We start from the raw sequence: 57,671 nt of genomic DNA, 5'->3' as shown, positions 1-57,671 counted from the left end.
CCGGCGCAAGAGCGCGACCTGTTCCAGGATTCCGTACAGCGGGTTATTCGCGCACTGCCAGAGGTGCTGAGTGGCGAACCCCTGCGTGAGTGGCAGTCCCGCCACGATCAGCTGCTCGCAGCGAAAGTGCCAGAGCAGTTGGCGCTGCTCGCGGCATCGCCGACCTATCTGTTCTCGGCATTGGGTATCTCCCAGTCGGCACAGGTCAGTGATCGCCCGGTGGAGGAGGTGGCCAAAACCTACTTTGCCCTGGCGGACAAGCTGGGACTCTACTGGTTCGGTAACCAGATCATCGACCTGCCGGCGGAAACCTTCTGGCAGTCTCAGGCGCGGGAAACCAGCATGGATGACCTGGACAGCCAGCTGTCCAAGCTCGCCATTCACATTCTGCGCCTTGCGGGAGACGATGGCCTGGATGTGGACAGTGCGGTAAGCCGTTGGGTAGACGTCATGGCGCAACCCATCCAGCGCTGGGAGAGCCTGATGAAGGAACTGAAGTCTTCTCCTCAGGGTGATTTCGCCATGTTTACCGTGGCCCTGCGTGAGCTGATGTACCTGGCGAACGCGACTTCAGATCAGGAAACCCTGGCCTAATCGTATCCGGGCCGGTAATCCGACTGAGAAATTCAGTCCGGAAGTCCGTACAATATGGCGGCTCGCTTTAGCGGGCCGCCAATTTTGTATGGCCCAAATTCGTACCGATGTCCTTTCGGGACACACACGAAATGCGTAACGAATGCGTTAAAGAATAGGAAGCCCATGTACCAGCACTTGCGCAAAGCCCTGTTTGCGTTGGATCCGGAGCGATCCCACCACCTCTCTATTGATGCCATTGGGGCGGCCGAGCGCCTGGGGCTCATGTCGCTATTCAGCAAGTCAGTACCGGATGACCCGGTTGAGCTGATGGGGCTGACCCTGCCCAACCCGGTAGGCCTAGCCGCAGGTCTCGACAAGAACGCGCAGGCGTTTAATGGGTTTGGTGCGCTCGGCTTTGGATTTGTCGAAGTGGGAACGGTCACCCCGCGTCCGCAGCCCGGCAATCCGTTGCCGCGCTTGTTCCGTCTGCCAGAGGCAGAAGGGATCATCAATCGCATGGGGTTCAATAACGAAGGTGTGGACTACCTGCTGGAGCGGGTCAAACACCGGCGCTATTCCGGCGTGCTGGGCATTAATGTGGGCAAGAACTTCGATACCCCGGTGGAGAAGGCGGCGGACGATTACTGCCTGTGCATGGAGAAAGTGTACGCCCACGCGGATTACATCACCGCCAATGTTTCTTCGCCCAACACCAAAGGCCTGCGGGACTTACAGTTCGGCGATAGCCTGAGCCAGCTTCTCGATGCGTTAAAAGAGAAGCAGCAACAACTGGCCAAGCGCCATGATCGCTATGTACCGCTGGCAGTGAAAATCGCTCCGGATATGGATGACGATGCCATCGCTCATGTTGCCAAAACCCTGCGTGACAACAATATCGATGGCGTCATCGCGACAAATACCACCATCGATAAATCCTCCGTGCAGAACCTGGAACACGGCGCGGAAGAGGGTGGGTTGAGCGGTCGCCCGCTGACCGAGCGCTCCACCGAAGTGATTCGCAAGTTGGCCGGCGAGCTAAAAGGGGAAATCCCGATTATCGGCGTGGGCGGAATTTTTGATGGCGAATCTGCCGCGGATAAAATCCGTGCGGGCGCCACGGCGGTGCAGATTTACTCTGGATTTATTTATCGCGGACCCGAGGTGATTCACGAGGCGGCAGCGGCCATCGCTGAATTGCACCGGGGGCGAGTCGTCAAGGCGTAATCCTGATACGGGTGACGCAGTTTGGTTGATACAAAAATCCCGGGAAATACCCGGGATTTTTTCTTGTAGCTATCGGCTACTTGTAACTATTGGCTGATTGCCGGCGAGCGGCTTACATATTGGCGATGCGCTGTGCCTGCGCTGCGCGCCCGAATCCGCTCCAGTAGTCCTGTCGCCCTTGGCGCCAGCCGTTTACCCACTCCTGATGCAAGGCCCCGTTTTCATGGGGGCAACTATCGTGATTTCTGCCCTCAGTGGCAGCAACGTAACCTTTGTGGAAAGCTCTATCGTTGGGATTACGTTTTTGGCGTTTCATAGATATGGCACCTCGATCTGTTTGCGATGTTCTCGCGATCAACTGTTGATCCCTATCTCCCCCTAATGTGGCGATTGGATCAATAATTTTCCCCCTCTGCGAATTCCAGCTTATTGTGGAAGTCGCCGTTGGAGAAGGGACTCACCGAGAATTGATGAGAGGCTCACCAACTGCGACTCAGTAAATCAGATTCGCGCCAGATCCTGAACGATCGAATTTTTCTGAAAAAGGCTCGCTATAGGCGAAATTTGTCTAGAAATTTGTCTAGAAAGGCGGGATTTGTATAGCGAGTCGAGCAGTGTTGCCGCAATCGGAAGAGTTCGGGAATGCGATCCCGGATTAAGGTATGCTTGCGCCACCTGATGCTGGCATGGCCAGAATGCCCGTGAGCGTTTTGCCAGAATAGCCGTTTTCACCCTGATAGAGATTTATTTTTTGACTGCCAAGTACCAATTTACTGCTACCTGTCCCAAAGGCCTGGAAAACCTGGTCGCCGACGAGCTGCGCACCCTGGGGGCATTGGTTGAGCGAGAGCAACCTGCCGCCGTGCGATTTACCGGGGATCTGACCCTGGCCTACCGGGTATGCCTGTGGAGTCGTCTCGCCAACCGGGTGTTGCTGAATCTGGGGCAGTCCCGTATCGCGGATGCCGAGGGGCTTTACCGGGCGGTAGTGGATATCCCCTGGGAGGAGCACATCAGTCCCACTGGAGTACTCTGGGTGCAGTTTTCCGGCACCAACAGTGAGATACGCAACAGTCAGTTTGGCGCCCAGAAAGCCAAAGACGCAATCGTCGACCGGCTGCGGCAGGCGACCGGCGCGCGACCGGATGTGGACAAGCGGGATCCTGATCTGTCGGTCATGCTGCGGCTGCACCGGGACAACCTCGAGATTGCCGTCGATCTCTGCGGCGACAGCCTGCACCGCCGCGGTTACCGCACTCATATTGGCGCTGCGCCATTGAAAGAAAACCTGGCGGCGGCACTACTGATACGTGCCGGTTGGCCGAAAATTGCCGCCGAGGGCGGAGCATTGCTGGATCCCATGTGCGGCTCCGGGACCTTTCTGGTTGAGGCCGCACTGATGGCCGCGGATGTCGCGCCCGGCCTGATGCGTGAGAGCTTCGGTTTCGAGCGCTGGCTCAATCATCAAAGTGACCTCTGGCTGCCGCTGCGGGAAGAGGCACTTCAGCGCCGGGTAGCCGGACTGGCAAAAACCCTCCCCGAAATCCGCGGATACGATGCCGATGCCAAAGTGCTGTTTGCGGCAGAGTCCAATATTGCCCGCGCGGGCCTGGAAAAGCATGTGCGCGTCAGCTGCCGTCCGGTGGCCGCGTTTAAAGTACCCAGCCATACGCAGGTTAATCCCGGACTGATTATTACCAACCCACCCTACGGTGAGCGCCTGGGTGAGCTGGAAGAGCTGCGGGAAACCTATGCGGAGCTGGGGCGCCAGTTGAAGCAGGAATTCGGCGGCTGGAAGGCGGCTATTTTTACCGGCAACCCGGAACTGTGCCACTCCACCAATTTGCGCTCCCACAAACAGTACAAACTGTTTAATGGCAGTATTCCCAGTCAGCTGTTGTTGTTTGAAATTCACCAGCAACCGAGTGCAGGGGAGAGTGGGGCAGGTGAAAAAGCCCGGCCAAAACTGTCTGAAGAAGCGCAGATGGTGGCCAATCGGCTACAAAAAAATCTACGCACCACTGGCAAGTGGGCGAGCAAAAACGGGATAGAAAATTACCGTTTGTACGATGCGGATCTGCCGGAGTTCTCTGCGGCCATCGATGTGTACCGCTCGTTGGAAGGGCAGATCTACGCGCATATCCAGGAGTACCGCGCACCGGCGAGTATTCCGGAAGAAAAAGCACGCGGGCGACTGGCCGATCTGGTGCGTGCCTGCCGCTCGGTACTGGATTTGCCGGCGCGCAACGTGTCCATCAAAGAACGTCGCCGCCACAGTCACAAGGAGAGTGGTAGTCAGTACCAGAAGCGCGGTGAAGGCTCTTCCTCATTCTGGGTGAGCGAGTACGGCGCCGAGCTGGAAATCAATCTGTGGGATTATCTGGACACCGGGCTGTTTCTGGATCACCGCCCGGTGCGCAATTACCTGCGCAAGCTGGCGAAGGGCAAAAAACTGCTGAACCTGTTCTGCTACACCGCCACCGCAACGGTGCAGGCAGCGAAGGGCGGTTGTGCCGAAAGCACCAGTGTCGATCTGTCCAAAACCTACCAGGCCTGGGCACAGCGGAATTTCCGCCAGAACGGGCTGGATCCCTACCGCCATCAGCTGATCGAGGCCGACTGCCTGCAGTGGCTGGAGGCGGCGCAGCAAAACCGTCGCGGTCAGTACGATGTGATTTTCCTCGACCCGCCGACCTTTTCCAATTCTGCGAAAATGCGCGGCGTGCTGGATATCCAGCGGGATCATGGGGATTTGATCCGACAGTGTATGGCACTGCTGCGACCCGGTGGCACGCTGCTGTTTTCCAACAATTTGCGCAGTTTTAAAATGGATGCTGAGGTGAGTGCCGAGTTTGCGGTTGAAAACCTCTCGAGCAAACTGTTGGACAAGGATTTTCAGCGCAACCCCAAGATCCACAATGTGTGGGAAATTACGGCAAAGTAGTAGGAGGGCGTGGCGCCGGCTAGCGGCGCCATTGGGAAGAGTTCTGGAGCGATCTGGAAGGCTCTGGGAACCTCTGGAAAGGATCTTTACAGATCCATCACCAGGCGGAAGCCCACTTCTTTTGAACTCGCCTGATCAGTCAGGCCTGTGCGGTAATCAGAACTGATATTGCGCAACGGCTCGCGCATGGAGCCACCGCGTACTACCCGCAGTTCACAGTTTTTCAGCTGTACCGGGCGGGCATCGTTGCGGTGATTGGTGTAGTCGCCGAGGAAGCAATCCTGCACCCACTCAGCCACGTTTCCAGCGGTATCGTATACCCCAAAATCATTCGCCTTGTAGTTGCCTACCGGTGCACTCGCGGTGGAAAACAGCGTATTGAATTCACTGGCGCAGCCGCGGCGACAATTGGCCTTGCCTTTGGCGCTACCACTACCCCACCAGAAGGGCGTGTTGGTGCCGGCACGCGCGGCAAATTCCCATTCTGCTTCACTGGCCAACCGGTATTTCTGGCCGGTCTGTTCACTTAGCCACTGGGCGTAGCGCCGTGCGTCCTGCCAGCTGACATTGACTGCTGGTCGGGTTCCGCGGCCCCAATTTTCATCGCTGGGCAGCGAGCGCCCCGTGGCTTTGGCGTAGCGGTCGTAATCATTGAAGGTGATTTCATGGGCGCCGATGGCGTAGGGACGGCTGATCGTAATTTTGTGTTCCGGACTGGTAAACGGGCGACCTTTACTGCCCATGGTGAAACTCCCAGGAGACACCACCACCATCTCTGGTCCCTGGCCACCGGACTCCAGCGGGGACTGAAAGCTTCTGCCGGGGAAGTATTTTCGTTCCAGTTGCACCGCGAGGTTAACGTCGGCCGAGTCGATTTCGATCCAGCGCCGCAGGGTGCTGTAGCCGGGTTTGCTCACCTCGATATCGTAGCGCCCGGGTTCCAGCGAGATGCCGGGCGAGTAGCGCGGCACTATGTTCATGATGCGAATGCGGGCATCGCCGGGCTGCACGGAAACCTTCAGTGCGTAACTGGGTGGCGTTTCTTCTGGTGTTTCCTTCGGCGTCCGGGGGTCTGCCTGGACTATTGTGGTGGCGGCGCCGGGCGTATTCGCGTCCGTGATTTGCGCGGGTGTGTCTACGGATGTGGGCGTTGCCGGCTGAGCGGCGGCAGCGCGGCCATTTTCCTCGCGGCCAGCTTCCCGGCCCGTATCCTGTGTTCTGAGGATGGGGCGCAACTGGTTGGCGAGGGTATCGCTGCGGTCAGTTGCAGCGGATGAATGCGCGGGCACCACAGGCCCGGGAATTTTCGCGACAGTTTCTTGGGGCGCAGGTGCCGGCTCTGGCAACAGGATTTGCGAGGTAATGCCCACGGCATCCTTGACCAGGCCGGGCTCGGTCTGCCACTGGAATTTTTGGCTAAACAAACTGAAGAGCACCCAAACGAGCGTCAGGCTAACGCATAGCATGCCCGCAAATAACCAGGACCGGCGTTTCACCGGCGCCACTTGCTGCTGCATTACCTGCTGAATGCGCATAATGGTCTGTTGCTCGGCGCGGGGATTCTGTTCATGCAGCGGCTGGTGGCGCCAGCGGGCCCAGGCGGCGCTCAGGCGGTCACTGAGTGTGCCATAAAGGGTCATCAGCAGGGCGCGCAACAGGCTGGAAACCCGCACTGAGGTATTGTTCAGCTTGGTGGTGGAAGTGGGAGTTTTTCCATCCAGTGCCGCGAGCAGCTGGTCGATGGCGTCCACCACATCGAGGCCGCGCTGAAACCGGTGCTCCGGATCTTTCGCCAGGAATCGCTCGATCAGCCCCTGGTACAGGGAGTGGCGGGCGGGCAGGCGGGGAATGGGGTCGGTCAGGTGCTTGATGGCGATGGCGACCGCTTCCTCGGCTTGGAAGGGCACTGCACTGGTGAGCATTTCGTAGAACACCACCCCCAGGCTGTAGAGGTCAGCGCGGCCATCCACGGCGGCGCCGCGAGCCTGTTCCGGGCTCATATAGTGCGGCGTGCCAACAACCATACCGGTATTGGTCATACGGGTGGTGCGCGCCACCGCGCGGGCTACGCCGAAGTCGGTGAGAACGGCGGAGCCATCTTCACGAAACAGAATATTTTCCGGTTTTAAATCCCGGTGCACATAACCCTTGTTGCTGGCGTGATCCAGCGCCATGGCGATCTGACGGGTAATGTGCAGTGCTTCTAATGGCTCTATAGCGCCCTTGGTCAGCGCATCGGCAACGGAGCCGCCAGGGAGGTAGTCCATGGCGATGTAATTGAGGCTGCGGTAACGGCCAATATCGTGAATGGCAACGATGTTGGGGTGGGAAAGCTGGCCAACAATATTGGCCTCACGCTGGAAGCGCTCGCTGAAAATCGGATCCGCATTCAGCACCGGCGACATGACTTTGAGTGCCACCTGGCGGCCCATGCTGCGCTGGGTTGCCAGGTAAACCGTGGACATGCCGCCCTGATTGATTTTCTTCAGGATCTGGTAGCCGGGAATCTCCAGCGAGGCGGCGCCGCTGCTGACAACTTCCATTCGAGCTTGTCCCTAATCTATCCGTTCAGCAGCTGCCAGGCTGCGTAAACACTGAGTGAAAAAACAATCGCAAGTGTAGCGATTCTCACAGCAAGTGTGCCCGCGAACGGATTGGATTGCCGGGACGTAGGTTGCCGGCGCTGTGTGCGGGAGTTCCGGTTTTCGGAATCTTTATCTTCGCTCGCGCTGTCTGGGGAGCTGATCACCTGCACGGTAATGTTATCGCGACCACCGGCATCTAGTGCCGCGGCAATCAGCAGTTCGCTGGCGCGCTGGTTGTCGGTGTTGGTGGCGAGTACCTGGCAAATTTCTGCGGCAGTCACATCGTTGCTGAGTCCATCGCTGCACAGCAGCAGCTTTTGCCCGGGGTTCCAGGAAAAAGAGGCGCGATCAATTTCGAGGCTCGGGTTAGTGGAGCCGCCGATGCAACGGGTAATGACGTGGCGGTTGGGGTGACTGGCGGCTTCCTGCTGATTGATGGCCCCGGAATCTACCAGCATCTGGACATAGGAGTGATCCACCGTCAGCTGTTTGAGTGTTCCGTGCTGGTCGGCGTGGTGAGGGTCATCGTGGGGGCTATTTACCGCATCTGCGCTGGCAGGTGTCCATAGGTAAGCCCGGCTGTCACCCACCCAGAATATATGGAAGTAATTGCCGTCTTCGGCGACCACCACCGCGGTGGTGCCCATGGCGGTTGCGCTGTTCTCGTCACCAACGAGCAGGGCGTGTGCTCGTCTGAGCGCCTGTTCGTAATGGCGGTCGGTGGCTGAGGAACGCTGTATCTCTTCGACGACGGTCTGGCTGGCAATTTCACCGGCCTGATGGCCGCCAAGCCCATCCGCGACCACCCAGACGCCCCGGGTCTCGTCGCCCCAGAACGCATCCTCGTTCTGATCCCGGCGATATCCGGCATGGGTGGCTCCCGCACTGCGCTTCGTTACGCTGACGGCGGGTTGGCTCACGCCACTGGGGCGTTCCCGTACGTTGGCTTCACTCACTGGTATGCAACTACCTGTTACCTGTCATTATTGTCGAAAGTGCACGACCGCGAAATTCCATGCGGCGTCCGACACTTCACATACTAGAGCCTGTGGGCATTGTAAGCTGCAAACCGAATCACAGGCTAACGAAAATGCCCGTGATAAACTTCTCCGCACGCTCTCCAACACCTGAGCCTCAAATATCAAGGGGCCACGGGCTCTTATTGGGCTCACTGAAAGATTCGGCAGGGATCGTAAAACTGCCTTTGGTTAAAAATTGTACGCTGTCGCGCGCAATCAAGGAAGCCTAGACAATGCTAAAACTTTGTGACGTGAAAGATGCCAGCCAAAGTGTGTGGCTGGTGGCACCCAAGGTCACAATCGGCCGGGCCAGTCAGTGCGACCTGACGCTGGCTGACGCCGCGATCGCCAAAGTCCACGCCGAGATCCATGTGGAGGGCGAAGAGCTCGTACTGCACAACCTTGCGGGCAAGGGGCAGGTGTCGGTAAACGGCAAGGCGGTCGAGGGAAGTTGCCCTCTGCAGCGGAATGACCGGGTGCAGCTTGGCGGCCGCACACTGGCGGTGATTGACCCCAAAATTACCCGAATGAAGGCGGCGGGTGCCGCGTCCAATGTGTCTTGGGCGCTGCGGGCGAATCATCCGGCGATTGTTGGTCGGGTCTTCCCGGTGCGCGAGACCAGCGTTGTGGGGCGTTCGGACGATTGCGATCTCACCTTTTCGATGTCCCACCTGTCGCGTCGGCACGCACGTCTTGAAGTGCGTGAAGGCCTGCTGTTTGTGGTGGACCTGGGGTCGGCCAATGGCACCTTCCTGAACAATCAGCGGGTCACCGAGAGCCGAGTGCGCCGGGGCGATGAGTTGCGCTTTGACAGCCTCAGCTTCAGTGTTGTGGGCCCGGCCGACGATCTGGACAAAACGACCGTGCGCCAGGCGGTGTCATTGCCGGATGCGGCGCAGCAGAGCGCGGCGCTTGGACAGGCGATACAGCGGGCCCGCGGTAGCGACAAGGCACCTGCAATAGGCGGCGCACCGGGTTCCACTAATAACGGTTACCAGCATGCAGTAGTGAATCCTGCCTATACCGAGTCTGCCGGCTGGAGCCGCTGGATTTGGGTGTGCGCGATTGTGGCTGGGGCTGCGGTGGCCGGCTATTTCTGGGCCCAAGCGCAGGGTATGCTCTAGGTCCCCTGATTGAGTGGAACTCGCCCTGTGACAGATCGCACATTGATTCTCTATACCACCCTTGGCTGCAGTCTGTGTGAGAAGGCCAAGGTGGAAATCTGGCCGTTACTGGAGCCATTCCAGTTGCGGCTTGTGCCGGTGGATATCGCGGACGATGCGGAATTGTCCCGCCTGTTCGGCTGGAGTATCCCGGTGGTAGGACTGGGGGATGTAACGGATGTGCTCTGTTGGCCGTTTACTGCCAGTGAACTTGAGCAGTGGCTCGGGGACCGGATCAGCAAACCCTGAGCTGCCGATTCTTAGCTTTTTTCTTCCCTATTCATTTCTTCATCTCTGTATTTCTTCTCCTCAGCATTTCTCCACCTCACCACCGTCAATCCTTTCATATTTGCCCGGCCGCTGGGCCGGGCTCAGAGTCGCGCTTCCGCTTCGTTTTTCCGCAGTAGTGTTGATTTGTCGCCGCTGCGATAGGCGTAAATCACCGAGTAGGACAATACGTTCTGCACATACTTGCGGGTTTCGCTGTAGGGAATGGTTTCAATCCATACATCAAACGGCAGCTTTTTGTCCGTGTCCTTGAGCCAGCCGGATACCCGGGTAGGACCAGCGTTGTAGGCGGCTGCGGCTAGGAAACGGTTGTTGTCGAAGCGGTTCAGTAACGAGTTCAGGTAAAAGGCGCCCAGATTGATGTTGGTATCCGGGTTCAGTAGGTCCCAGCTGCGCCGGTAGGGCACGCCCGCTTTGCGCGCTGTTGCTTCGGCGGTGGAGGGCAGTAACTGCATCAGACCCATAGCGCCTGCGTGGGATTTGGCATCATGGCTGAAATGGCTTTCCTGGCGGGCCACCGCCAGCACGAGATAAGAGTCCAGAGCGGTTTTCTTACCCATGCGTTTGGCGACATCGGTAACAATGTCCGAAAATGCCAGCGGGAAGCGCAGCTCCAGGTCGTCGAGGTAGTCTGCCGCGAGAATGGACTGAATGGATTTGTGATACCAGCCCCAGGAGCTGGCGATCTTGCCTGCGGTCATCAGTTCTTCTGTGGTCATTTTCTCGGTGGCGTAATCCCACTCACGCCGCGCGTGGTAAAACTCGCCAATCGCCTGTAACTCTCTGGCCCGCTGCATATCCGCACGGTTGGCAACGGCATCCACCAGTTCGGGCGTAATCGGCGCCGGGCGGTCTACAAAACTGTACTCCTTGCCAATGGTGTCCGATGCCAGAAAGCCATAATAACTGCGCTCCGCCGCCGCTTTTTGGTACAGCTTGTCGGCCAGCGCCTGGCGCTGGGGATCTTTCTTGGTGTTCTGTTCATTGATGGCGCGGGCTTTCCAGTAAAGCCAGCGGTCCAGGTTCTGGTCGTCTTTGGGGAGCTGGTCTATCCAGAATTCCACCTGCGCCCAGTCCATTCCCCGCAGAGACTGCCGGATCAGCCACTCGGCGGTGCGTTGATCGTAGAAGCTCGGGTGGGACTTGATCAGCTTCTCCAGGCCTGTCTGGTCGTCCTGGCGGGCGTACTGCAGGGCCAGGTGCCGCAGGAATTTGTCGCGCTCTTCATTGGAAAACAGGTAGCTGGCGCTGTAGCGTTGCCAGGCCTCGCTGGCTTTGTCAGGCTCCCTTGAGGCCAGCCGATTCAGGCCGATGGCGACGATGTCGCGGTATTCGGCGTCATCTTTGATAAAACGGTCGTAATTGAGGATTTGCTCCGGCTTGCGATACACATTGCGCATTAACTCCGCGCGATTTGCTGCGCCTTTGTCCAGTTTGCGGGCGATGTAGCCCACGAGGTCCAGATTGCCGGCTTGCACTGATAGCGCATGCCGCTTCCACGCGAGTGCCGGGGTGAGCCCGCCATCTTTCATCCAGCGGCTAAAAGCCGGGTCACACTCTTTGGGTTGCGAGGCGCCTACGGTCCACAGCGCTTCAATCATTTCATAGGCTTGCTGCTTGTCACCGTGTCGGGATAGGGCATCGACGTAGTAGCAGCGCAGTTGGGTGCGCTTGATTTGCTCCGGGCGGTAGTACTTCAGGTAGGCGCTAAAACGCTCACGGCCGCCCAGTTCGCGCAGTACCCGCACGCGCATCCAGTCGCCAATGGCGGTGCCGTCATATTTTTCAAGGAATCGGTCAATATCATCGTAGGGCAGGCGCGCGAGGTTTTTGCTGATCGCCCAGTATTCGATGTAGGGGAGCAGGGGGTAGTCGCTCAGCTCATTCTTTAGCTGATTCAGGCGCCGCTGATCATTGTGGGCGATGGCCATTCTGGCTTGCTGCAGTTTTTCCCGCTGGGCCACGGCGGCTTCCGCCTCTTTGATATCCTTGCTTTCTTTTTTCTGCCTGGCGGGTGCTGTTTTAACGTCTGCCACCGCCAGTTGGGGGGCTGCGGCGTCGGCCGTCGGCGTGTGTTGAGCCAGCGCCAGCCCTGGTATCGCGAGGCTGGCTATTGCGCATACTGACAGGAGAGCGGCGAGTCCTGTGCTGCCAATCGACATACTAAAAAACCCGATTGAGAAATCGCTTATTCGTGAGGCGGAGAATAAAGCGTAAAATGTCCTTTTTCACCCAAAACCATTGTAGTTGTTATTTATGTTGCTTCAGTTGGATGGCGTTTGTTTACGCTATGGCGTTCAGGTGCTGGCGGATCACGTCAACGCCAAAGTTGAGCGCGGAGATCGTATTTGTCTGGTGGGCCGGAACGGGGAGGGTAAATCCAGCCTGTTGAGCCTGATTGGAGGCAAAGGGGATCCGGATGAGGGTGAGATCATACGCCAGACCGGGATCGTCCTCGCCACCCTGGACCAGGCATTGCCCGAGGATTGCACGGACACCGTGTACCGCTATGTCGCGGAAGGCCTCGGTGACGTAGGCGGCTGGCTCGCGGAATACCGGGACAACCAGAACCCGGACCTGCAGGCGAAGATTGAAGGCGCCCACGGTTGGGAGTTACTAGCCAAGATTGACAGCGTGCTGGACCGCCTGGACCTGGATGAAGAAGCTCGAGTCTCCGATTTATCTGGTGGCTGGCAGCGCCGCGCCGCCCTGGCTCGCGCCCTGGTCACCGAGCCGGATTTGCTGATTCTCGACGAGCCCACCAACCACCTGGATATTGCCGCCGTGGAATGGCTGGAGAATTTTCTCGGCAGCTATCGCGGGGCACTTTTGTTTGTCAGCCACGACCGCGCGCTGGCGGAACGCCTGGCGAACACCGTGTGGGACCTCGATCGCGGGATACTGCGGGTGTTCAACTGCGGATTTGACCGCTACCAGAGCGAAAAGGAAAAGTTGCTGGAGGAAGAGGCGCGCAACGACGCCCTGTTCGATAAAAAACTGGCACAGGAAGAGACCTGGAACCGCCAGGGCATCAAGGCCAGACGCACGCGCAATGAAGGTCGGGTAAGGGCTTTGCAGGCGCTGCGCAAGGAGCGTCAATCGCGCAGGGAGCGCCAGGGCGTGGCGCGGATGTCACTGGATTCCGGTGAGCGCTCCGGTAAGCTGGTTGCGGAGATGACGGGTGTTACCTTCGGCTTTGAAAATGAGCAGGGTGAGACGATTCCGCTGGTCCGCGACCTGGATTTCACGCTGATGCGCGGTGACAAGGTCGGTCTTATCGGCCCGAATGGTGCGGGTAAAAGTACCCTGATCCGGTTGTTGCTGGGTGAGTTGCAGCCCCAGTCCGGTGATATTCGACTCGGCACCAAGCAGCAAGTTGCCTATTTTGACCAGCGCCGGGACGTGCTGAACCCCGAAATGACGGTGATTGATAACATCGCCGAGGGGCGCGAAAACATCGACGTGGGCGGCAGCAGTCGCCACGTGATGTCTTATCTGAGCGATTTCCTTTTCACTGGTGTCAAGGCCAGAACCAAAGTAGGTGCGCTCAGCGGTGGCGAGCGCAACCGTGCACTGTTAGCCAAATTGTTCAGCCAGCCCGCCAATATTCTGGTGCTGGATGAACCGACCAATGACCTGGATGTAGAGACCCTGGAATTGCTGGAGCAGCTGCTGCTCGATTTCCCCGGTACCGTACTGCTGGTAAGCCACGACCGCGCCTTCCTGGACAATGTCGTGGAGAGCTGTCTGGCCTTTGAGGGCGAGGGTGTAGTGCGTGAGTACGTGGGTGGCTATCAGGACTTCGTGCGCCAAGGTGGACGTTTCCTGAGCGCGGAAGAGCAGCTCAAGTCGCGGAAGAAAGACAAAGCGGAAGACACTGCAAAGGAATCCGTGAGTGCAGCGCCAGAGCCGGTAAAAGCCCCCAAAAGTAAAAAACTCAGTTACAAGTTGCAGCGGGAGCTGGACGCCTTGCCGGGGCAGATAGAAACACTGGAAAACGATATTGCGGCCCTGGAGGAAGCGATGGCTGCACCAGATTTCTATCAGCAGGAAAACGCCCTGGTGCAGGCAAAACTCCAGCAACTGGCGGAGTTGCAGCAGGCGCTGGAAGTCGCCTTTGAGCGCTGGGCAGAGCTGGACAGTATGTAGTCGAAACTACCTGGCCAACACGCTGTTTTTCGTTGAAAAAAAGGGGTGCATTAGCGCCCCTTTTTAAGTTCGATTTAATAGGTTGTATTTCGTTGCTGCCAAAACGCTCATTTGGGCGATTAGAGTGTCACGCAATTGCTCACTCTTCGGGAGCGTGCACCCGCACCGCAAGCACATCGCAGCTGGCGCCGTGCAGTACGCCATTGGCGGTAGAGCCGAGCAGTAGTGCCAGCCCGTGGCGGCCGTGGCTGCCGATGACGATCAGATCACACCCGGTGTCTTCCGCCAGCCGATGCAGCTCCGTCGCCGGCTGCCCGAGCACCACATGCTGGCGCTCGGTGGCGATCTGGTGTGCCGCTGCTGCCCTGCGCAACTGCTCTTTTGCCTGGTTTTGCAGCTCTTCCTGGACTTCAGAGAGGTCCATGGGAATATCGCCGCCATAGGCAAACGTCAGGGGTTCGATGATATGCGCAAGGCTCATTTGCGCGCCGCTGCAGGCGGCAATCTGAGCAGCGCGATCCAGTACCTGTGCGGATTCTTTAGAAAGGTCCAGTCCAACCAGAATGTTGTTGTAGCCTGCCATAGTGTTCCCGCAATTTGGGTGAATTTCATGCGAGGCACGGCTTTAATTGCGCTGTGCCTCGAAGCCTCTTTGAGTCTACTTTAAAAAAACGGACTTGACACAACCGCGGGCTAGTAGGGAAAAATGCGCGCCTGTCATCGATGGGCGGTCGCCGTCAATCGGGCAAAACAGTGCCTTTTTGCGTGGTCCGGGCTTTTACCGCAGAAACAAATTACCGAAACCACGCAACGGCAAAGTCGTAGATTCAACCAATTCGACAGGGAAAGGTTATGGCCAGTTGGGTGCCTATCGTCGTTATCATACTTGCCGTTGCGCTGGTGATCGGGCCGGTTATGTGGCTCAAACCCAGTAGCCGCGATCGTAAACTGGCAGAGCTGCGCCAGGGTGCAGCAAGTGCCGGCCTCAAGGTGCAAATGCAACCCTTGCCCGCATCGCAGGGTCAAGGCAATGCCGCGGTGTATTTCTCCCAGTGGCGCAACCCGAGACGCCTGCAGACGGGGTGGGGGCTGGAATTGCAGCGCATGTCCCATGAAATGCATTTCGATGGGCTTTGGGACTGGCGCAAGGGGCGGCAGCCTCCTGAGGCGGCAATGTCGCCACTGAAGGAGCTTGTGTCTCTGCTGCCTTCCGATGCAACGGCGATATTCGCCAATGACAGCGGCTTGGGCGTGCAGTGGCGGGAGCGCAGCGGCGATTCGGGATTCAAGGCAATCCAGGAGGCATTGGCGTCCTTGCGGCCTGTGATCGAAGAGGCGATTCGCCAGCCCCAGCGTGGCGATTCCGAGTCCTCCTGAAAGTCGGGGGACTGAAATGTCCGCTGGTTACCAGCTAGAAGTAGTCTACTGTTTCTAGCGATCAAGCGGATGCTCGTGCTTCTTTATTAGAGGGGGCGAGCAGGTTGAAGTGAGGGGTGCGTCAAGGGATGGCTGCAGGCAGTTCTTGTAGCTGCTTTTGGTGCACAGCATGTGGTGAACCAACGGTCAAATTACCGGTCACAGGGGTTCACTTCCCAGGCTAATTGGTCACCAAATTGTGACGCTTGCTTGACCACACCGGGGGCGAAGCATATATATTCGCGCAGCGCACTGCCAAAGCCGGCTGCTGCCGAAAGTGCTAATGCAGTAAATTTTTTATTAAAAATCAAAAGCTTATGGGTAAATCACTGGTCATCGTCGAGTCGCCGGCGAAGGCGAAAACGATCAACAAGTATCTCGGAAAGGACTTTGTCGTGAAGTCCAGTATCGGTCATATCCGGGATCTTCCTACTGGCGCCTCCAGCAAACAGCCGGTGGATGCCAAAGAGCGTGCTCGCAGAGCGGCGGAAACCCGCAAGCTGTCTCCGGAAGACAAAGAGATCTACAAGCGCAAGAAAAGCCGCGAGCAGCTGATCAAGCGCATGGGTATCGACCCGGACCACAACTGGGAAGCCCACTACGAGATCCTGCCGGGCAAGGAAAAGGTGGTCGATGAGCTGCGCAAGCTCGCCGCCAATGCCGATCATATCTATCTCGCGACGGACTTGGACCGCGAAGGGGAGGCCATTGCCTGGCACTTGCGCGAATCAATTGGTGGTGATGACAGTCGCTATCGTCGCGTCGTATTTAACGAAATTACCAAATCTGCGATTCAGGAAGCCTTTAAAGACCCGGGCCCACTGGATATTGATCGGGTCAATGCGCAGCAGGCGCGGCGTTTTCTCGATCGTATCGTGGGTTACATGGTTTCCCCGCTGTTGTGGGAGAAGGTCGCGCGCGGCCTTTCCGCTGGCCGCGTGCAGTCGGTCGCGGTGCGTCTTGTAGTTGAGCGCGAGCGTGAGATCCGTGCGTTTATTCCCGAAGAATACTGGACCCTGTTTGCCGACACGCAAACCGCCAAGTCCGACGCCCTGCGCCTGGAAGTGAAAAAACAGGCCGGTGATGCCTTCAAGCCCACTAACGAAGAGCAGGCCATGGCCGCGCTGAAGGCGCTGCAGACCAGCGACTTCACTGTGAGCGCCCGGGATGACAAGCCCACCAGCTCCAAGCCCGGTGCACCATTTATTACCTCAACGCTACAGCAGGCTGCCAGTAACCGCCTGGGCTTTAGCGTGAAGAAAACCATGATGATGGCCCAGCGCTTGTACGAAGCGGGCTACATCACCTATATGCGTACCGACTCCACCAACTTGAGTGCCGAAGCCGTGTCTTCCGTGCGCGAATTTATTGGTGAGAACTACGGCGATAAATACTTGCCGGAAAACCCCAATCGCTATAGCAGCAAAGAGGGTGCCCAAGAAGCGCACGAGGCGATTCGCCCATCCGACGTGCGGGTAAAGCCGAACATGCTGTCCGGCATGGAGCGCGATGCTGAACGTCTGTACACCTTGATCTGGCAGCAGTTTGTGGCCTGTCAGATGACGCCCGCCCAGTTTACTTCCACCTCGGTCGTAGTAACGGCGGGTGACTTTGAGCTGCGTACCCGCGGCCGGGTAATTCGCTTTGACGGCTTCCTGAAAGTGGCGCCGGCGCAGTCCAAAAAAGACGAAGATCTGGTACTGCCCGATATAAAAGTGGGTGAAAAGCTTAACCTCAAAAAGCTGGATCCGAAGCAGCACTTCACCAAGCCGCCTGCGCGTTTCAGTGAAGCGGCGTTGGTTAAAGAGCTGGAAAAGCGCGGCATCGGCCGGCCGTCCACTTACGCATCGATTATTTCCACCATTCAGGATCGCGGCTACGTACGGCTGGAAAACCGTCGTTTCTACGCGGAAAAAATGGGCGATATCGTTACCGACCGCCTGAGTGAAAGCTTCAAAAACCTGATGGATTACGGTTTTACTGCCAGCCTGGAAGAGTCCCTGGATACGGTGGCAGAGGGCAAAAAAGGCTGGAAAGACCTGCTTAACGAGTTCTATTCCGACTTTAGCCAGCGACTGGAAGTGGCGCAGGACAAAGAGGGCGGCATGCGCCGCAACTCGCCGACGGATACGGATATCGAGTGCAGCCAGTGCGGTCGCCATATGCAGATTCGCACCGGCTCCACCGGCGTCTTCCTGGGCTGTTCCGGTTATGCGCTGCCGCCGAAAGAGCGCTGTACCAACACCATGAACCTGGTGTCAGGTGAAGAAGCGGTGGATGCGGACAAGGACGAGGATGCAGAAACTCGCCAGCTGCGCGACAAGCGCCGTTGCGGCAAGTGCGGCACCGCCATGGACAGCTATCTGGTGGATGAACACCGCAAACTGCATATCTGTGGTAACAACCCGGACTGCAATGGTTTTGAGGTGGAGAAGGGCACCTTCAAGATCAAGGGCTATGATGGCCCGCTGATCGAGTGCGACAAATGTGGCAGTGATATGCAGCTGAAGTCTGGCCGATTCGGCAAATACTTTGGCTGTACCAATGAAAGCTGCAAAAACACCCGCAAACTGTTGAAAAGCGGACAACCGGCGCCCCCCAAAATGGACCCGGTGCCCATGCCAGAGCTCGCCTGCGAAAAAGTCGACGACACCTACATCCTACGGGATGGCGCTTCCGGCCTGTTCCTGGCGGCAAGCCAGTTCCCGAAAAACCGGGAGACACGTGCGCCTCTGGTGAAGGAGTTGCTGCCCCACAAAGATGAGATAGATCCCAAGTACAGCTTCCTGTTTTCTGCTCCCACGGAAGACAACGAGGGGCGGGATACGGTGGTCCGTTTCAGTCGCAAGACCCAGGAACAGTATGTTCAGAGTGAGGAAGAGGGCAAAGCGACGGGCTGGAAGGCCTTCTACAACAACGGGAAATGGGAAGTAGAAGCCCCAGCGAAGAAGGCTGCTGCAAAGAAAGCTCCCGCGAAAAAGGCGGCTGCGAAAAAGGCACCGGCCAAGAAAGCTGCGGCTAAAAAGGCGCCTGCCAAAAAAGCGGCTGCCAAGAAAGCCCCTAAAGAAAGTTCCTAAAGGGTAGGTCTGTACTTGAGCAACCCCTATACCGGCACAGTGGCCTCGGCCCTCCGCAAATGCCAGATTCTGCTCCAGTCGCTGGATGAGCGGGGCAGTACCGAAAACCCCCTCCTGCAAGCCGCTTTGCAGGAAGGGGCGTTATTGCAACTGTGGCGGGCATATCGTGCATTTCTCGGCGAGCAGTCCCACCAGTTGGGTCTGGGCACTGGTGTGGTGCCAGAATCCGCAGCGGCGCTACAGAGCCTGCTGACGGCCCGGGGCAAATTCAGTGCGGACGTCGGCGAGCTGGTGAGCCTGGCGGAAAACCCGGATAGCTGGTTCTACCCGATGGCAGTTGCTTGGATTGGGCTCTGGAAGCTTCCGACTAGCGCCGGGCAGGGGCCTGACGGAGGGGCGGGCGTACAGACACTGATTCCGGTGCGGCAACTGGAAGATATGCCGGTTGCGGTGGACCCCGAGTGTCTCAATCGCTGGCTGCGGGGGCTTACCGAGCTGGTGCAGCGGCAGCGGGTACAAGGCGAAGAGTGGTAGCGCCTTCAGTGGGCGCCGCAGATTAATCACTTCCCCCTGTGTTACAATGGCGGAAAATCATGCTGTAACTGGAGAAGTGAATGTCTTCTGAGACCTACGAAATCATCGAGTTGTCCAATGGTGATGTGGCGCTGCGACGCGCTGGTCACAAGGGAGACCCGCTGGTGCGTATTCATTTCTCAGCGGAGAGCCTCGAGTTTTTGCGTGAGCACAAGATTGCCATTGCCCGCGCCATGCTGGAGGCGGGAATTGAGGCGGTGCAGGATGTGAATGAGCTGGAAGCAGAGCCGGAATCCTTCGAGGAAGACGTGGATGTGACCGAGCACACGGTACACTGAACTTGCTTAAACCTACCCCGCAGTGTCGGTGATTTCGGCCGCTGTAACGGGTTGTAACGGAAAGATACGGGGCGAATCGTGTATCAAACGCCGTGAAAGACGCATAAAAAAACAGGGCTTGAGGCCCTGTTTTTTTATGTCTGGAAGATGGTGAATGCGCGCCTTAAAAGGGATTCTGGCGAATCACACCAACCGCCAGGCCTTCAATGGCGAAATTCTTGTCACGCATATCCACCTGAATAACATCAAAGTCATCATTCTCCGGCAGCAGCTGGATGGTTGCCTGGTTGCCGCGTCGCTTGAATCGCTTCACGGTCACTTCATCCTCAATCCGTGCCACTACTATCTGGCCATTGCGGATGTTGTCCGTGCGTTGTACGGCCAGCAGGTCGCCATCAAAAATACCGGCATTCTTCATGCTCATGCCGTGTACCCGCAGCAGATAGTCTGCCGGTGGGTGGAAAAACTCCGCCGGGATCTCGCAATATTCTTCAATATTTTCTTCCGCCAGTACCGGATTACCTGCCGCGACCCGGCCAACAATGGGCAAGCCGCTCTGGTGGTCTGGAATCCGGATACCGCGTGAGGCGCCGGCGACCATTTCAATTGCGCCTTTACGCGCCAGTGCTTTGAGGTGTTCCTCTGCCGCATTCGGAGAGCGGAAACCGAGCTCCTGGGCAATCTCAGCTCTGGTGGGTGGGTATCCGGTATCGTCCAGATACGTTTTGATCAGTTCCAGTACCTGAGCCTGGCGAGCGGTAAGGTTTGTCATGCGCACTTTCCTGTTGTCTGTATTTTTATACAGTTGCTGGGATTATATACAGATTTCTCTTGCACGCAATCTTCCGGGGGACTGTGTGGGCTAGCTGCTAGACTTGGGGTACCTGTCGGCTTTCAGGTTGTATGGGCATCCAGTTCCCCAAAAGGGGAGTCGGGCAATAAGGAGAAGGCATATGCTGGACGCAAAAATGCCAGAAGCGTGGCGCGTGCTGCGAATTCAATCGGAACTCGTCGATGGTATCGAGCGCCTGATTACATTGAAGGGCGCGGTGACGGTTTTCGGCAGTGCAAGATTCCGTGAAGATGCGGTGGAATATCAGGAAGGTGTGCGCCTGGGCGAGTTACTTGCCAGTGAAGGAGTGCCGGTTATTACCGGCGGCGGCCCCGGGATTATGGAGGCCTGCAATCGCGGCGCATTTACCCAGGCTGGTGCCTCAATCGGCCTGAATATTGAATTGCCATTTGAGCAGACGCCGAATCCCTATCTCGATATCAGCCTGCACTTTCGCTATTTCTTTGTGCGGAAGTTCATGTTCGTGAAGCATGCCGTTGGCTTTATCGCCATGCCCGGTGGGTACGGAACCCTAGATGAACTTTTCGAGGCGCTGACGCTGGTACAAACGCAAAAAGTCCGGCGTTTTCCTATTGTTCTGGTAGGGAAGCGCTACTGGGCGGGATTAATCGACTGGTTGATGGAAACGGTGTTGGACCGGGAATGCATCGATGCCGGTGATTTGAACCTGTTCAAATTGGTTGACACGGTCGAGGAGGCGGCAGAGATCATCGTGGAATATATTCGCGAGCGCGATATTTGATGGGATCTCTACCCCTCAGTTAAATACTTTCATCGGTCCCGGGAAAAGACTCGCCTTCCAGTTTGTCGATGGCACTTTGTGCGGGCGAAAATAAGGGACTTTTGAATCCGGCATCCTCATCATCCTGCATTTCGCGCGCGAGGCTTCCATATCCGGCGTTGGCATCTTCCGGAGGTGCTGCACCAATCACGGGTAGTCGCGGCCAGCTGAGAAAGTCAATCTCATCCAGTGCGCCGTCGATGTATTGAACTTCAATGGTGCGAGAGGGGTGATCTACTGCCACCACTTCAAACAATTCACCAGATTGGAAGTTTTCGAACCAGCTGCCAATTTCCGGAGCAATTCTGGCCATGGCGCGGCCCTCCTGTCGTTATCAATCGTTAGGGGCCCTTTGTTGCCGCGCTACTATGAAATCCCGTCCCCATCGCCATCGCCATCGTCACCACCACGGCGGCCGGTTCAGGAATCAATAGCGGCTGTTACAGCAAATCCCGCGCCTCTTTCGAAGTTCCGTTTCGAGCAATTTCCTCAGTCTTTAAATTCAATCTAGTGTCGGTGCCGGCGGCTTGGTATCCGGGAGGTCGCGATTTCGGGATTCCCTGGATGTTTTGTGATCGCCAGGGCAAATTTCGGTGGATACAAGCGCGCGGCTGGCTAAACCGCTTTTGGGGCAGGGGAGACGGATGTTCCAATTGGTGCCGACTATGCTAGTCTCAGGCCCTTAAACAAACGTTTTAATTGTTGGTTTGAATTGGTATGAGTCAGCTGGAAACCGTCAAGCGAATCCTGGATGCCGCCGAGGTACTATTTGCCGAGCGCGGCTTTACTGAAACCTCGCTGCGCACTATCACCAGCACCGCCGGGGTGAATCTGGCCGCGGTAAACTACCATTTTGGTTCGAAAAAAGAGTTAATCCAGGCCGTATTTGAGCGTTTCCTTACGCCTTTTACGGAGCATCTGGATCGGGAGTTGAGCCGTCGAGAGCTTCAGGACGAGTGCTTACAGGTGGATGACCTCCTGCAGAGCCTGTATCGGGTCGCACTGGCCGGTCTCGCAAGAGAGGGGCGCGATCCCAAGCGCTTCATGCGTTTACTGGGGCTGGCTTATACCCAGTCCCAGGGCCACCTGCGGCGGTTTATCGTTTCGCGCTATGGATCCAGCTACCGGCGGTTTGCGGGCCAGCTTGCCAATGCCTTACCCCAGGTCGACCCGGTGACCTTCTACTGGCGCCTTTATTTCATGCTGGGCGCCACCATATTTTCTCTGTCGAGCTTCGACGCCATTGAAGCTATCCTTCGGGAGGATTTCGGTGCAGAGAGCAGTCTGGAAGAAACCCTTGCCCGGCTGGCGCCCGCCGCTTCTGCCATGTTGACTGCGCCCGAGCCGAAGGAATAGCCGCGCACCGCCTGACGCGTAGAAATTATTCCTGGCGCGTACAAATTAATCCTGGCGCGTGCAAATTAATCAAAGGAGCAGGAAGACCATGTCTGTTCAGATCGGTCCGGTAATGATTGATGTCGAAGGTACCGAACTTACCCCAGAGGATCGGGATTTATTGCGGCATCCGCAGGTGGGTGGCCTGATATTTTTTGCACGTAATTACCGCGATCGGCCGCAGCTGGAAGCGCTGATCGCCGATATTCGCCGTGTTCGCCCGGAAATTCTACTCGCGGTCGACCAGGAGGGCGGGCGAGTGCAGCGCTTTCGCGACAATTTCACCCGAATACCTTCGATGCAGGCGCTGGCAGCCCACGCGGATACCACCCAGCTGAAAGATGTTGGCTGGTTGCTGGCCGCCGAGCTGCTGGCTGTGGGTGTGGATTTCAGTTTTGCCCCGGTGCTGGATGCGGATGACGATTTTTGTCGAATCGTCGGCGATCGCAGTTTCGCCAAAGATCCACTGTTGTTGGCAGAAAAGGCGCGGCCGTTTATGGCGGGGATGCACGAGGCGGGCATGGCAACGACCGGGAAGCATTTTCCCGGCCACGGCCAGGTGCTCGAAGACAGCCATGAAGAATTGCCCGTAGACCAGCGCCCGCTGGAATCTGTATTGGCTTCCGATTGCAAACCATTCGAAGAGTGCATGCTCGCCGGTGAGCTGGATGCCGTAATGCCGGCACATATCCATTTTGCCAATGTGGATGAGAATCCCGTGGGCTTCTCGCGCTTCTGGTTGCAGGAGGTATTGCGCAAGCGCTTTGGATTTGACGGTGTGATTTTCAGTGATGACCTGACCATGGAGGGCGCGGGTGCGGCAGGGGGCTATGCCGAGCGTATTCGCGCTGCCATGTATGCGGGCTGCGATATGGGGGTTGTCTGTAACAATCGCGAGGGAGCGATCGAAGTACTGGCGGCGCTTGAGGGCTATACGCCTGCCCCGGCCTCCAGTGCGCGCCTGGAGCGGATGCGCGGCCAACCGCAGATACGCAGTTGGGAAGCGCTGGAACAGTCTCCCCGCTGGCATTCAACCCGGGAATGGCTGGCATCCTGGATGTAAATGCGCACAATAACGCCACCGATCATTAGAAAGCAGTGAATGGAGTAATTTGTGGAGTCAGCCAAAGCGTTTTTGCGCTCTCTCGTCGGGGATGACCGTTTCTGGATTGCCGAAGTGTTTATCGTTGTACTGATTACCGCGATGGCGTCCTGGGTATTGAGCCTGTTCGTGAATCGTTTGCGCGAACGCGCCGCGCGCACCGTCAATCCCTGGGATGATGCACTGGTCAATTCCATCAACCCACCAGCGTCGATTCTGATCTGGTTGCTTGGATTATCGCTCGCCGCTGCACGCGCGGGAGCGTCCACGGATGCAGAGGTGTTGACCTGGCTGGCTGGAAAGCCCAGGGCTATCGGCTTTGTGGTAGTGATAACCTGGTTTGCGCTGCGCTTTGCCAAAGAGGTTGAGCTGAACCTTGCCGATCCACGATTTGTACGCAAACCCATTGATACAACCACCGTACGTGCCATTGGCAAGCTGATTCGCGCCTCCATCATGATTACCGCCGCGATGGTCATTATGCAGCGTCTCGGTTACAGCGTGAGTGGCGTGCTGGCCATGGGGGGCATCGGGGGATTGGCGATCGGTTTTGCCGCCAAGGACTTGCTGGCGAATTTTTTTGGTGGCTTGATGATTTATCTCGATCGCCCTTTCAAGGTGGGAGATTGGGTGCGTTCGCCAGACCGGGAAATTGAGGGGACCGTAGAGGATATCGGTTGGCGGTTGACGCGAATCCGTACCTTCGACAAACGCCCGCTCTATATTCCCAATGGCGTGTTTACCCAGATCTCGGTAGAAAACCCCTCGCGCATGCTGAACCGCCGCATCTACGAAACCATTGGCATTCGCTACGACGACGCCCTGTTGATGGCGCCAATCGTGGATGATGTTCGGGCGATGCTTCAGCAGCACCCGGAGATTGATACTAACCAGACGTTGATCGTGAACTTCAATTCTTTCGCGCCGTCCTCTCTGGATTTCTTTATCTACACCTTCACCAAAACGACGGACTGGATCCGCTACCACGAGATCAAGCAGGATGTACTGTTGAAGATTCTGCAGATCGTTGAGGATCGCGGCGCCTCTTGTGCCTTCCCGACATCCACTCTGCATATTGCGGACTTGCCGGAACTTGCGTTGGCCAACGATAGCCGAATGACACTTGGTGCTGGAGTGACAGCTAAGTGACTTGCTGCGCGAGAGCATGATATGTCAAAGCTTTCGGTGATTTTCGGCCAAATTTGGTGAATTGTTGCGCATTGTTACCGAGAAGTAACATTAATTTCACGTGGAAACCTAGACACTGGCGCAGATTTATCTAAGAATCAGTAACGACTTTCTCCGGTTGCAATGGGGAAGTACTTCGAGGTAACGGCTGCAGTGATCGTTTGACCGCAAGTTACGCAGATACGACACTCCGGCCGCTGCAAATGGGGTAGGCGTTCTGCCCGCAACCGAGGCAGACGCAATAACAATAAATGAGGTTGGCTTAATGAGTGATCGCGTTACGGGTACCGTGAAGTGGTTTAACAATGCCCGGGGTTATGGATTTATCACCTGCTCAGAGGGTGCTGAAGATATTTTTGTTCACTACCGCAGCATTCGCGGTGATGGTTACAAAACCCTCAACGAGGGACAGTCCGTAGAGTTCGAAATGCAGCAGGGTGATAAAGGCCTGTTGGCGGAAGACGTCGTTCCCTGCGAATAAGCTGATCGTCGTAAGACCTGTAAGCCTGTTAGTGAGACACGCGCTCAAACTTCAATAAATTTTGCCCGGCAAAATGGTCAAAATGGTTTGGGCGGTTGTGCGTTAACCAGCGCTTTAAATTGCTGACCTTTTTACAAGGGTCATGAAAAAGCCCGCACCTTCCGGTAAGAGTCCGAAAGGTGCGGGCTTTTTTGTTGCTGGTCATTCCGGGGGCGTCACAGTGAGAGACTGCCCCCGGCACGAATCAGCCGGCACCCACCACGCGCAACAGTTGTCCGCAGAACCAGGCGGCGTAGGTGCCGAGGGCGTAGCCCATAACCGCCAGTAAAACCCCAACCGGTGCAAGGGAAGGGTGGAAGGCCGCGGCGACCACCGGTGCGGAAGCCGCACCGCCGACGTTGGCCTGACTGCCTACCGCCATAAAGAATGTGGGTGCCTTGATCAGTTTCGCAACCAGCAGCATCAGCCCGGCGTGGATCGCCATCCAGATCAATCCCAGCACAAACAGTTCCGGGCTTTCTTTGAGTGCGGTAATGTCCATGTGGGTGCCGATGGTGGCGACAAGAAAGTAGATAAAGATGGAGCCCACTTTGGAGGCTCCGGCTCCCTCCAGCTTTTTCGCCGGGGAAAATGCCATGGCGATACCGAGGGTAGTGGCAATGATGATCAGCCAGAAGAATTGGCTGGTGAAGCTGAAGCGGGCCAGTTGCGGGGCGTTGGCCTGGAACCAGGGTGCCAGGAAGTCGGCACAGGCGTGGGCGATGCCGGTAATGCCGAAGCCGACGGCGGCAATCAGCATTAGGTCCTGCAGGCTCGGAATGCGCGCATGTTTGCGCTGCATGTGCTCGACCCGCTCCCGCAATGTATCAATGGCACTGGTGTCCGCGCCACGGCGGGCATCCATTTCCTTCGCATTGCCGGCCATGATCAGCAGAACCGCCATCCACAGATTGGCGATGATCACATCTACCGCCACCATGGCGGAAAACACCTGGCCGCCCACGTCGAAAATCTCCTTCATCGCCGCCTGATTGGCACCGCCGCCAATCCAGCTGCCAGCCACGGTTGTCATGCCGCGCCAGATCGCATCCGGTCCGTTGCCGTTCAGCATGTCGGGGTTAATGGCTGACATGATCAGTAACGCCAGCGGGCCGCCAATCACAATGCCAAGCGTGCCGGTCAAAAACAGGATCAGGGCTTTGGGGCCGAGGTTGACGATGCCCTTGAGGTCGATGCTCAGTGTCAGCAGCACTAGGCTGGCGGGCAGCAGGTAGCGGGAGGCGACGAAGTAGAGGTTTGAGTTGTGGGCGTCGATGATATGGAAGGTGGTGAGCAACGACGGCAGGAAATAGCAAAGGAGCAGGGCAGGGACAAAACGGTAAAAACGCTTCCAAAAGCGCTGTTCGCTGCTGGCAGTGTAGAAAACAAAGCCGAGTATGGCCGCGAGCATGCCGAGAATAATGGCGTCGTTAGTGATCATATAGCGAGTTGGCCTGATTTTTATGATTTGCCACAAGGTTAACCGAGTTTTACCCCTAACGGAAAACGGCCCGTGATGGGCCGTGTTCGTAGGGTTTTTATTCGGGGTTCTATTCGGGTTTTGCGTTAATTGAGATCCAGTGGTTCTTCGTCCTGCGGCAGGTCATCGCTGGAGGGTTCCTGCTGCTGCGCAACCGTCCGCACTTCGATCAAAACGCCCAACTTGGGGTGATCGATATAATGCAGTTCGCCGCTGCGCAGGCGTCGCTCTTCCTGCAGTACTGCTACCCGTGCGGCCAGCTTTTCACTGGGGGCACTTTCAGCAGCGTCCATGGAGCCGTCCATAGGATTGTCTGAAAAACGATTGCCGCTGCGGAATACCGCTGCGTCTGTGCCGTTGGCGTAACCGTCAGTGGCGCTCGCAGTGCCATAGCCAGTCCTTTCCGAAACTGACTGGGGTGCCGGTTGAGTGCTTCCCAGGCTCAGGGGTTCTTCGCCGGCCAGGGACGAATTCACGCTGATGGCGGCTCTCGGACGAGTTGGAACCCGAATGCCTTGTGTCGCTGCCGCTGTGGCGGCCTGCTGGTAACCGAACCCGGAATTATCCGCCGTTGGCATTTCAGCAGATTGTGGCAGCCATTCGCTCAGCCACAGGTCGGTGCTGAGGTGCAGGTAGCGGGACACACTGAGGGTCACACTGCCTTCCAGTTCATGGTGGTTATCACTGGGTGCGCCGCCACTGATCAGTACGGCGGGGGCGTTGCGCTCTTGCTGCAGCACCTGTCTCCAGGTTTTGTGGAAGAGCACCCGGTAGCCTGCACTGCGCTTCAGTGCCGCGACTTTGTTGTCTAACTGGTTGGGCGCTGGCAACAACTGTGGCGCCATCGGGTTGGAGCGTGAAGGGGTATCGAAATCCACCCAGCGATCGTCGTAAGCGAGATGGGGCGCGCTCGGCCAGTTTTCGCGGGACTGGTTCATGCCGTTGTCCCGTGCAAATACCACCATCTCAATCTCGAATTGAGTGCCGGCATAGCTGGCGGCTTCTGCGCCAGCGGTAGCCAGGGTCAGTAACAGGAGCCCCGCCAGTTGCTTGAGTCCCCGCTGTTGGATTTTTTGTGTGACCTTGATTGCTGAATTGGTCATCATTTCGATACCACTGTTGTCGTTGTTGTTCGCCGCACCCGTTCGAGGTGTGGGAGGGTGGCGGCTAATTCACCAGTTTGGAATTCGTCCATCTTATCACCGATTGGCGCCCCAGTTCCGCAACCAGCTGCCCCTATTGAGACAGCTGTTGCAGAACTTCGGTCACCTGCTGCAGGCGCTGTTCCGGGCCGCCTTCATCCAGGCTGAAGTTCAACTGGTTGGCGCCCTGCAGCTGGAAGCTGGTGGGGCGGGTCTGTACCAGTTTGACCAGTGTCAGCGGGTCAACCTTGGCATTGTCGGCAAACTCGATGCGACCACGGCTGGCGGAAGCCTCCAGCTTGCGGATGCCCATCTGGTTGGCGTTGAGCTTGATTTCGGTGATTCGGAACAGGTGTTTCAGCGGCTCCGGCAGCAGGCCAAAGCGGTCGATCATTTCTACCTGCAGCTCCTTGAGTGCGTCCTTGTCTTCGGCATTGGCGATGCGCTTGTACATGATCAGGCGGCTGTGCACATCCGGCAGATAGTCGTCCGGGATCAGGGCGGGCACTCGCAGATTGACATCCACTGCTGGCGATTCCAGAGGCTCGTCGATATTGGGCGTGCGTCCCTCGCGGATGGCTTTGACGGCGTGGTCGAGCATTTCCATATACAGATTGAAGCCGACGCTCTGAATTTGCCCGCTCTGCTCTTCGCCCAGCAGTTCGCCGGCGCCGCGAATTTCCAGGTCGTGGGTTGCGAGGGTGAAGCCGGCACCCAGGTCCTGCGCCTCACTGATGGCCTCCAGGCGTTTGACCGCATCATTGGTCATTGCCCGCTTGTTCGGCGTCAGCAGGTAGGCATAAGCCTGGTGGTGGGAGCGGCCAACGCGTCCACGCAGCTGGTGCAGCTGGGCGAGACCGAATTTGTCGGCGCGTTCAATCAAAATAGTATTGGCGGTGGGGATGTCGATACCGGTTTCGATAATGGTGGTGCACACCAGCACATTGAAGCGCTTGTGGTAGAAGTCGCTCATTACCTGTTCCAGCTCGCGCTCGCGCATCTGGCCGTGGCCGATGCCGATGCGTGCTTCCGGCACCAGTTCCTGTAGCTCGCGCGCGACACGTTCGATGCTTTTGACTTCATTGTGCAGGAAGTACACCTGACCACCGCGCAGTATCTCCCGCAGTATTGCCTCTTTGATCAGGGGTTCATCGCGTTCGCGCACAAAGGTTTTTACCGACAGACGGCGCGCCGGTGGCGTGGCGATCACGGAGAGATCGCGAATACCGGCCATAGCCATGTTCAGGGTGCGCGGAATGGGCGTGGCTGTGAGGTTCAGGATGTCGACCTCCGAGCGTAGGCTCTTCAGCTTTTCTTTCTGGCGAACCCCGAAACGGTGCTCCTCATCGATGATCAGCAGGCCGAGGTTTTTGAACGTGAGGTCGCTCTGCAGCAGCTTGTGGGTGCCCACGAGAATATCCACTTTACCGTCCGCGATACGCTCCTTGATGGCATCGACTTCCTTGCTGCTGCGGAAACGGGAGATGACTTCAACCGTGAGCGGCCAATCGGCAAAGCGATCCTGCAGTGACTGGTAGTGCTGCTGGGCGAGCAGGGTGGTGGGCACCAGCATGGCCACCTGCTTGCCTGCATGGGCAGCGACGAACGCTGCACGCATCGCGACTTCGGTTTTGCCGAAGCCCACATCGCCGCACACCAGGCGGTCCATGGGCTTTTTCGACAGCATATCGCCAACAACCGCTTCAATCGCCAGCTGCTGATCTGGGGTTTCTTCAAAGGGGAATCCGCTGGCGAATTCACGGTAGGCCATGCCCGGGTCGGCAAAGGCGTGGCCCACGCGGGCTTCCCGGCGCGCGTAAATGTCCAGCAATTCGGCAGCGGCATCACGGACTTTTTCCGCCGCTTTGCGTTTGGCCTTTTGCCACTGTTCACTGCCGAGTTTGTGCAGCGGCGCCAGTTCTTCATCGGCGCCAGAGTAGCGGCTGATCAGGTGCAGGCTGGCAACCGGCACATACAGTTTGGCGCCGTCGCCGTATTCCAGGGTAAGGAATTCCGCTTGCTGGCCATCGATCTCCAGGCTTTGCAAACCTTTGTAGCGGCCCACCCCGTGGTCGATGTGTACCACCGGTGCGCCGATGCGCAGTTCCGCCAGGTTTTTAACTGCGTTGTCGGCATCTTCCTTGGCTTTGCGGCGTCGCCGTTGTTGCAGCACCCGGTCGCCGAACAGTTGTGGTTCGGCGATCAGGTTGAGTTGTGGCTCGTCGAGCAGCAGTCCCTGATCGATAGGGGCCACCGTAATACCGTAGCGCTCATCGCTGGCAAGGAAGCTTTGCCAGTTGTCGAAGGTTTTTGGCTTCAGGCGGATACCGCTCAGCAGTTCAAGCAAGGCTTCCCGGCGACCGCCACTTTCTGCGCAGAACAGAACCCGCCCTTGGTATTCCATCAAATAGGCTTCGAGCTTCTGCAGCGGCTGGTCGGAATGGCCATTTACCGGCAGGCTCGGCGGTGCCTTGCAGGCAAAGTTGTAATTGCCTTCCGCTTCCGGAAGCGTCTCCGTAGAAAAGAAGGCGCGTGCCTGGGATTTCAGGGCCGCGTAAAACTCATCGATATCCAGCAGTACCTTTCGGGGCTCAAGTATCGGGCGGGTGAGATCACCGCGGCGGCTCTGGTAGCGGTTTTCCGCTTCGCGCCAGAAAGATTCAACCGGCTGTTTGATGTCGCCCTGAATGAAGAGGTTGCTGTTGGCTGGCAAGTAATCGAACAGGCTCGCGCACTGGTCGAAAAACAGTGGCAAATAATATTCGATGCCCGCCGGCGCGATTCCGGCGCTGATGTCCTGATAGATGGAGACTGGGCCCGGGTCGCAATCAAAATGCTCGTGCCAGCGCTCAAGGAACTTGGCCAGAGCTGGCTTGTGCATGGGGAATTCCCGTGCGGGCAGCAGGTGGATCTCTTCAACGCGGTCAATGGTGCGCTGATCTTCCGGGTCGAAGGTGCGCAGGGACTCGATCTCATCATCGAACAGGTCGATGCGGTAGGGCAGGGTGCTGCCCATAGGGTAGATATCCATCAGTGCGCCGCGCACGGCAAATTCGCCGTGCTCATACACGGTATCGACGCAGTGGTAGCCCGCCTGTTCCAGCAGGCGGCGCTGGGCGTTGAGGTCAAACTTCTGCCCTTCACTCAATATCAGGGCATTGCCAGCCACATAGTCTTTGGGGGCCAGGCGGTGCAGCAGTGTGCTGACCGGGGCGATAACCACACCGCTCCCCATTTGCGGCAGCCGATACAGGGTGGCCAAGCGGTCAGAGATGATGTCCTGATGTGGCGAGAAGGTGTCGTAGGGCAGAATTTCCCAGTCTGGAAACTGGATGATTTCCAGTGCTTCCTCGTCGTCGTTGTAGAGATCTTCCGGCCCCCCATCTCGACGCGGCTTGTTAAAAAATTTCAGCTGCACCTCAAGTTGGTGCGCTTCCTGGCTGTTGCGTGCAATCAGCAGGGTGGGGGCAGGGCTCGCTTTGGCGGCGCTCAGGATTGCCAGGGCGGCGCTGGCGCCGTGCAGTTGGCCCCAGAATTGCCGGTCATTCTTTGTCCGAAAAGCGGGGGGGGATAAAGGGGGGAACTGACTCATGTTTCCTTATAATTCCGTGCTTTCTGACCGCTGACGGCCGGGGAGGGCGCTATTGTAGCGGTGAACTGCTGCGGCTGCAGGTTTGGTGCTTTTCACGGCCTTGACCGCCTGCACAAATTACCCGGGAACGACGGTTACCAGCGGCAAAATTTAACGCTGAAAAAATGTAGTTTAACTACAGTTTTTAGGCCATATTTTGCTCGGTTGCGCACCCCATATCGAATCCACATAATGCGCCAGCCGTCGGCCAGGAGGCTGTTTTTCAGCCTTCCCCTATCATTGAAATAGGCAGTGAATTAGCCATTGATTCCGGGGCCGGCAGGATCCTATTTTTCATTTTGCAGAGGTGTCTGACTGTGACTCAGAAGCGACCAAAGCCCGCTGACTTTTTCAAGGATTGGAAGGCGCGTGAAGCGCTGGCGGAATCCATGATTCCAATGATTGGTAAGCTTAACCGGGAAAGTAACGTCGGCATTTATATGTACGGCCAGAACCTGGTCAACCGCTCCGTACTCAGCATCATGAAGGCGCACCGCTTTGTACGTCAGGTCGAAGAGAACGAGCTGTCTGAGTTTGAGACCTTTCCGGTCCTCGAAGCCATCTGTAAGCTGGAGCTGGGCCCGGTCCACATTGACCTGGGAACCCTGACCAACAAATACATGCGCGACCAGCGCGGCCTGAGCATTGAAGACTTCGTGCGCGAAGAGCTGTCCGATGCCTCTGGCGCTGGCAAGCCGCTGCCGGAATCCCAGGATGTCGTGATCTACGGTTTCGGCCGTATCGGCCGTCTTGTAGCGCGCCTGCTGATCGAAAAAGCGGGCAGTGGCGACGTGCTGCGCCTGCGCGCTATCGTACTGCGCAAGGGCAGTGCGGCGAACGACCTGGTCAAGCGCGCCTCTCTGCTGCGCCGCGACTCCGTACACGGCGCCTTCAATGGCACCATCCGTGTGGACGAAGAGACCAATACACTGATCTGCAACGGCAATGAAGTGAAAGTCATCTACGCCAACTCCCCGCAGGAAGTGGATTACACCCAGTATGGCATCAACAATGCCCTGATCGTTGACAGTACCGGCGTATGGCGCGATGAAGAGGGCCTGGCCCAGCACCTGGAGAGCAAGGGCGCTGCCAAGGTGCTGCTGACCGCTCCGGGTAAAGGCGACCTGAAGAACATCGTTTACGGCATCAACAACGGCGATATCACGGCGGACGACAAGATCCTGTCTGCGGCCTCCTGTACCACCAACGCCATCGTGCCGGTTCTGAAGGCGATGATGGACAAATACGGTGTGCAGCACGGTCACGTGGAAACTGTCCATGCCTACACCAACGACCAGAACCTGATCGACAACTACCACAAGGGTGAGCGTCGCGGTCGTTCCGCAGCCCTGAACATGGTGCTGACCGAGACCGGTGCTGCCAAGGCGGTATCCAAGGCGCTGCCGGAACTGAAGGGTAAGCTCACCGGTAATGCCATTCGCGTACCAACGCCGAACGTATCCATGGCGATCCTGAACCTGCGTTTGGGCAAGGAGACCACCAAGGATGAGCTGAATGACTATATGCGCGATGTGGCACTGCACTCGCCGCTGCGTCAGCAAATTGACTTTACCAATTCTCCGGAAGTGGTATCCAGCGACTTCGTCGGCTCCCGCCGTGCCTGCGTGTTTGACTCCATCGCCACCATCGTCGATGGCGACAATGCCGTCCTCTACTGCTGGTACGACAACGAATTCGGCTACAGCTGTCAGGTGGTTCGCTGCCTGGAAGACATGGCCGGTGTACGTTACGAGCTGTTCCCGAAGAAGGACTGAGTTCTTCAGGACTGAGTAATGATGGGGGAGGGCGGTCAATCCGCCCTCCTTGCCGTTTGGGACCTCCGTACCGAAAATTGGTCGGGCAGTGGTCTAAGGCGCCAGGCTGGCGTCGATTTCGAAGGACTGGCGCGTTTGTGCCGGAAGCACCATCTCCAACTAAAGTTGTTGTTTTTTCAGCAAAATTTTCCCTCCGTTTGGCCCTTTTGGCCCCATTCGCTCTGGTAAAGCCTCTATCCCCTACTTATAATGCGCGCGATTTTGCGGGGCTGCCGTGTGCCGGGAAATTTATGCGCAATGACTGCGACTTGCCAGGGCAATAGCAGATCGGTTGCGGCCCGAGCGGTGAGCAACTTCTCCATTCCAGTGGTGCCTCCCGGTAGTGGCTACTCTTTATGTGTCCACTCCCAGGCTGACCACGGCCTAAGCCCCCGCGACGGGTTCTTCATTTTTTAGTGTTTTTTAACCTAGAAATTTTTAAACCTCTTAAACCTATCAACATTAGAACTTAGGCACAGGCGTATGAGAAAGATCCGTCGGGGATTGGATTTACCCATATCCGGCGCGCCCGAGCAGGTCATCCATGATGGCCCTGCAGCCAAGACTGTTGCGGTGATTGGTCCCGATTACAACGGGATGAAGCCCACCATGGCAGTTGCGGAAGGGGATAGCGTCAAACTCGGACAATTGCTGTTCACCGATAAGAAAACCGAAGGTGTTCGCTACACCGCGCCGGCCGCAGGTCGCGTGGTTGCCATCAATCGTGGCGCCCGTCGGGTGCTGCAGTCGGTGGTCATTGAAGTGGACGGTGATGAAGCAGAGCAGTTCGCCAGCTATAGCGCTGACCAACTGTCCAGCCTCACTTCGGAGCAGGTGCGTGTAAACCTGGTGGAGTCCGGCCTCTGGACCGCACTGCGCACCCGCCCGTACAGCAAGGTGCCGGCCCTGACCGCGCAGCCTTCTGCACTCTTCATTAACGCAATGGACACCAATCCGCTGGCCGCTGATCCTGCTGTGATCATTGCCGAGCAGCGCGATGCCTTTGCCCAGGGTGTTGAGGTTCTCTCCAAACTGGCAGAGAAGACCTTCGTATGTACCGCGCCTGACGCCGATATCCCGGTACCCAGCGCTGCCAGCGTACAGCGCGAAGCCTTCGCCGGCCCGCACCCCGCTGGTCTTTCCGGTACCCATATCCACTTCCTGCACCCGGTCAAGCCCGGTCGTCAGGTCTGGACAATCGGTTACCAGGACGTGATTGCCGTAGGCAAACTGTTCGAGACCGGCAAGCTGTTCACCGACCGTGTGGTTGCCCTGGGTGGCCCGCAAGTGACCAAGCCGCGTCTGCTGCGTACCCGCCTGGGTGCCGACCTGACAGCGCTGACTGCTGGCGAGACTGCGGGTGATGACAACCGTCTGGTTTCCGGCTCTGTATTCGGTGGTCGCACCGCTGCAGGTCCGCTGGCGTACCTCGGTCGTTACCACAACCAGGTGACTGTTCTGCAGGAGGGCCGTGAGCGCCCGATGCTGCATTACTTCACGCCGGGTGCGAATCGCTTCTCGATTCTGCCGATCTATGTATCCCGCTTCCTGAAAAGCAAGCTGTTCAACTTCACCACCAGCACCAATGGCTCCGAGCGCGCACTGATGCCGATCGGTACCTACGAGCGTGTGGTGCCCCTGAATGTCCTGCCAACCCAGCTGCTGCGCGCACTGATTGTTGGCGATACCCAGGTAGCTCAACAGCTGGGCGCACTGGAGCTGGACGAAGAAGATCTGGCACTGTGCACCTTCGTGTGCCCGGGCAAGTACGACTTCGGCCCCATTTTGCGGGACAACCTGACCCGTATTGAGAAGGAGGGTTAAGGATGTTGCGTAAATTACTCGACAACATAGAACCGCACTTCCACAAAGGCGGTAAATACGAAAAATGGTACGCACTGTACGAAGCGATCGACACTGGTCTCTTCCAGCCTGCGGACCGCACCAAGACCACCGCACATGTGCGCGACGGTATCGACCTGAAGCGCATCATGATCACCGTGTGGGCTTGCGCCATGATCCCTATGTTCTACGGCATGTGGAACGTCGGTTTTCAGGCGAACACCATCATTGATGGTATGAGCAACCCTGAGCTGACCGGCTGGCGCCACGCCATCATCGGTGCACTCACCGGTTACGATGCCAACAGCCTGTGGGACAACCTTGTCTACGGCGCCATGTACTTCCTGCCGATCTACGCCGTGACCTTTATCGTCGGCGGTATCTGGGAAGTCCTGTTCGCGGCGATTCGCGGCCACGAAGTGAACGAAGGTTTCTTCGTGACTTCTATCCTGTTTGCCCTGACCTGTCCGCCGGATCTGCCGCTGTGGATGGTGGCACTGGGTATCAGCTTTGGTGTGGTGATCGGTAAGGAAGTCTTCGGTGGTACCGGCAAAAACTTCCTGAACCCGGCACTGACCGGCCGTGCCTTCCTGTTCTTTGCCTACCCGGCTGCCATGTCTGGTGACCTGGTGTGGACTGCCGTTGACGGTTATACCGGCGCTACCGCGCTGTCCGTGATGGCCAGCGAAGGTATCCAGAACGGTATTGTCGGCGTACCTAGCGGTCAATTGACCTGGATGGATGCTTTCCTCGGCAACATGCACGGTTCCATTGGTGAAACCTCCACCCTGGCGATGCTGATTGCCGGTGTGATCCTGATTGGCATGAAGATCGCCAGCTGGCGCATCGTTGCCGGTACTCTGCTGGGCATGATGGCCACCGCCACGCTGTTCAACATGATTGGCTCTGAAACCAACTCCATGTTCGGTGTGCCCTGGTACTGGCACCTGGTTGTGGGCGGCTTCGCCTTTGGTCTGATTTTCATGACCACCGACCCGGTATCCGCTGCCATGACCGACGCAGGTCGCTGGTGGTACGGCATTCTCATTGGCGTAATGTGCGTTTTGATCCGCGTTGTGAACCCGGCCTTCCCGGAAGGCATGATGCTGGCGATCCTGTTCGCCAACCTGTTCGCGCCGCTGTTTGACCACTTCGTGGTGCAGTCCCATATCAAACGGAGGTTGGCACGTGGCTAATAAAGATTCAGTAAAAGGTACTCTGATCGTTGCTCTGGTGCTGTGTATCGTCTGTTCCGTTGTGGTTTCCACTGCGGCAGTCATGCTCAAGCCCCGGCAAGAAGCGAACGCCGCACTGGACCGTAAGCGCAATGTACTGATGGCCGGTGGTCTGATCGATGCCGATCAGAAAAATGCCAAGGTCATTGAAGACACGTTTGAATCCGTGACTACCAAGTACGTAGATCTGCGTACTGGTAAGTTCACCGACGAAGCACCGGCAGGTGGCAGCGGTCGCGCAGCGGCCAAAGTCTCCGATGCCAGTGAAAGACTGTCTGCGGACCAGGACACGGCCAACATTATTCGTCGGGAAAATACCAAAGAGGTATACCTGGTGGAGAAAAATGGTGAGCTGCAGCGCGTTATCTTGCCTGTTCGTGGTGCTGGACTCTGGGGCCAAATGTACGGCTTCCTGGCGCTGGAAAATGATCTCAAAACCGTTGCCGGCCTTGGCTTTTACGAGCACAAGGAAACTCCCGGACTGGGCGGTGAAGTAGACAACCCTCGCTGGAAATCCCTGTGGGAAGGCAAGCAGGTCTTTAACGCCGATGGTTCTGTGGACATCAGCGTAATCAAAGGCAGTGTCGACCCGAGCAGTGCGAATGCCGCGCATCAGGTTGATGGCCTGTCTGGTGCTACCTTGACCAGCCGCGGTGTCAACAACCTGATCAACTTCTGGCTGGGAAGTGAGGGCTTCGGTCCCTTCCTGAAAAACCTGAAAGCAGGGGAGGCATAAGCATGAGCATGAAATTAAAAGACACTCTGCTGGAGCCGATTTTTAACAATAACCCCATCGCGTTGCAGATTCTTGGTATCTGTTCCGCGCTGGCGGTAACCAGCTCTCTGGCGGTAACGCTGGTGATGTGCGTCGCGTTGACCACAGTAACCGCGTTTTCAAACTTGTCGGTTTCCTTGATCCGCAAGCAGATTCCCAACAGCATCCGGATCATCGTGCAGATGACCGTGATTGCTTCGCTGGTAATCGTGGTGGACCAGATCCTCAAGGCTTATGCCTTTGACATCTCCAAGCAGCTCTCCGTATTCGTTGGTCTGATTATTACCAACTGTATCGTGATGGGCCGCGCTGAAGCCTTTGCCATGAAGCACGGTCCCAAGGACAGTTTCTTCGATGGTATCGGTAACGGTCTTGGTTACAGTGTCATCCTGATCGGTCTCGCCGTTGTGCGTGAACTCTTCGGTGCTGGCAAGCTGTTTGGTATCGAGCTCCTGTCTACCGTGAATAACGGTGGCTGGTACGTACCGAACGGTATGCTGCTGCTGCCGCCGAGCGCATTCTTCCTGATCGGCCTGTTCATCTGGGCAATCCGTACCTGGAAGCCTGCACAGGTGGAAGAACAAGAGTTCAAGATTGCGCCGAACTCCAAAGTTCTGCCGGCGCAACAGGAGGCCTGATAGATGGAACATTTTATTTCTCTGATCATCCGCGCGGTTTTCGTTGAAAACATGGCGCTGGCCTTCTTCCTCGGGATGTGTACCTTCCTCGCGGTATCCAAGAAGGTTGAAGCGGCGGTTGGTCTCGGCGTTGCGGTGGTTGTGGTACTGACCATCACCGTGCCCGTGAACAACCTGATTTACACCTACCTGCTGAAAGACGGCGCACTGGCCTGGGCCGGTTACCCGGATGTGGACCTGAGCTTCCTCGGCCTGCTGTCTTACATCGGCGTAATTGCCGCTCTGGTACAGATCCTGGAAATGTTCCTGGATAAATACGTACCGGCGCTCTACAACGCCCTGGGAGTATTCCTGCCGCTGATTACCGTGAACTGCGCCATCATGGGTGCCTCTCTGTTCATGGTGGAGCGCGAATACAATTTTGGTGAATCTGTTGCTTACGGCTTCGGCGCCGGCCTCGGCTGGGCACTGGCGATTACCGCTCTGGCGGGTATTCGCGAGCGCATGAAGTACAGTGACGTGCCTGAAGGCCTGAAAGGCCTGGGTATCACCTTCATTACCGTTGGTCTCATGTCGCTGGGCTTCATGTCCTTCGGCGGCATCGATATCTAAGCGGGGAGGTCGAATAATATGGAATTAACGGATATTTATTTTGGCGTAGGCATGTTCACCGTGATCGTGCTGGCGCTGGTGGCCATCATTCTGGTTGCCCGCTCTCGCCTGGTGAACACCGGTGACGTCAACATCCTGGTTAACGGTGAGAAAACCCTCACCGTGCCGGCGGGTGGCAAACTGTTGCAAACCCTGGCAGCCAACAACCTGTTCCTGGCATCTGCCTGTGGTGGCGGCGGTAGCTGCGCCCAGTGCGTGTGTAAAGTGACCGAGGGCGGTGGCGACATGCTGCCGACCGAAGCGGCCCACTTTACCCCGCGTGAAGCAAAAGCCGGCAAGCGCCTGTCCTGTCAGGTTGCAGTGAAGCAGGATATGAAGATCGAAGTGCCTGAAGAGGTGTTTGGTGTGAAGCAGTGGGAATGCACTGTGGAGTCCAACCCGAACGTGGCCACCTTCATTAAAGAGCTGACCCTGAAGCTGCCAGAAGGCGAAAACGTAGACTTCCGCGCTGGCGGTTACGTACAGCTGGAAGCGCCCCCCCACCACGTGAAGTTCTCCGATTTCGAAATCGAGAAAGAGTACCGTGGCGACTGGGAGCACTTCGGCTTCTTCAAGCTGGAGTCCAAGGTGACCGAGCCGGTAGTACGCGCCTATTCCATGGCCAACTACCCGGAAGAGAAGGGCGTTGTTAAGTTCAACATCCGTATCGCCACGCCGCCGCCGCGCTCCGAAGGTATTCCGCCGGGCCAGATGTCTTCCTACGTCTTCAACCTGAAGCCGGGCGACAGAATGCGTGTGTACGGTCCCTTCGGTGAGTTCTTCGCCAAGGACACCGACAACGAAATGGTCTTCATCGGTGGTGGTGCCGGTATGGCGCCGATGCGTTCGCACATCTTCGACCAGTTGAAGCGCCTGAACTCCAAGCGCAAGATCAGCTTCTGGTACGGTGCACGCTCCCTGCGTGAGATGTTCTACGAGGACGATTACAACGGCCTGCAGGACGAGTTCGACAACTTCAAGTGGCACATCGCCCTGTCGGATCCGCAGCCGGAAGACAACTGGACCGGTTACACCGGCTTCATCCACAATGTGGTGTACGAAAACTACCTGAAGGACCACCCGGCGCCGGAAGACTGTGAGTACTACATGTGTGGGCCGCCCATGATGAACGCGGCGGTGATCAACATGCTGAAGGACCTGGGCGTTGAGGATGACAACATCCTGCTCGACGACTTCGGCGGCTGATCGCGCATGATTGGACGTATCAATACATCCACAGAAACAGGGCCGCTGCATTCGGCCCTGTTTTTGTTTGTGCGCAGTGGGTTTCTTTTCCGTTGGCTGGCTTTGGCAGCCTTGCTGTTTGCAGTGGCGGCCTGTTCACCGCAAAAGCAGAGCTGGAAGCTCAGCGGCCCGACCATGGGTACCGCCTACCACCTTACGGTGGTGGATGTGCCTGAAGGGATGAAAAAGGCAGAATTGCAGTCGGCGGTGGATGCCGAATTGGCCGCGGTGAACCAGGAGATGTCCACCTACATCCCGGACTCTGAGCTGATGCGCTTTAATGCCACAGCACCGGGTGAGTCGGTAGAAATATCTCCACACCTCGCTGAGGTTATCGCTCAGTCTTTGAAAATCTACCAGGATAGCGATGGTGCCTTCGATGTCACCGTCGGCCCGCTGGTGAATCTGTGGGGCTTTGGTCCGGACCCCGAGCCGGAGGCCATCCCTGCAGATCAGCAGATTTCAGCCATTCTGGCTCAAATTGGTTCCGATGCGCTGGTGCTCAACGACCGCCAGTTGCGCAAAACGCGGCCGGTCAAAGTCGATCTCTCAGCCATTGCCAAAGGGCACGGTGTCGACCGCGTGGCTGACCTCCTGGAATCCAGGGGCATCACCAATTACCTGGTGGAAGTCGGCGGTGAACTGCGAACCGCTGGAGTTAATCCCCAGGGGATTGCCTGGCGAGTGGGTATCGAGCGCCCGAGCGCGGAGCAGGTAGTGCAGAAGCCGATACAGGTGAGCGGTAAAGGTATTGCCACCTCTGGCGACTACCGCAACTACTACGAGCGGGATGGCAAGCGTTATGCTCATACCATCGACCCGCGGACCGGGCGTCCGGTCGAGCACCGGCTCGCGTCGGTCACCGTGGTGGCGGACACCTGTGCCGAGGCCGATGGTTACGCTACAGCACTCAATGTGATGGGCGCCGATGCGGCGTTAAAATTGGCAGAGCAGGTCAATCTGGCGGTGTTTTTGCTGGTAAAAACCGATTCCGGGTTTGAGGAGCGTGTTAGCAGCGCTTTCAAGCCCTACCTTGAAAGTCAGGGGAGGTAACCGTGACTATTTATATTCTTGCATTCATTACTCTGGTTCTCATTGTGACCGGTATGGCGCTGGGTGCCATTGTTCAGAACAAGCCACTCAAGGGTTCCTGTGGTGGCCTGAACAATATCGGCATGAAGCGCGATTGCGATATCTGTGGTGGTGACGACGAAGAATGTGAAAAGGAACAGCAGCGGCAGGCGGCAAAAGCGGCAGCTGTTTCCGCGTCGGATCTTGCCTACGATGCAACCAGCAAGCCGAACAAAAAATCCTGATGGATGGCGCACTCTGACCAGGTGCGCCCAATAAATTCTTTATAAAAGCAAAGACAGAAAATCAATGGCAGTTTCCAAGTACGATCTGGTAATTATTGGCTCGGGCCCGGCGGGTGAAGCGGCGGCAATGAGCGCATCCAAGAAAGGTCTGCGTGTCGCGGTAATTGAGCGCAGCAATTCGGTGGGCGGTAACTGTACCCACAAAGGCACCATCCCCTCGAAGGCGTTGCGTCACTCGGTAAAACAGTTGATGCGCTACAACACTCAGAGTGTTTTTCGCGCACTTGGCGAACCGCGCCGCCTTACTTTTCCCCAGGTCATGGAAACGGTCAACAAGGTCATTTCCTATCAGGTGGAAATGCATACCAGTTTTTATGCGCGCAATCGGGTTGAGTTGATTGTTGGTGAGGCCCGATTCCAGGATGCCAACAGTGTTGTGGTACAGCTGGTGGATGGCGCCAAGGAAATTGTCACCGCTGATAAAATTATCGTCGCGACCGGCTCGCGCCCTTATCGCCCGGCGGATGTGGATTTCAATCACCCGCGGGTCTACGACAGCGATACCATTCTGGACATGGCGCACACGCCGCAGGCCATCATCATCTACGGCGCCGGCGTAATCGGTTGTGAATACGCCTCTATTTTTGCCGCACTTGGCATGAAGGTGGATCTGATTAACAGCCGTAATCATCTGCTGGAATTTCTCGATGACGAGATCTCCGATGCGCTCAGCTACCACCTGCGTGATATGGGCGTTACTGTGCGTCACCGCGAGGAGTACGCGAAAGTGATCGGTACCGATCGCGGCGTCACCATGGAGATGCAATCCGGCAAACGCATTTCTGCCGATGCGCTGCTCTGGTGTAACGGCCGTTCCGGCAACACCGGTTCCCTGGGGCTGGAGAATGTCGGTCTTGAGGCGAACCATCGCGGGCAGTTAGCGGTAGATGAGCACTACTGCACTTCGGTTGAAAATATTTACGCGGTGGGTGATGTGATCGGTTGGCCGAGCCTGGCGAGTGCCTCCTACGACCAGGGCAGGGCAGTGGCTGCGGCCGTTGTTGGGCGCGGCCACCGCGTAATCGAAGATGCGCCGACCGGGATCTACACCCTTCCGGAAATTTCATCCGTTGGTCAGACGGAAACCGAGTTGACCAATGCCAAAGTGCCTTACGAAGTTGGACGCGCGCTGTTCAAGCACACCGCACGCGCACAGATTTCCGGCGAGCGCGTGGGCATGCTCAAGATCCTGTTCCACATTGAAACGCGGGAAATCCTGGGTATTCACTGCTTTGGGGCCGAGGCTGCGGAAATCGTGCATATCGGCCAGGCCATCATGAAGCAGCCGGCACCGAACAACAGTATCGATTTCTTTGTAAATACCACCTTTAACTATCCCACCATGGCGGAAGCCTATCGCAGTGCGGCGCTGGACGGACTCAACCGGGTGACGCGGCTGTGACAGAGCCATCCTATAGCGAGTTTTTCCAGCTGATCGAGGGCGTCTTTGAAGAGGTGCCCTTTGTCCGCGAGATCGGCCTCAAGCTGCACGAGGTGGATTTTGAAGCGCAGACGCTGTCGGCGACCTTCTTGCGCAAGCCGCAATTGATCGGCAACCATTACCACAACATTCTGCACGGTGGTGTGATAGCCACGGCGTTGGATCAGGTGGGCGGTTTTACCGCAATGGTGGCGGCCTACCAGCGTATGGGCGGTGCCATCGACTGGGAAGAAAAAATCCAGCGGCTCATGCGTTTGGGCACGGTGGATATGCGGGTTGATTATCTAAAGCCTGGCCGGGGTGAGCACTTCGTGTGTAGCGGATCTATTCTGCGAGTTGGCAACAAACTGGTGGTCACTCGAATGGAACTGCACAATGATAGCGGTGAGCTGATCTCCACCGGTACCGCAACGTTTCTCTACTGAACGAATGGCAATTGGCTGCCTGTCATTTTCTGGAGACAGTCAAAAATGCTTACCGGCCCGGATCAGGTCGGCATACTCGTGGTTGGTGTCGCGGTGCATTACCTCGTCCGCGCGGATGATTTCCACCACATCGCGTAACTTCGCGTCTTCCGACAGCCCCCAGTAGTCAATCGCCACCTGAGGGGCTGGCACATTTTCTTCGTGGCCACTGTCGATACGCTCCAGATACAGCGTATAGCTGACCACCGCTTCCTCCTCAAAATATCCCACCAGCCGGTGTGCGGTTTTATCGGAAATCAGATACAGCAGGAAGAATGCGTTGTAAAAAACGGCCTGCACGATCACCACAATGAGCCGCTCATACCAGGTCGGGTTGATGATTTCCATGAACGTCATCAGGTGCATGCGTTCATTTTCCGCCTCATCCAGTAGCGTAAAAATCCAGCCGTCGTCATCGCAGAGCCGGCGCAGGCATTTCAGGTGCTGTAGGGTGCCGCCCACCATGCCAGGAACCGCTGCAACCGTTTCCAGGACGATAGCGCGGTTGCCATACCGTTTGGCGAAGAAAGTGTCGGCAATAAAGCGCAGGATGTTGACCATTGCGAGCGCAAAACGGTCCGAGGCACCACTGGGCGGAAGCCGCTTATCCAGCTGCAGGCTTTCTGGCGCGAGACATTCGTAGGCCTCGCGATTCGGGGTTATTCGCGTACGCTCGGTTTTGCTCATCTTTGCCGCTTGGTCTTGTGAAGAATTCACTGTCAGCGGGGAGGCGGGAACACAGCAGGGTTGCCTCGACCCAAGATGAGTCTAGCAGGCGACAGAGTAACCACATTGTCGCCTGCAGATTAGGACAGGAAGAGGGCGGGGTGAAACTTCGAAAGGAGGAGTAACACCGGTAGGCGCAGGTTTATCCCTGATGCTTTTTAACGGTATGCAGCACCCGGTCGAATTCGAAATAAACGTAAAAGTCGGCGTATTCCCAGCGGGTGATCGCGGGCTCGCCAACCGGGCCCTGGATGTTCAGGGGTTCACCCAGTTCCGAGGTAACTTGCTCCTGCTTCTTACCGCGCAGGTGGCTGGCCTCGGCAGCAATACCCTGGCTGCCAACGGGAACTTCCACGGTTTCTGCCTGAATGGTAGAGCTGATAAAAAACGCAGCGCTCAGCAGCGCGGCCAGGGAGGATTTTGCGAGGAGGCGGGTTGAGAACATTCGGGCTCTCCAGTTTGATTATTGGCGTTATCGAGCATTAAAGCAGATATTGTGCCGAAACATGCGGCATTCTTCACGTTTTTCTCCCCGTCTATTTTACCGACACCTGCCGCGCCTCGAGGGCCCAAGCGCACAGGTGGCGGGCGCCGCGGCGCTGTTGTTCCTTGTGCTAGGCTGAAACTCGTACTCGACTCTTCATTTTGACCCTTCGTATACGACCCACCGGACAGTCACGGATGCGGCTTGCACACTACTTTTCTTCGGCAGGATTGCTGGTTGGCACCATCTTCTTTGCTATTTCCCTTACGCCTTCGCTGATTCCCCGCGAGGGTGTCGTGCAGGGCGTGATTTCCGGATTTTCGCTCGCGGCGGGTTATGCGGTGGGTGTGTTCATCGCCTGGTTGTGGGGCTTTCTGGAAATTCCCAGTGTGGGGGCCAGGACCCAAAGGTGGTTGCGCTGGGTCGCTATTATCTTCTCGGGACTGCTGGCGCTGGGCTTTCTGCTGCAGGCGACAAAATGGCAGAACTCGGTGCGGTCATTGATGGAGCTGGAGGAAGTGTCCGGTGTCCGGCCGCTGACCATCGCGGTGGTGGCGGGGCTGGTATTCCTGTTGTGCCAGGGAATTGGCAAGCTGTTCCGGCGCCTGTTCCATTTCCTTTCTCGCAAGCTTGAGCGTCGGATTCCTCAGCGAATCGCCCTGTTTGCGGGTTTTGTCGGCGCTATTGCCCTGTTCTGGGCGATTGTCAGCGAAGTTGTTCTTACCTCTGCCCTGCGTACTGTCGACGGTATCTACCAGCGGCTGGACGCCAAGATAGTTCCGGAGATGAAAACTCCCAGCGATCCCATGGCCCCCGGGAGCTCTGCGTCACTGTTACGCTGGCAGGACATGGGGCATCAGGGGCGGCGGTATCTGGCACTGCGGCCGATGGCCAAAGATATTGCCGAGGTTACAGGCACCGCCAAAGATCCCATCCGGGTCTATGTGGGATTGAATGCAGGAGATACCCCGGAGAAGCGGGCGCAGCTGGCACTGGACGAGCTGAAACGGGTAGGAGGGTTCGATCGCCCCTACCTGATCCTGATAACCCCAACCGGCACCGGCTGGGTGGACCCCGGCGCAATCAATGCCATTGAGTACTTGCTCGGCGGCGATGTCGCCAGCGTTGCCGGTCAATACTCCTACTTGCCCAGCCCCATCGCGCTGATGACCGAGGACGCCTACGGCCGGGAAACGGCCCAGGCACTGTTTCAGTCCATTTACGGATACTGGAGCAGCATGCCGAAAAGTGCGCGCCCGCGGCTGTACCTGTTCGGTTTGAGCCTGGGGGCGCTCAACTCTGATCGCTCCTTCGACTTTTACGACATCATCGACGACCCCTTCGACGGGGCGCTGTGGGCCGGGCCGCCGTTTCGCAGCGATACCTGGCGCCAGGTGACTGCTGAGCGGGATAAGGGCTCGCCTGCCTGGTTGCCGCAGTTCCGTGGCGGCGCCGTGGTGCGCTTTGGTAACCACTTCGGCGGTTACCAGAAAGGCAAAGCGAAGTGGGGCAACTTCCGCCTGGCGTACCTGCAGCACGGCAGCGACCCGATCGTCTTCTTCGACCCCGGCGCGGCCTATCGCAAACCGGCCTGGATGGAAAAGCCCCGGGCGCGGGATGTATCACCGGATCTGCAGTGGTACCCCATAGTGACCATGTTGCAGCTCGGGATGGATATGCACGCGGGAATCGCGCCCATGGGGTATGGGCACAGTTACGCCCCGGCGGACTATGTGCACGCCTGGCACCAGCTGGTGGCACCGGCGGGGTGGGATGAGGAAAAGCTGACGCTTCTCAACAAAAAATTGCTGAAATGGAATCCCCGCTGAATTTGCCGGTCGAAGCTGCAATGGTGTTCCCATTCTGATCCGGAAATGGGCCTAAATACTTGGATTTCTTGGCGTTTTTCCGCTTAAATCAACGGCATGATAAAACCAGTTCCTCTCTATATCGGCCTGCGTTACGTGGCCGCTCGCCGCCGGCAGCAGTTCATTTCTTTTATCAACGGTTTCTCGTTGCTGGGAATGGCGCTCGGGGTGTTTGCACTGATCGTGGTGACTTCGGTGATGAACGGCTTCGACCGTGAACTGAAAACCCGAATCCTGTCGGTAGTGCCACACGGCTTTGTGGAAGAGCAGGGCGGACTCGAAGACTGGTCCAGCGCCGCAGACCGACTGAAGCAGCAGCCCCATGTCATCGCCGCCAGCCCCTTCGTGCGCGGTTTTGCCCTGCTGGGTGCCAATAACCAATCCCAGGGCGTGGAGTTTCAGGGGGTGGACCCCGTCGCGCTGCGGGAAGTTTCCGCCGTTGGCGAACACATGCTGATGGGCACTTTGGATGCGCTGGAGTCCCGCAGCTACAAAATCGTTCTGGGGCGTATTCTCGCCCGTCAGCTGGGTGTGATTCCCGGCGATAGCGTCATTCTCACCCTGCCGGAAGTCACGATCACACCCGCAGGCATTTTCCCGCGAACCAAACGCTTCACCGTCGCCGGCGTTTTCTCTGTTGGTGCCCAGGTGGATCAGAACATGGCCCTGATGCACCTGGACGATGCCGCGCGCCTGTTGCGCATGCCGGGCAAGGTTCAGGGCCTGCAGCTGAAATTCGACGACATGAACAACGCGTTGGGGCGTGTCGAAGGATACGCTGCGTCACTGGGCGAGGGGTTTAGCGGTGAAGACTGGAGCCACTCCCAGGGCAGCCTGTTCCAGGCGGTGAAGATGGAAAAAACCGTGGTCACCCTGATGCTGATGATCATTGTGGCCGTGGCGGCATTCAATATCGTATCTGCTCTGGTGTTGATGGTGGCGGACAAGCGCTCGGATATTGCGGTGTTGCGCACCCTGGGGCTGACATCCCGCCAGATCATGGCGGTGTTTATCGTGCAGGGCAGTGCCATCGGCATCATCGGTGCGATTATCGGCGCGACACTGGGCACCCTGATTGCCCTCAACCTGACCGATCTGGTTTCCTGGATCGAAAACCTGGTGGGCGCGCAGATTTTTGACCCCCGTGTTTTCTTTGTCAGCTTCCTGCCCTCGGAATTTCGTACAGCCGACGCCGTCCTGGTGTTGAGTGCGGCGGTGATCATGAGCCTGCTGGCGACACTGTTCCCCGCATGGCGTGCGGCGCAGATTGAGCCAGCAGAAGCCCTGCGCTACGAATAGCGCCCAAACTCGAGCGATGAAAATGGTGGCGCAGCGCGTTGCTCCCATCAACCGGACAAAATAGATGAATAGCAAAGTGGAAATCCACCCAGAAGAATCTCGCCCCCAGGGCGCCGTTGATGCAGTGCTAGCTTGCCATCAACTGACGAAAACCTATCGCCAGGGCAACAATCAGCTGGATGTACTACGCGGTGTCGAACTGCAGGTGCCGAAAGGGGAGCGCCTCGCCATTGTCGGTGCCTCGGGCTCCGGTAAATCCACCTTGTTGAACTTGCTCGGTGGCCTGGATACCCCCACCTCTGGTGAAGTCTGGGTGGGCGGACAAAACCTCGCCAGCCTGAATGCCAATGAGCGCGGCTGGCTGCGTAACAGCAGCCTCGGTTTTGTGTATCAGTTTCACCACCTGTTGAATGAATTCACCGCGCTGGAAAATGTGGCGATGCCACTGCTGATCGGCAAGCGCTCCGTGTCAGAGGCGCGCGCGGCGGCCACCGAAATGCTGGAAGCGGTTGGCCTGGGGCAACGCCTCGACCACAAACCGGCACAGCTTTCCGGCGGTGAGCGCCAGCGCGTTGCCATCGCACGGGCACTGGTGGCGCGTCCCGCCTGTGTGTTGATGGACGAGCCCACCGGTAACCTCGACCGCTCGACCGCCCACGAAATCCACAAACTGATGGACCGACTCAATCAAGAGACCGGAATCAGTTTTGTCATCGTCACCCATGATCCGGAACTCGCCGGCGCACTGGATCGCTGCCTGCATCTGGTGGATGGCGAGCTGATTGAAGGTTGGCAGCAGGGCGACGGTGTTTAAGCGAAGAATGATTAAGGCGAAAAATGTTTAAGCCATTACCCGCATTTGTCGGTCTGCGTTACGCCGGTGCCCAGCGCAGCGGTGAAGACTCCGCCGGCCTGGTGTCGTTTATTTCCGGCCTGTCCATGATCGGTTTGATTCTCGGCGTGGCGCTGATGATCGTGGTGATGTCGGTGATGAACGGCTTCGACCGCGAATTGCGCGAGCGCATTCTCGGCATCATGCCGCACGCCACTGTGTACAACGCGAGTCCGGATATCGACTGGACCTCCGTGCGCGATCAGGTGGCGGCTACCGAAGGCGTAACCTCTGCTGCCGAGGTGTGGCAGGTCAACGGTCTCGCCCGCAACGGCCGGGAAGTAACGCCGTTACTGGTACAGGGCGTGAACCCGGAAACCATCGTCAATGTATCGACCATCGGCGATTTCCTGCAGCCTGGCAGCTTTGCCGCACTCACCAGCGATCCGGCAGAGCCGGGCATCATTCTCGGTCGCGGCATTGCCGACAAACTGGAGATTGCCGTTGGTGAACAGCTGTCAGTGATTGTGCCCCAGAGCGGGAGCAGCGAGTCCGGTGGTCGCGCCGCCGCGCAACTGGCGGGCTTCAAGGTGGTGGATATTTTCCATTCCGGCACCGCGCTGGATCACTCCCTGGCAATCGTGGACTGGTCGCAGGCCAAGGCCCTCGCTGGCGGTGCAGGTGGCGCCGGGGTGCAGATGCGAGTGGACAATATGCTGCGCTCCTTTGCGGTGTTCCAGCACCTGTTGAGGCAGCTTCCGGTTGAGGGCTTTTACGGCAACGACTGGACCGGCACCCACGGCAACCTGTATCAGGCGATTCAGATGTCGCGCAATCTGGTCAGCCTGCTGGTGTTCCTGATCATCGCCATCGCCGCGTTCAACGTGGTTTCCACCCTGGTAATGGTGGTCATCGACAAGCATGGCGATATCGCCATTCTGCGCACCATGGGTGCCAGCACCCGGGAAATACTGCTGACGTTTGTCAGCCAGGGCGCGCTGGTCGGTCTTGTGGGTGTGCTGATTGGCGGGCTGCTCGGGGTGATTGGTTCGCTGCTGGTCACGGACCTGGTATCCGGCCTGGAATCCCTCTTTGGTATCCAGTTCTTGAAATCAGATGTCTATCCGGTGGACTACCTGCCGTCAGAATTGCAGTGGAGTGATGTGGCGCTGGTGGTGGGGGCGGGATTCCTGCTGAGCCTGATCGCAACCCTGTATCCCGCCTTCCAGGCGAGCCGGGTACAACCGGCAGCGGCCCTGCGCCAGGATTACTGACCGGGATCGCTAACCAGGATTTGTAAGTGAATTAACTGTCCTGGCTGAGCTGCGCCTTGCGCTGTGCCAGCCGGGACTTCCAACGCTTTACCACCTGCCAGCGCCAGATTGCCTGCATCGCGAAATAGGCCACGGTCGCAAAGAAAATGCCGCAAATCAGCGACCCGGAAAACAGCGGTAGCCAGATTCTCCCCACTTCTTCCGTCAGCCATTCCAGCGACAACTCAATTTTGAACTGCAGAGGCGGGGTGCCCAACAGCCAGGCGCCCAGCTTGTAGGTGCTGTAGAAAATCGCCGGCATGGTCACCGGATTGCTAATCCACACCAGTGCCATAGAAAGCGGCAGGTTGCAGCGGAACCACAGTGCGAGCAGCGCGGCGATCAGCATCTGGCCGGGTAGTGGCAGGAAGCTGGTGAAAATGCCCACGGCAAAGGCCACAGAGACCGAGTGGCGATTCAGGTGGAAGAGGTTGGGGTCGTGCAGCAGGGTGCCGAGAAACTTCAGCCCATTGTTGGCGCGTACCTGTTCGGGAGTTGGCAGCCAGCGCCTGATAATACTTTTAGGCATGATGTATATCTGCTCGATACTCTCGACTGGGTGTTCCGGAATCTGACATTAGCCCCTTAAGCATCCTCTAAGAATAGAGTGGCAGGGCGTTATTGTGACGAACTATCGAAGGTCGTACCAGTCAGTGCGGGCGCTATTATGCCCATATCACTTTTTCAAGACTACTATTCTTGCGGACGTCATTTCGGGCTTGTCCCCAATTGACCGCCGTTTGCCCGGATCCGCCCGGCTGCTGCGCCCCGTCCGCTGTCATGATTTACCTCACCGGCGATGTCCACCCCTCCAATCCCATCCCAGTCAGCGCCCAATAGTCGCGTGACCTCCCAGTCAGTCGCAAAATGCCAATGTGTTGACAGAAAATGCGGTTGACGCAAGAAAAGTGGCTATTTAAGCTCTGCAACTCTATAAAGTGTCGACAATCTGAAGTCGGCAACGATATTGGCGCTCACGGAGCTGAAATAGATGGAAGGGCAGGTCACCAAATCCCAGGAGTCCAGTAGCGGGCTGGATACGGCCGTCGCTGCAACAGGCAAGACCGAATCCCGGTCGCAGAGCCTGGCGGATCGCCTGTTCCTGACATTGCGCAGTGAAATCGTCGAGGGCCGTATTGCCGCCGGCAGCAAGATCAGCGAGCCGGAACTGGCGCGCCGCTTCGATGCCAGCCGCGGCAGCCTGCGCGAAGCCCTGATGCGCTTGGAGTCCCTCAGCCTTATTGAGCGCAAAGTAAATGTCGGTGCGCGGGTAGTGGAACTGACCGAGCGCGGCCTGCTGGAAATTTACGACGTGCGCGAGGCGTTAGAGGGCATGGCCTGCCGCCTGGCGGCAGAAAACCGCACCGAGGAAGACCTGGTGGAACTGCGCCACATGCTCCATCGCCACGAGCAGCAGGAAGAACTGCAGAAGGGCACTGCCTACTTCCAGCCGGAAGGGGACTTCGACTTCCACTTCCGCATTGTGCAGGCCTCCAATAACGACCTGCTGATCGACACCCTGTGTAACAAACTCTATTTCCGCGTGCGCATGTACCGCTATCAGCTCGGCATGGCCAGCCCGCGCGCGCACCGCGCCTTCCGCGAACACAGCCACATCATTGAAGCCATCGAAGCCGGCGACGGTGAACTGGCAGAAATTCTGATGCGCCGCCACATCCGCGCGTCGCGCAGCAATATCGAAAAGAAACTTTCCAGAACCGATTAACGAAAATCGATTAAGCCAAAACTGATTAAGAGAAAAGGGCAAGTCTATGAGCAGACCAGAATCCGCCGGCGCACGCTTTCGCCAGGCCCTGAAAGACAACCAGCCGCTGCAGGTAGTCGGCACCATCAACGCCTACACCGCGATCATGGCCGAGCGCATCGGCCACCAGGCCATTTACCTGTCCGGTGCCGGCGTCGCCAATGCCTCCTACGGTCTGCCGGACCTGGGCATGACTAGCCTGGACAACGTGCTGGAAGACGTGCGCCGTATTACCGATGCCTCTAGCCTGCCACTGCTGGTGGATATCGACACCGGCTGGGGTGGCGCTTTCAATATTGCCCGCACCATTAAGGAAATGATCCGCGCCGGCGCCGCCGCAGTACATATCGAAGACCAGGTAGCGCAGAAGCGCTGCGGCCACCGCCCGAACAAAGAGATCGTTTCCAAAGAGGAAATGGTCGACCGTATCAAGGCGGCCGTTGATGCCCGTACCGATGACGACTTTTTCATCATGGCGCGCACCGATTCCTTCGCACAGGAAGGTCTCGAAGCTGCCATCGACCGCGCCCAGGCGTGTATCGAAGCTGGCGCCGACGGCATCTTCGCCGAAGCCGTGACCGAACTGGAACACTACCGCGCGTTCAAAGATGCGTTGAATGTACCGATCCTGGCGAACATCACCGAGTTCGGAAAAACCAAGCTGTACAACAAAGCTGAGCTGGGCGAGTCCGGCGCCGACATGGTGCTGTACCCGCTGTCCGCCTTCCGCGCCATGAACAAAGCTGCGGAAAATGTTTACAGCAGCATCCTGAAGCAGGGCGACCAGCAAGCGGTGGTCGACACCATGCAGACCCGCGCAGAACTGTACGACTACCTGAACTACCACGAGTTTGAAGACAAGCTCGACGCGCTGTTTAAGAAGTAAAGGTTCAAGAAGTAAGAGCTTAAAAAGTAATTTGTACCCAGCGTCATCCCGGCATACGCCGGTATGACGAAGTAAAAACTTAAATCGATAGGGGAAATAGAGATGGCAGAGAAAAAAGTTGGCGGAGCAGGCCTGCGTGGCCAGGTAGCTGGTAAAACCGCACTTTCCACCGTAGGCGTATCCGGCTCCGGCCTGACCTACTGCGGCTACGACGTAAAAGACCTGGCAGAAAACTGCGAGTTTGAAGAAGTCGCCTACCTGATTTTCAACGGCGAACTGCCCACCACCGCCCAGCTGGCAGACTACAAAGGCGTCCTCAAAACCATGCGCGGCCTGCCTGTGGCGCTGCGCGAAGTACTGGAGCGCATCCCCGCCGACGCACACCCTATGGATGTAATGCGCACCGGCTGCTCCATGCTGGGCAACCTGGAAGGCGAAGAGTCTTTCGCCGAGCAACAGGATCGCGCCAACCGCCTGCTGGCCGCATTCCCGTCCATCATCTGCTACTGGTACCGCTTCACCCACGACGGCGTGCGCATCGAAACTGAAACCGATGACGACTCCATCGGCGGCCACTTCCTGCACATGCTGCGCGGCGAAAAGCCGAACGACCTGCACGCACAGGTAATGAACGTCTCCCTGATCCTGTACGCAGAGCACGAGTTCAACGCCTCCACCTTCACCGCGCGCGTTTGTGCCTCCACCCTGTCTGACCTGTTCAGCTGCATCACCGGCGCCATCGGCTCCCTGCGCGGCCCGCTGCACGGCGGCGCCAACGAAGCCGCGATGGAACTGATCGAAAAGTTCTCCTCTGCCGACGAAGCAGAAAAAGAACTGATGGGCATGCTCGAGCGCAAAGAAAAAATCATGGGCTTCGGCCACGCGGTCTACACCGAATCCGATCCGCGCAACGCCATCATCAAGCAGTGGTCCGAAAAACTGGCTGCAGACGTGGGCGACGACGTGCTGTACCCGGTATCCGTACGCTGCGAAGAAGTGATGTGGCGCGAGAAGAAGCTGTTTTGTAACGCCGACTTCTTCCACGCCTCCGCGTACCACTTCATGGGCATCCCCACCAAACTGTTTACGCCGATCTTCGTCATGTCTCGCGTAACCGGCTGGGCCGCCCACGTATTCGAACAGCGCGCCGACAACCGCATCATCCGCCCAAGCGCGGAATACACCGGCCCGGAACTGCGCAAAGTAACCCCGATCGCTGAGCGTTAAGGTTCTTCAAAAGGAACCGCTCAAATCGAAGCGAAGGTGACGGTACCGGGTCGGGTTTTGCTGGACTGTCTGCGAGAGGGATCTCGCAGCCAAGCCCCCATGGATGGGTTTACGGCGTGTCCAGCAAAACCCGACCCGGTGCCGGCACCGCCACCAAACGCCCCGACAGAATGACCCGACTGGGTGACCCCAAATGAACACCGAATTTAGAAAAAAACTCCGCGGCACAGACTTAGATTATTTCGACACAAGAGAAGCAGTCGAAAACATCCAGCCGGGTAGCTATGAAAAACTGCCGTATACCTCCCGTATCCTGGCAGAAAACCTCGTGCGCCGCTGTGAGCCAGAAAAACTCACCGACGCCCTCAAGCAGATCATCGAACGCAAGCGCGACCTCGACTTTCCCTGGTTCCCCGCGCGCGTCGTCTGCCACGATATTCTCGGCCAGACCGCACTCGTGGACCTCGCCGGCCTGCGCGACGCCATCGCCGAAAAGGGCGGTGACCCCGCCAAAGTAAATCCCGTCGTGCCCACCCAGCTGATCGTCGACCACTCCCTGGCCGTCGAGCACCCCGGTTTTGAAAAAGACGCGTTCGAAAAGAACCGCGCAGTGGAAGAACGCCGCAACGAAGACCGCTTCCACTTCATCAACTGGACCAAAACCGCGTTTGAAAACGTCGACGTCATCCCGCCCGGCAACGGCATCATGCACCAGATCAACCTGGAGAAAATGTCTCCGGTGGTGCAGGTGAAAAATGGTGTTGCCTTCCCGGATACCTGCGTCGGTACCGACAGCCACACCCCGATGGTCGATGCGCTCGGCGTAATCTCCGTGGGTGTGGGCGGCCTTGAGGCCGAGAGCGTTATGCTCGGCCGTGCCTCCTACATGCGCCTGCCCGACATCGTCGGCGTCGAGCTGACCGGTAAACTGCAGCCCGGCATCACCGGTACCGATATGGTGCTGGCATTGACTGAGTTCCTGCGCCGCGAGCGCGTGGTCGGTGCGTATCTCGAATTCTTCGGCGAAGGCGCGGCCAGCCTGAGCCTGGGCGACCGCGCCACCATCGCCAACATGACGCCCGAATACGGCGCCACCGCCGGCATGTTCGCCATCGACGAGCAGACCATCGAATACCTGAAACTCACCGGCCGCGACGACGAGCAGGTAGCCCTGGTCGAAAAGTTCGCGAAAGAAACTGGCCTGTGGGCAGACTCTTTGAAAGATGCCGAATACGAGCGCGTACTCAAGTTCGACCTCTCAACAGTCGGCCGCAACCTGGCCGGCCCGTCCAACCCGCACGCACTGCTGCCGGTATCCGAACTGGCCAACCGTGGTATTGCCCAGGGAGATTGGAAAGAGGAGTGGAAGGAAGAAGAGGGCCTGATGCCCGACGGTGCGGTGATCATCGCCGCGATCACCAGCTGCACCAACACCAGCAATCCGCGCAACATGATTGCCGCGGGCCTGATCGCGCGCAACGCCAACAAGCTCGGCCTGACCCGCAAGCCCTGGGTGAAAACCTCCCTGGCACCCGGTTCCAAAACCGTAAAAATGTACCTGGAAGAAGCCAACCTGTTGTCGGAACTGCAGCAACAGGGCTTCGACGTGGTCGCCTTTGCCTGCACCACCTGTAACGGTATGAGCGGCGCGCTGGATCCGAAAATTCAGAAAGAAGTCATCGACCGCGACCTGTATGCCACCGCCGTACTGTCCGGCAACCGCAACTTCGACGGCCGAATTCACCCGTATGCCAAGCAGGCGTTCCTGGCTTCGCCGCCGCTTGTGGTGGCCTACGCCATTGCCGGCACCATCCGCTTCGATATCGAAAAAGATGTACTGGGCCACGACAAAGACGGCAACCCGGTAACCCTGAAAGATATCTGGCCAAGCGACGAAGAGATCGACGCGATCGTCAAACAGAGCGTAAAGCCCGAGCAGTTCCGCGAGGTCTACATCCCGATGTTTGACCTGAACAAGGCCGAAGCAGAGAAGGGCGAGCCGCTGTACCACTGGCGCCCGCAGAGCACCTACATCCGCCGCCCGCCGTACTGGGAAGGCGCACTGGCAGGTGAGCGCAGCCTCAAAGGCATGCGCCCGCTGGCCGTACTGGGTGACAACATCACCACCGACCACCTGTCGCCGTCCAACGCGATCCTCGCCAGCAGTGCCGCCGGTGAATACCTGGCGAAAATGGGCCTGCCGGAAGAGGACTTCAACTCGTACGCCACCCACCGCGGCGATCACCTCACCGCCCAGCGCGCCACCTTCGCCAACCCGAAACTGTTGAACGAAATGGTGCGCGACGACAGTGGCGCAGTGAAGCAGGGCTCCCTCGCACGCATCGAGCCGGAAGGCAAGGTCACCCGCATGTGGGAAGCCATCGAAACCTACATGGAGCGCAAGCAGCCGCTGATCATTATCGCCGGCGCCGACTACGGCCAGGGTTCCTCCCGCGACTGGGCCGCCAAAGGCGTGCGCCTCGCCGGTGTGGAAGCGATTGTGGCCGAAGGCTTCGAGCGCATTCACCGCACCAACCTGATCGGCATGGGCGTACTGCCGCTGGAATTCCAGCCCGGCACCACCCGCGAAACCCTGGGGCTGGACGGAACCGAAACCTTCGACGTACTCGGCGACCGCACCCCGGGCGCAACCCTGACCCTGCTGATTCACCGCAAAAACGGTGAGACCGTAGAAGTGCCGGTGAAATGCCGCCTGGATACCGCAGAAGAAGTCTCCATCTACGACGCCGGCGGTGTACTGCAGCGCTTCGCCAACGACTTCCTTGAAGCCGAGGGTGCCGCGCAATGACCGCTTTTGCTCCTCAAATCAAAGTGCCCGCCACCTATATGCGTGGCGGTACCAGCAAGGGCGTGTTCTTCCGTCTGCAGGACCTCCCGGAATCCGCACAGGTTCCGGGCGCCGCGCGCGACAACCTGCTGCTGCGGGTGATCGGCAGCCCCGATCCTTACGGCAAGCAGACCGACGGCATGGGTGGAGCCACCTCCAGCACCAGCAAAACCGTCATCCTGTCGAAGAGCGAGCAGCCGGAGCACGACGTGGACTACCTGTTCGGCCAGGTCTCCATCGACAAGCCGTTTGTGGACTGGTCCGGCAACTGCGGCAACCTCACCGCCGCCGTCGGCGCCTTCGCCATCAACAGCGGTTTTGTCGACGCAGCGCGCGTTCCAGAGAACGGTATCTGCACCGTGCGCATCTGGCAGGCCAACATCAAGAAAACCATCATCGCCCACGTACCCATCACCAATGGGGAAGTGCAGGAGACCGGTGATTTCGAGCTGGACGGCGTCACCTTCCCGGCGGCGGAAGTACAGATCGAATTCATGGACCCGGCGGATGGAGAAGGGGCCATGTTCCCCACCGGCAACCTGGTGGACGACCTGGAAGTGCCGGGTGTTGGTACATTAAAGGCCACCATGATCAACGCCGGCATCCCGACCATCTTCGTCAACGCCGCGGATATCGGTTACACCGGCACCGAACTGCAGGAAGCCATCAACGGTGACGACAAGGCCCTCGCCATGTTCGAGACTATTCGTGCTTATGGTGCGAAGGCCATGGGCCTGATCGACAAGGTGGAAGAAGCAGCCGCTCGCCAGCATACCCCCAAGGTCGCGTTTGTCGCGGAGCCGAAAGGTTACGCGGCCTCCAGTGGCAAGCAAGTGGCCGCGGATGAAATCGACCTGCTGGTGCGCGCCCTGTCCATGGGCAAACTCCACCACGCCATGATGGGCACCGCCGCCGTGGCCATCGGCACCGCTGCTGCCATTCCCGGCACCCTGGTCAATCTGGCCGCGGGGGGAGGGGAGCGCAGCGTGGTGAACTTCGGCCATCCGTCCGGCACCTTGCGGGTTGGCGCGGAAGCGGAAATTGCCAACGGGCTGTGGACGGCTACTAAGGCCATTATGAGCCGCAGTGCGCGGGTTTTGATGGAGGGTGTGGTCAGGGTGCCCGGTGATTCCTTTTAGCCCGCCTTGCAGTGTAACTCACAACTAGCGGTAGCTATTGTTTAAGCTGAATCCGGAACTCGAAAAAGCGAGCCTCGATTGAGGCTCGCTTTTTTGTGTCTGCCTTCGCCTGTTTGATATTTAATCAGGCATTTAGCTTGTCTACATCAAATAGAGATCTAATTGAGGTCAAATTCTTTGAAGGGAAGTTTAGTCGTTGACATAAACAGGGGTTCAAATAACATCGAGAGCAGATATACCTAAATAAAAGGAAGCTTTGTCAAGCAATGTCAGATTGGTCTTACCCACGATAAGTAGACACCCTAACTACGCGCATTTGCGCTCAAATTCCGCTGGGCTGAGATGCCCAATAGCGGAGTGCCTACGTACTCGGTTATAGAACACTTCGATGTACTCAA

General features: G+C 57.6%; 49 protein-coding genes (1 of these 49 running past the window's edge). 35 read left to right on the top strand and 14 right to left on the bottom strand.

Going from position 1 to position 57,671, the window contains the following annotated elements; genetic code table 11:
- A protein-coding gene (locus M0G74_RS08650) for an NAD-glutamate dehydrogenase (protein WP_248216694.1) crosses the window boundary here: on the top strand, positions 1-594 show its end. Its footprint begins 4,290 nt before the window's first position; the window shows 594 of its 4,884 coding nt (coding positions 4,291-4,884); the start codon falls outside the window, past its left edge; its stop codon occupies positions 592-594.
- Between the two features lie 165 nt (positions 595-759).
- Positions 760-1,800: a quinone-dependent dihydroorotate dehydrogenase gene (locus M0G74_RS08645; RefSeq protein ID WP_160153812.1), complete on the top strand. Its 1,041-nt coding sequence runs from the start codon at positions 760-762 to the stop codon at positions 1,798-1,800.
- A 112-nt stretch (positions 1,801-1,912) separates the two neighbouring features.
- Here the strand turns inward: M0G74_RS08645 and M0G74_RS08640 are convergent, their stop codons facing one another.
- Positions 1,913-2,116, bottom strand: coding sequence for a ribosome modulation factor (locus tag M0G74_RS08640; RefSeq protein ID WP_160153811.1), 204 nt, complete (start codon positions 2,114-2,116; stop codon positions 1,913-1,915).
- Positions 2,117-2,551: 435 nt separating this feature from the next.
- Between M0G74_RS08640 and rlmKL the strand changes: the two genes are divergently transcribed.
- Positions 2,552-4,744, top strand: coding sequence for a bifunctional 23S rRNA (guanine(2069)-N(7))-methyltransferase RlmK/23S rRNA (guanine(2445)-N(2))-methyltransferase RlmL (gene rlmKL / locus M0G74_RS08635; RefSeq protein ID WP_248216222.1), 2,193 nt, complete (start codon positions 2,552-2,554; stop codon positions 4,742-4,744).
- 86 nt (positions 4,745-4,830) lie between these two features.
- Here rlmKL and M0G74_RS08630 read toward each other — a convergent pair whose 3' ends face one another.
- Together M0G74_RS08630 and M0G74_RS08625 are read right to left on the bottom strand one after the other, a co-directional pair.
- On the bottom strand, positions 4,831-7,287 hold the full coding sequence (locus M0G74_RS08630; RefSeq protein ID WP_248216221.1) for a bifunctional serine/threonine-protein kinase/formylglycine-generating enzyme family protein: 2,457 nt from the start codon (positions 7,285-7,287) through the stop codon (positions 4,831-4,833).
- 17 nt (positions 7,288-7,304) lie between these two features.
- A complete protein-coding gene (locus M0G74_RS08625) occupies positions 7,305-8,285 on the bottom strand; it encodes a protein phosphatase 2C domain-containing protein (RefSeq protein WP_248216220.1) in 981 nt (326 codons plus the stop codon).
- Between the two features lie 296 nt (positions 8,286-8,581).
- Between M0G74_RS08625 and M0G74_RS08620 the strand changes: the two genes are divergently transcribed.
- Together M0G74_RS08620 and M0G74_RS08615 are read left to right on the top strand one after the other, a co-directional pair.
- Complete coding sequence (locus tag M0G74_RS08620) at positions 8,582-9,472, top strand: FHA domain-containing protein (protein ID WP_248216219.1); 891 nt, start codon at positions 8,582-8,584, stop codon at positions 9,470-9,472.
- A gap of 27 nt (positions 9,473-9,499) precedes the next feature.
- The gene (locus M0G74_RS08615) at positions 9,500-9,760 is read left to right on the top strand and encodes a glutaredoxin family protein (RefSeq protein WP_248216218.1); all 261 of its coding nucleotides are present in this window, start codon (positions 9,500-9,502) and stop codon (positions 9,758-9,760) included.
- 122 nt (positions 9,761-9,882) lie between these two features.
- Here the strand turns inward: M0G74_RS08615 and M0G74_RS08610 are convergent, their stop codons facing one another.
- Positions 9,883-11,961 (bottom strand): transglycosylase SLT domain-containing protein, encoded by a 2,079-nt coding sequence (locus M0G74_RS08610; protein WP_248216217.1) that lies wholly within the window; start codon positions 11,959-11,961, stop codon positions 9,883-9,885.
- 94 nt (positions 11,962-12,055) lie between these two features.
- Between M0G74_RS08610 and M0G74_RS08605 the strand changes: the two genes are divergently transcribed.
- On the top strand, positions 12,056-13,948 hold the full coding sequence (locus M0G74_RS08605; protein ID WP_248216216.1) for an ATP-binding cassette domain-containing protein: 1,893 nt from the start codon (positions 12,056-12,058) through the stop codon (positions 13,946-13,948).
- A 139-nt stretch (positions 13,949-14,087) separates the two neighbouring features.
- On the opposite strand, the gene M0G74_RS08600 is transcribed toward M0G74_RS08605, so the two are convergent.
- Positions 14,088-14,531 carry a universal stress protein gene (locus M0G74_RS08600; protein WP_248216215.1) on the bottom strand — a complete coding sequence of 148 codons (444 nt, stop codon included), beginning with the start codon at positions 14,529-14,531 and terminating at the stop codon, positions 14,088-14,090.
- Between the two features lie 269 nt (positions 14,532-14,800).
- Between M0G74_RS08600 and M0G74_RS08595 the strand changes: the two genes are divergently transcribed.
- The 4 genes from M0G74_RS08595 to M0G74_RS08580 all read left to right on the top strand — a co-directional run bounded on the left by M0G74_RS08595 (position 14,801) and on the right by M0G74_RS08580 (position 19,313).
- Positions 14,801-15,325: a hypothetical protein gene (locus tag M0G74_RS08595; protein ID WP_248216214.1), complete on the top strand. Its 525-nt coding sequence runs from the start codon at positions 14,801-14,803 to the stop codon at positions 15,323-15,325.
- A gap of 356 nt (positions 15,326-15,681) precedes the next feature.
- On the top strand, positions 15,682-18,441 hold the full coding sequence (gene topA, locus M0G74_RS08590; protein ID WP_248216213.1) for a type I DNA topoisomerase: 2,760 nt from the start codon (positions 15,682-15,684) through the stop codon (positions 18,439-18,441).
- A gap of 15 nt (positions 18,442-18,456) precedes the next feature.
- Positions 18,457-18,975 (top strand): DUF6586 family protein, encoded by a 519-nt coding sequence (locus tag M0G74_RS08585; RefSeq protein ID WP_248216212.1) that lies wholly within the window; start codon positions 18,457-18,459, stop codon positions 18,973-18,975.
- Between the two features lie 80 nt (positions 18,976-19,055).
- Complete coding sequence (locus M0G74_RS08580; RefSeq protein WP_160153800.1) at positions 19,056-19,313, top strand: hypothetical protein; 258 nt, start codon at positions 19,056-19,058, stop codon at positions 19,311-19,313.
- Positions 19,314-19,476: 163 nt separating this feature from the next.
- Here M0G74_RS08580 and lexA read toward each other — a convergent pair whose 3' ends face one another.
- Complete coding sequence (gene lexA, locus M0G74_RS08575; protein ID WP_160153799.1) at positions 19,477-20,085, bottom strand: transcriptional repressor LexA; 609 nt, start codon at positions 20,083-20,085, stop codon at positions 19,477-19,479.
- A 181-nt stretch (positions 20,086-20,266) separates the two neighbouring features.
- Here lexA and M0G74_RS08570 point away from each other — a divergent pair, with 181 nt between their 5' ends.
- The gene (locus M0G74_RS08570) at positions 20,267-20,908 is read left to right on the top strand and encodes a TIGR00730 family Rossman fold protein (protein ID WP_160153798.1); all 642 of its coding nucleotides are present in this window, start codon (positions 20,267-20,269) and stop codon (positions 20,906-20,908) included.
- Positions 20,909-20,927: 19 nt separating this feature from the next.
- On the opposite strand, the gene M0G74_RS08565 is transcribed toward M0G74_RS08570, so the two are convergent.
- A complete protein-coding gene (locus M0G74_RS08565; protein ID WP_160153797.1) occupies positions 20,928-21,260 on the bottom strand; it encodes a DUF6763 family protein in 333 nt (110 codons plus the stop codon).
- A 404-nt stretch (positions 21,261-21,664) separates the two neighbouring features.
- On the opposite strand from M0G74_RS08565, the gene M0G74_RS08560 reads away from it, so the two are divergent.
- From M0G74_RS08560 to M0G74_RS08545, 4 genes are all read left to right on the top strand, one after another.
- Positions 21,665-22,303, top strand: coding sequence for a TetR/AcrR family transcriptional regulator (locus tag M0G74_RS08560; RefSeq protein ID WP_160153796.1), 639 nt, complete (start codon positions 21,665-21,667; stop codon positions 22,301-22,303).
- A gap of 88 nt (positions 22,304-22,391) precedes the next feature.
- A complete protein-coding gene (nagZ, locus tag M0G74_RS08555) occupies positions 22,392-23,405 on the top strand; it encodes a beta-N-acetylhexosaminidase (RefSeq protein WP_248216211.1) in 1,014 nt (337 codons plus the stop codon).
- 51 nt (positions 23,406-23,456) lie between these two features.
- Complete coding sequence (locus M0G74_RS08550) at positions 23,457-24,593, top strand: mechanosensitive ion channel family protein (RefSeq protein WP_248216210.1); 1,137 nt, start codon at positions 23,457-23,459, stop codon at positions 24,591-24,593.
- A gap of 304 nt (positions 24,594-24,897) precedes the next feature.
- Positions 24,898-25,113: a cold shock domain-containing protein gene (locus M0G74_RS08545; RefSeq protein ID WP_160153794.1), complete on the top strand. Its 216-nt coding sequence runs from the start codon at positions 24,898-24,900 to the stop codon at positions 25,111-25,113.
- A gap of 244 nt (positions 25,114-25,357) precedes the next feature.
- Here the strand turns inward: M0G74_RS08545 and M0G74_RS08540 are convergent, their stop codons facing one another.
- From M0G74_RS08540 to mfd, 3 genes are all read right to left on the bottom strand, one after another.
- On the bottom strand, positions 25,358-26,593 hold the full coding sequence (locus M0G74_RS08540) for a DUF819 family protein (protein ID WP_248216209.1): 1,236 nt from the start codon (positions 26,591-26,593) through the stop codon (positions 25,358-25,360).
- A gap of 125 nt (positions 26,594-26,718) precedes the next feature.
- Complete coding sequence (locus tag M0G74_RS08535; RefSeq protein WP_248216208.1) at positions 26,719-27,738, bottom strand: CsiV family protein; 1,020 nt, start codon at positions 27,736-27,738, stop codon at positions 26,719-26,721.
- 130 nt (positions 27,739-27,868) lie between these two features.
- Positions 27,869-31,366: a transcription-repair coupling factor gene (gene mfd / locus M0G74_RS08530; RefSeq protein ID WP_248216207.1), complete on the bottom strand. Its 3,498-nt coding sequence runs from the start codon at positions 31,364-31,366 to the stop codon at positions 27,869-27,871.
- A gap of 350 nt (positions 31,367-31,716) precedes the next feature.
- Between mfd and M0G74_RS08525 the strand changes: the two genes are divergently transcribed.
- From M0G74_RS08525 to M0G74_RS08475, 11 genes are all read left to right on the top strand, one after another.
- Positions 31,717-33,180 (top strand): glyceraldehyde-3-phosphate dehydrogenase, encoded by a 1,464-nt coding sequence (locus M0G74_RS08525; RefSeq protein ID WP_160154966.1) that lies wholly within the window; start codon positions 31,717-31,719, stop codon positions 33,178-33,180.
- A 522-nt stretch (positions 33,181-33,702) separates the two neighbouring features.
- Positions 33,703-35,043 carry a Na(+)-translocating NADH-quinone reductase subunit A gene (locus tag M0G74_RS08520; protein ID WP_248216206.1) on the top strand — a complete coding sequence of 447 codons (1,341 nt, stop codon included), beginning with the start codon at positions 33,703-33,705 and terminating at the stop codon, positions 35,041-35,043.
- Positions 35,044-35,045: 2 nt separating this feature from the next.
- Positions 35,046-36,257, top strand: a complete 1,212-nt coding sequence (locus M0G74_RS08515) for an NADH:ubiquinone reductase (Na(+)-transporting) subunit B (protein WP_248216205.1) — start codon at positions 35,046-35,048, stop codon at positions 36,255-36,257.
- On the top strand, positions 36,250-37,032 hold the full coding sequence (locus tag M0G74_RS08510) for a Na(+)-translocating NADH-quinone reductase subunit C (RefSeq protein ID WP_248216204.1): 783 nt from the start codon (positions 36,250-36,252) through the stop codon (positions 37,030-37,032). Before M0G74_RS08515 ends, M0G74_RS08510 begins: the two co-directional genes overlap by 8 nt.
- A gap of 8 nt (positions 37,033-37,040) precedes the next feature.
- On the top strand, positions 37,041-37,709 hold the full coding sequence (locus M0G74_RS08505; RefSeq protein WP_160154965.1) for an NADH:ubiquinone reductase (Na(+)-transporting) subunit D: 669 nt from the start codon (positions 37,041-37,043) through the stop codon (positions 37,707-37,709).
- Positions 37,710-37,712: 3 nt separating this feature from the next.
- On the top strand, positions 37,713-38,321 hold the full coding sequence (nqrE, locus tag M0G74_RS08500) for an NADH:ubiquinone reductase (Na(+)-transporting) subunit E (protein ID WP_160153788.1): 609 nt from the start codon (positions 37,713-37,715) through the stop codon (positions 38,319-38,321).
- Positions 38,322-38,339: 18 nt separating this feature from the next.
- Entirely contained in the window at positions 38,340-39,566 is a 1,227-nt protein-coding gene (gene nqrF / locus M0G74_RS08495; protein ID WP_248216203.1) for an NADH:ubiquinone reductase (Na(+)-transporting) subunit F, read from the top strand.
- Positions 39,567-39,572: 6 nt separating this feature from the next.
- The gene (locus M0G74_RS08490) at positions 39,573-40,658 is read left to right on the top strand and encodes an FAD:protein FMN transferase (protein ID WP_248216202.1); all 1,086 of its coding nucleotides are present in this window, start codon (positions 39,573-39,575) and stop codon (positions 40,656-40,658) included.
- A 2-nt stretch (positions 40,659-40,660) separates the two neighbouring features.
- Complete coding sequence (gene nqrM, locus M0G74_RS08485) at positions 40,661-40,921, top strand: (Na+)-NQR maturation NqrM (RefSeq protein WP_160153785.1); 261 nt, start codon at positions 40,661-40,663, stop codon at positions 40,919-40,921.
- 64 nt (positions 40,922-40,985) lie between these two features.
- A complete protein-coding gene (gene sthA, locus M0G74_RS08480; protein ID WP_248216201.1) occupies positions 40,986-42,383 on the top strand; it encodes a Si-specific NAD(P)(+) transhydrogenase in 1,398 nt (465 codons plus the stop codon).
- Positions 42,380-42,847 (top strand): thioesterase family protein, encoded by a 468-nt coding sequence (locus M0G74_RS08475; RefSeq protein ID WP_248216200.1) that lies wholly within the window; start codon positions 42,380-42,382, stop codon positions 42,845-42,847. Before sthA ends, M0G74_RS08475 begins: the two co-directional genes overlap by 4 nt.
- A gap of 39 nt (positions 42,848-42,886) precedes the next feature.
- On the opposite strand, the gene M0G74_RS08470 is transcribed toward M0G74_RS08475, so the two are convergent.
- Positions 42,887-43,573: an alternative oxidase gene (locus M0G74_RS08470; RefSeq protein WP_248216199.1), complete on the bottom strand. Its 687-nt coding sequence runs from the start codon at positions 43,571-43,573 to the stop codon at positions 42,887-42,889.
- A gap of 181 nt (positions 43,574-43,754) precedes the next feature.
- Positions 43,755-44,057, bottom strand: coding sequence for a hypothetical protein (locus M0G74_RS08465; RefSeq protein WP_248216198.1), 303 nt, complete (start codon positions 44,055-44,057; stop codon positions 43,755-43,757).
- Positions 44,058-44,293: 236 nt separating this feature from the next.
- Here M0G74_RS08465 and M0G74_RS08460 point away from each other — a divergent pair, with 236 nt between their 5' ends.
- The 4 genes from M0G74_RS08460 (at position 44,294) to M0G74_RS08445 (ending at position 49,369) form a co-directional block, all read left to right on the top strand.
- Positions 44,294-45,925 (top strand): alpha/beta-hydrolase family protein, encoded by a 1,632-nt coding sequence (locus M0G74_RS08460; protein WP_248216197.1) that lies wholly within the window; start codon positions 44,294-44,296, stop codon positions 45,923-45,925.
- A gap of 96 nt (positions 45,926-46,021) precedes the next feature.
- Positions 46,022-47,263, top strand: a complete 1,242-nt coding sequence (locus M0G74_RS08455) for a lipoprotein-releasing ABC transporter permease subunit (RefSeq protein ID WP_248216196.1) — start codon at positions 46,022-46,024, stop codon at positions 47,261-47,263.
- 64 nt (positions 47,264-47,327) lie between these two features.
- Positions 47,328-48,077, top strand: a complete 750-nt coding sequence (gene lolD / locus M0G74_RS08450; protein ID WP_248216195.1) for a lipoprotein-releasing ABC transporter ATP-binding protein LolD — start codon at positions 47,328-47,330, stop codon at positions 48,075-48,077.
- A 23-nt stretch (positions 48,078-48,100) separates the two neighbouring features.
- On the top strand, positions 48,101-49,369 hold the full coding sequence (locus M0G74_RS08445) for a lipoprotein-releasing ABC transporter permease subunit (protein WP_248216194.1): 1,269 nt from the start codon (positions 48,101-48,103) through the stop codon (positions 49,367-49,369).
- 31 nt (positions 49,370-49,400) lie between these two features.
- On the opposite strand, the gene M0G74_RS08440 is transcribed toward M0G74_RS08445, so the two are convergent.
- Entirely contained in the window at positions 49,401-49,937 is a 537-nt protein-coding gene (locus tag M0G74_RS08440) for a DUF2062 domain-containing protein (RefSeq protein ID WP_248216193.1), read from the bottom strand.
- Positions 49,938-50,399: 462 nt separating this feature from the next.
- Between M0G74_RS08440 and M0G74_RS08435 the strand changes: the two genes are divergently transcribed.
- From M0G74_RS08435 to prpF, 5 genes are all read left to right on the top strand, one after another.
- Positions 50,400-51,134, top strand: coding sequence for a GntR family transcriptional regulator (locus M0G74_RS08435; protein ID WP_248216192.1), 735 nt, complete (start codon positions 50,400-50,402; stop codon positions 51,132-51,134).
- A 46-nt stretch (positions 51,135-51,180) separates the two neighbouring features.
- Positions 51,181-52,059 carry a methylisocitrate lyase gene (prpB, locus tag M0G74_RS08430; RefSeq protein WP_248216191.1) on the top strand — a complete coding sequence of 293 codons (879 nt, stop codon included), beginning with the start codon at positions 51,181-51,183 and terminating at the stop codon, positions 52,057-52,059.
- A 102-nt stretch (positions 52,060-52,161) separates the two neighbouring features.
- Positions 52,162-53,286, top strand: coding sequence for a 2-methylcitrate synthase (prpC, locus tag M0G74_RS08425; protein ID WP_248216190.1), 1,125 nt, complete (start codon positions 52,162-52,164; stop codon positions 53,284-53,286).
- Between the two features lie 193 nt (positions 53,287-53,479).
- Positions 53,480-56,095, top strand: a complete 2,616-nt coding sequence (gene acnD / locus M0G74_RS08420; RefSeq protein ID WP_248216189.1) for a Fe/S-dependent 2-methylisocitrate dehydratase AcnD — start codon at positions 53,480-53,482, stop codon at positions 56,093-56,095.
- Positions 56,092-57,273: a 2-methylaconitate cis-trans isomerase PrpF gene (prpF, locus tag M0G74_RS08415; protein WP_248216188.1), complete on the top strand. Its 1,182-nt coding sequence runs from the start codon at positions 56,092-56,094 to the stop codon at positions 57,271-57,273. The genes acnD and prpF overlap by 4 nt, the downstream gene beginning before the upstream one ends.
- Before the next feature lie 306 nt (positions 57,274-57,579).
- Here prpF and M0G74_RS08410 read toward each other — a convergent pair.
- Positions 57,580-57,671: IS3 family transposase (locus M0G74_RS08410; protein ID WP_248216187.1), on the bottom strand; the 92-nt coding region annotated here is incomplete at its 5' end.

This window comes from Microbulbifer sp. CAU 1566, assembly GCF_023156515.1.
Taxonomy (GTDB): Bacteria; Pseudomonadota; Gammaproteobacteria; order Pseudomonadales; family Cellvibrionaceae; genus Microbulbifer.
This window is presented reverse-complemented; position numbering and strand designations above follow the sequence as displayed.

Excerpts from the sequence above, each read along its gene's own strand:
- M0G74_RS08645 (WP_160153812.1), top strand. The coding sequence starts at position 760 with ATGTACCAGCACTTGCGCAAAGCCCTGTTTGCGTTGGATCCGGAGCGA.
- M0G74_RS08640 (WP_160153811.1), bottom strand. The coding sequence starts at position 2,116 with ATGAAACGCCAAAAACGTAATCCCAACGATAGAGCTTTCCACAAAGGT.
- M0G74_RS08630 (WP_248216221.1), bottom strand. The coding sequence starts at position 7,287 with ATGGAAGTTGTCAGCAGCGGCGCCGCCTCGCTGGAGATTCCCGGCTAC.
- M0G74_RS08620 (WP_248216219.1), top strand. The coding sequence starts at position 8,582 with ATGCTAAAACTTTGTGACGTGAAAGATGCCAGCCAAAGTGTGTGGCTG.
- M0G74_RS08610 (WP_248216217.1), bottom strand. The coding sequence starts at position 11,961 with ATGTCGATTGGCAGCACAGGACTCGCCGCTCTCCTGTCAGTATGCGCA.
- M0G74_RS08605 (WP_248216216.1), top strand. The coding sequence starts at position 12,056 with ATGTTGCTTCAGTTGGATGGCGTTTGTTTACGCTATGGCGTTCAGGTG.
- M0G74_RS08600 (WP_248216215.1), bottom strand. The coding sequence starts at position 14,531 with ATGGCAGGCTACAACAACATTCTGGTTGGACTGGACCTTTCTAAAGAA.
- M0G74_RS08595 (WP_248216214.1), top strand. The coding sequence starts at position 14,801 with ATGGCCAGTTGGGTGCCTATCGTCGTTATCATACTTGCCGTTGCGCTG.
- topA (WP_248216213.1), top strand. The coding sequence starts at position 15,682 with ATGGGTAAATCACTGGTCATCGTCGAGTCGCCGGCGAAGGCGAAAACG.
- M0G74_RS08580 (WP_160153800.1), top strand. The coding sequence starts at position 19,056 with ATGTCTTCTGAGACCTACGAAATCATCGAGTTGTCCAATGGTGATGTG.
- lexA (WP_160153799.1), bottom strand. The coding sequence starts at position 20,085 with ATGACAAACCTTACCGCTCGCCAGGCTCAGGTACTGGAACTGATCAAA.
- M0G74_RS08570 (WP_160153798.1), top strand. The coding sequence starts at position 20,267 with ATGCTGGACGCAAAAATGCCAGAAGCGTGGCGCGTGCTGCGAATTCAA.
- M0G74_RS08565 (WP_160153797.1), bottom strand. The coding sequence starts at position 21,260 with ATGGCCAGAATTGCTCCGGAAATTGGCAGCTGGTTCGAAAACTTCCAA.
- M0G74_RS08560 (WP_160153796.1), top strand. The coding sequence starts at position 21,665 with ATGAGTCAGCTGGAAACCGTCAAGCGAATCCTGGATGCCGCCGAGGTA.
- nagZ (WP_248216211.1), top strand. The coding sequence starts at position 22,392 with ATGTCTGTTCAGATCGGTCCGGTAATGATTGATGTCGAAGGTACCGAA.
- M0G74_RS08545 (WP_160153794.1), top strand. The coding sequence starts at position 24,898 with ATGAGTGATCGCGTTACGGGTACCGTGAAGTGGTTTAACAATGCCCGG.
- M0G74_RS08540 (WP_248216209.1), bottom strand. The coding sequence starts at position 26,593 with ATGATCACTAACGACGCCATTATTCTCGGCATGCTCGCGGCCATACTC.
- M0G74_RS08535 (WP_248216208.1), bottom strand. The coding sequence starts at position 27,738 with ATGATGACCAATTCAGCAATCAAGGTCACACAAAAAATCCAACAGCGG.
- mfd (WP_248216207.1), bottom strand. The coding sequence starts at position 31,366 with ATGAGTCAGTTCCCCCCTTTATCCCCCCCCGCTTTTCGGACAAAGAAT.
- M0G74_RS08520 (WP_248216206.1), top strand. The coding sequence starts at position 33,703 with ATGAGAAAGATCCGTCGGGGATTGGATTTACCCATATCCGGCGCGCCC.
- M0G74_RS08515 (WP_248216205.1), top strand. The coding sequence starts at position 35,046 with ATGTTGCGTAAATTACTCGACAACATAGAACCGCACTTCCACAAAGGC.
- M0G74_RS08505 (WP_160154965.1), top strand. The coding sequence starts at position 37,041 with ATGAAATTAAAAGACACTCTGCTGGAGCCGATTTTTAACAATAACCCC.
- nqrE (WP_160153788.1), top strand. The coding sequence starts at position 37,713 with ATGGAACATTTTATTTCTCTGATCATCCGCGCGGTTTTCGTTGAAAAC.
- nqrF (WP_248216203.1), top strand. The coding sequence starts at position 38,340 with ATGGAATTAACGGATATTTATTTTGGCGTAGGCATGTTCACCGTGATC.
- M0G74_RS08490 (WP_248216202.1), top strand. The coding sequence starts at position 39,573 with ATGATTGGACGTATCAATACATCCACAGAAACAGGGCCGCTGCATTCG.
- sthA (WP_248216201.1), top strand. The coding sequence starts at position 40,986 with ATGGCAGTTTCCAAGTACGATCTGGTAATTATTGGCTCGGGCCCGGCG.
- M0G74_RS08470 (WP_248216199.1), bottom strand. The coding sequence starts at position 43,573 with ATGAGCAAAACCGAGCGTACGCGAATAACCCCGAATCGCGAGGCCTAC.
- M0G74_RS08465 (WP_248216198.1), bottom strand. The coding sequence starts at position 44,057 with ATGTTCTCAACCCGCCTCCTCGCAAAATCCTCCCTGGCCGCGCTGCTG.
- M0G74_RS08460 (WP_248216197.1), top strand. The coding sequence starts at position 44,294 with ATGCGGCTTGCACACTACTTTTCTTCGGCAGGATTGCTGGTTGGCACC.
- M0G74_RS08455 (WP_248216196.1), top strand. The coding sequence starts at position 46,022 with ATGATAAAACCAGTTCCTCTCTATATCGGCCTGCGTTACGTGGCCGCT.
- lolD (WP_248216195.1), top strand. The coding sequence starts at position 47,328 with ATGAATAGCAAAGTGGAAATCCACCCAGAAGAATCTCGCCCCCAGGGC.
- M0G74_RS08445 (WP_248216194.1), top strand. The coding sequence starts at position 48,101 with ATGTTTAAGCCATTACCCGCATTTGTCGGTCTGCGTTACGCCGGTGCC.
- M0G74_RS08440 (WP_248216193.1), bottom strand. The coding sequence starts at position 49,937 with ATGCCTAAAAGTATTATCAGGCGCTGGCTGCCAACTCCCGAACAGGTA.
- M0G74_RS08435 (WP_248216192.1), top strand. The coding sequence starts at position 50,400 with ATGGAAGGGCAGGTCACCAAATCCCAGGAGTCCAGTAGCGGGCTGGAT.
- prpB (WP_248216191.1), top strand. The coding sequence starts at position 51,181 with ATGAGCAGACCAGAATCCGCCGGCGCACGCTTTCGCCAGGCCCTGAAA.
- prpC (WP_248216190.1), top strand. The coding sequence starts at position 52,162 with ATGGCAGAGAAAAAAGTTGGCGGAGCAGGCCTGCGTGGCCAGGTAGCT.
- acnD (WP_248216189.1), top strand. The coding sequence starts at position 53,480 with ATGAACACCGAATTTAGAAAAAAACTCCGCGGCACAGACTTAGATTAT.
- prpF (WP_248216188.1), top strand. The coding sequence starts at position 56,092 with ATGACCGCTTTTGCTCCTCAAATCAAAGTGCCCGCCACCTATATGCGT.